This is a genomic window from Brachybacterium endophyticum, assembly GCF_003130585.1.
In the GTDB taxonomy this organism is placed as follows: Bacteria; Actinomycetota; Actinomycetes; order Actinomycetales; family Dermabacteraceae; genus Brachybacterium; species Brachybacterium endophyticum.
Map to the genome: position 1 here is coordinate 564,930 of NZ_QFKX01000001.1, position 57,003 is coordinate 621,932.

Sequence of the window (57,003 nt, forward strand, 5' to 3'; positions counted from 1 at the left end):
TCGCGAGGCATTCCAGCAGCGGCTCCTCGGCCGATCCCGCGGGGTTCTCGAAGCGGATCTGCAACCGGCTGAGCACGAAGGCGATGCCGCGCACGCGGTAGCCGACCAGCCGGCGGAGCTCGAGCTCCTCGGCGGGGCTGCTCGCGGCGACGGGATCCGAGCCCGTGGTCGTGGTCGTGGTGTCCATGGGGACGCTCCTTCCGGTCGACGCGGGTCCGCCGGGAATGCCGGACCCGTCACATTCCGGCACTGTAGACCTCTTGGCGGGACACGGCCCTCAGGGAGCACACTGTGGGCATGACGGATGCCGATACCGCACCTCAGAGCGCCCTCGAAGACACGCCGCGGGTGGTCAGCGCGAGCCGGGAGATCGCCGCGCCCGCGGGCCTGATCTTCGAGCTCATCGCCGATCCCGCCCGGCAGTCCGAGTGGGACGGCAACGACAACCTCGCCGAGGCGGCCTCCGGACAGCGGGTTCGCGGGGTGGGCGAGGTGTTCTCGACGACCCTGACCACGGGCGCCGTGCGCGAGAACCACGTGGTCGACTTCGACGAGGGCCTGCGGATCGCCTGGCTCCCCGCCCCCGAGGGCGAGCAGCCGCCCGGCCACCTGTGGCGCTGGGACCTCGAGCCCCTCTCCGAGGGCAGCACCCGGGTGATCCACACCTACGACTGGACGGATCTGCACGAGGAGAAGCGCCAGGAACGCGCCCGCGCGACCACTGCGGCGAACCTGCGGGCGTCCCTGGACCGCCTCGCCACGCTCGCCGAGCAGGGCTGACCCCGCCCCGGTCCTGCCTCAGCGCGAGAACGCCACCGTCCCCGCGAGCACCGTCGCGAGCGGCCGCACGCTGCGCAGCCGCAGCGCGGCCTCCCGTGCGGCGGCCTCCTCCATCAGGCCACCGGCGCCGCGGGGCACCGGCGCGAACACGTCCTCGGGCAGCAGAAGGAGGTCCGCGGGCCCGCCCACGGCGAGCTCGGCGATCCCGTTCGTCGAGGCGGCGAGCGCCTCACGAGGCTGCAGCTGCTGGGCCGGGAACCAGGCCTCCCGCGCATCGGCGCTGCGGTGGACGGCGGCCGACATCGCCAGCCACGGATCCACCGGGGCGACGGGGGAGTCCGACCCCATCAGGAGCGGCACGCCGGCATCCAGCAGGTCCCGGAACCGATAGGCGCAGGCGGTGTCCTCGGGCCACACGTCCTCGGTGGGGTCGCGGTCGTCCAGCAGATGCGCGGGCTGGACCGAGGCCCGGATCCCGAGCGCCGCCATCCGGGTCACGTCCTCGTCGGCCAGCAGCTGCGCGTGCTCGATCCTGCCGCCGCGACCGCCCCTGGCGGCGAAGGCGTCGAGCACGAGGGAGACCGCGGCGTCGCCGATCGCGTGGACGGCCGCCTCGAGCCCCCGGGTGGCGGCCTGTTCCAGCAGGGAGGCGAGGTCCTCGGCCATCGGGCTCAGCACGCCGTACCCGCCGCCGAGGGGCTCCGCACCGGTCTCGCCGGAGAAGGCGTAGGGGTGGCGGCAGTAGGCCGAACGGGAGCCGAGCGAGCCGTCGGCGATGACCTTGAGCGGCCCCATCGTCACCAGCCCCGAGTCCCCGAGCGGCGTTCCCGTCGGCCCGGGCACCCCCGCCAGGCCCGAGGCGTAGGTCGCGGTGCGTACGCGGATCCGCGGCGACCGCCTCTGCCAGAGCTCCCAGTTCGTCGCCCATTCCATGTCGGTGATGCCGACGATGCCGCTCGCGAGCGCATCCTCCTGCATCTGCACGATCCCGGCCTCCAGGCGCCGGGCCACCCCGGGCAGGTCGTCGAGGTGGACGACCGCGTCGAACCACTCGTCCTCGGCGACGATGCCGCGTCGCGGCGCCAGGCCCAGCCCGCGCAGCGCGGCCGAGCTCATCCAGGCGTGGTGGGCGTCCCCTCCGATCAGCACCACCGGCAGGTCCGGGCCGCAGACGGCGTCGAGCGCGGCGACCGTCGGCTCCCCGGCCAGGTCCACGAGCCGGTGCCCGAAGCCGACGAGGGCCTCGAGGCGCTCCTGGGGCGTCCCGGCGCTCTCCCGCTCGGTCAGCGCGGAGGCGACCGCGCGCAGCACCTCGTCGACCGAGGCGAGGCCCGCGGTGTCCAGGCGCGAATAGCCCTGTGCGGTCTGCCCGGCGTGGACGTGGTGGTCCCACAGGCCCGGGACGGCGAGGGCGCCGGCGGCCTCGTGGACCTCCTCGCCGTCGCGCGGTCTCAGGTCCGCGCCGATCGCGGTGATCAGGCCGTCCTCCGCCCGGAGGGAGACCGGGGCGGGGTGGGAGCTCGGGTCGGCGCCCGGCAGGCGCAGGTCGCGGATCAGCACAGGGGAAGCCTAGCCAGCGCCGGCACCCCATGACAGCTGTCATCCCCGGGTCGTGACGGCGGAGGATGGGGGAGCGGCTCGCTCCTCGACGAGTCTGGACCCATGAACGAGACGACCCCGGCCCTCGCCCTCACCGGACTCACCCGACGCTTCGGCTCCCTCACGGCGGTCGACGACCTCGACCTCACCGTCCCCCGTGGCCAGATCCTCGCGCTGCTCGGCCCCAACGGCGCCGGCAAGTCCACCACCACCGAGATGATGCTGGGGCTCACCACTCCCGACGCCGGCACGGTGGAGGTGCTCGGGACCTCCCCGGTCCTCGCCGCCCAGCAGGGGCTGGTGGGCGCCATGCTCCAGAACGGCGCCCTGCTCGAGGACGTCCCGGTGCGCGCCATGCTGCACCTGGTCGCCGGGGTCTGCGCGCACCCTCTGCCCCTGGGCGAGGTGATCGAGCGCGCCGACATCGCCCCGCTGCTACGCCGGAGCACCTCGAAGCTGTCGGGCGGCGAGGCCCAGCGCGTCCGCTTCGCCCTCGCCCTGCTGCCCGACCCGGAGGTGATCCTGCTGGACGAGCCGACGGTCGCCATGGACGTCGAGACCCGTCGGCGCTTCTGGGAGCGCATGCGACACGTCGCCGCCGGCGGCCGCACCATCGTCTTCGCCACCCACTACCTGGAGGAGGCCGATCAGCAGGCCGGACGCGTGGTGGTCATGGACGAGGGCCGCATCGTCGCCGACGGCACCGGCACCGAGATCAAGGAGCGCATCGGCGGCCGCGCGATCACCCTGGCGGTGGACGACACGGGCCGGGCCGACGGCCTCGCCCGCCTCCCCGGGGTCACCGCCGTGGACCTGCTCGAGGACGGCCGGCTGCGCCTGGCGACCTCCGATTCCGACGCCACGCTGCGCGCCCTGTTCGCCGAGGGCGGCCCCGGCGCGAGCGGCCTCGTCCACGACGTGGGCGTGAGCACCCCCAGCCTCGAGGACGCCTTCCTCGAGCTCACCGGCCACTGATCCGCTCTCCACCCCGTTCCCCGAAGGAGCACCCGATGACCACCGCACCCGTCCCCTCGGCCCTCGCCGACGCCGAGCCCGCCGCACGCGTCCACCCCCACCGCGGGGCCCCGGCGAGCCAGCTCGCCCGTACGGCCCGCTTCGCGCTCTCGTCCACGACGATCACCCTGCGCAAGGGCATGTTCGTTTTCTTCACGGTCGCGCTGCCGATCCTGATGTTCCTGATGTTCCACCAGATCTTCGGCTCCCAGATCGAGGGCGGCGAGAGCGTCAGCACCCTGATCATGGTGCGCATGGCCGCCTACGGCGGCCTCGGCGCCGCCGTCAACGCCGGAGCGATCATCCAGCTCGAGCGCACCAACGGCTGGTTGCGTCAGCTGATGGTCGCAGGGCTGACCCCGCGCAGCTTCGTGATCGGCAAGATGGTCGCCGCGATGGTCATCGTGCTGCCGGCCCTGCTGGGGGTCTTCGCCGCCGGGGTGCTGCTCGCGGGGGTCGACCTCAGCGCCCTCGAGGCGGTCCGTTCCCTGCTCGCCCTCTGGGTCGGGATGCTGCCGCTGGTGCTGCTGGGACTCGTCGTGGGCCTCGCCCTGAAGCCCAGCGCCGTGGGCGCCGCGACCACCATCGGCATGATGCTGCTCGCCGTCGCCGGCGGCCTCTGGTTCCCCTACGAGATGTTCCCGTCCTGGCTGCAGACGGTCTCCCGCTTCACCCCGACCTACTGGGTCGGGGAGCTCGGCACCTGGGGCATCGTGGGAGACGACCTCCCGGTGCGCGGGGTGGTCACTCTCGCCGCCTGGACCCTGGGCCTGGCCGTCGTGGCCGCCCTGCTACTGGGCCGTGCGGCCCGCAGCGCGTCCCGGCGCTGAGCAACCGCGCCCGCACGGCAGGGGATGCTGACAGAATCGCACCGGGAGGAGACCGGCCATGAGCGAGAGCAGGAGCAGGCGCCTGCGGGACGCCACGACGGCGGGTCCCGTGACCAGGCCCGACGAGCCCTACCCCCGCACGCCGCGGGGCCTGCACCGGGCCGGGATCGAGTCGGGTGCCATGTGGTACACGGCGCCCTCGCTGTTGTTCATGCTGTTCGTGATCATCCCGGCGTTCAATGCGCCCAGCGTGCTGCGCACCCTCGCGATCATCGTGCTCGCGCTCGTGTTCAGCGCGATGTTCCTCTACCTGCCGGGGATGAAGCGCTTCAGCACCGAGGTGGGCGTCGGCTACATCGGCGTGATGTGGGTGGTGCTCGCCCTGCTCACGCTCGTGATCGGCTCGAACGTGCTGTACATGGTGATGTTCGTGCAGATCTCGCACACCATCGCCCTGCCGTGGAAACTGGCGCGCGCCGTCGTCCTGCCGATCACGCTGCTGGTCTGCGGCGGCGCCGTGCTCTTCGAGCAGTGGACGGCGATCATCCTCGCGGTGGTCGGGCTGCTGATCTCCCTGGGGGTGGGCTACGGGATCGAGCGGGAGATCTTGCGCGAACGCCTGGCCCGCGCCGAGCAGCGCAATGCCGTCCTCGCCGTCGCCGCCGAGCGCGAGCGGATCGGCCGCGACATCCACGACATCCTCGGCCACTCGCTGACCACCATCACCGTCTCCGCGCAGCTCGCCCAGCGCCTGGCCGCGACCGACCCCGACGCGGCGCGTGCGCAGATGGCGGAGGTGGAGCGGATCTCCCGCCAGTCCCTGGCCGACGTCCGTGCGACCGTCAGCGGCATGCAGGAGGTGCGCGCGGCGACCGAGATCGCCTCCGCCCGCAGCGTGCTGACCGCAGCGGGCATCGAGGCCGACGTCCCCGCCGCCCTCCCGGACCTCGACGACGCCCGCGCCGAGCTGTTCGGCTACGTGATCCGCGAGGCCGTCACCAACGTGGTGCGCCACTCCCGCGCCACCCGCTGCAGCATCCGCGTCGAACCCTGCTCGGTGAGCGTGGCCGACGACGGCGTGGGCATCCCGCGCGGCCGCTCCCGCTCAGGCCTGGACGGACTCGCCCGCCGGGTGGCCGAGGGCGGGGGAGAGCTCACGGTCCTCTCCGGTGAGGAGACCGATTCAGGGACCGGCACCGTGCTCACGGCCCGGCTCGCATCGGATGCCCGCGACGCCGACGCGGACGCCGACGCCCGACGCCCGCTCGACGAAGGAGCCCGCCGTGGCTGAGACGCCCGCCGCCCCGATCCGCATCGCGCTCGCCGACGACCAGGCACTCCTGCGCTCGGGCCTCGCGGCTCTGCTGCGTCTCGAGGCCGACGTGGAGGTGGTCGGCGAGGCCTCCGACGGCGCGGGGGCGCTGGCCCTGGTCGCCGAGCAGCATCCCGACGTGCTGCTGCTGGACGTCCAGATGCCCGCGGGCGCCGGTCCGGACGGCGATCCCGGCCCTGCCGACGGTCTCGAGGCCGCCGAGCGCCTGCGGGGGTCGGGCACGCGGATCATCGTGCTGACGACCTTCGGCCGCGCCGGCTACCTGCGGCGCACCCTCGAGGCCGGGGCCGACGGCTTCATGGTCAAGGACGCCCCCGTGGACCGGCTGGTCGACGCGATCCGCCGTGTCCACCAGGGGCTGCGCGTGGTCGACCCGGAGCTCGCGGCGCAGTCCCTCGCCGCGGGCCCGAACCCGCTGTCGGCCAAGGAGACGGAGGTGCTGCGCGCCTGCTCCGTCGGCGGGTCCACGGCCGACGTCGCCGCTCGGGTGTTCCTCTCCGAGGGCACCGTGCGCAACCACATCTCGAGTGCGATCGGGAAGCTCGGCGTCGCCAACCGCGCCGAGGCAGTGCGCCGCGCGACCGACAACGGGTGGTTGTAGGTCGCGCGGCGATCCTCAGAGCGTCGCGGCGAAGGGATCGAAGTCGACGGGGACCGTCGGCACCTCGCTCACGGAGCTCTCCACGGTCACGAACTCCTCGCTGGCGGCGGACTCCTCCGCCGAGAGCATGACGTCCAGGACGTGGTAGCCGAGCTCGCCGCTGGCCACGTGGGGGCGGTCCTCGGCGATCGCGCGCACCAGGTCCAGCAGGCCCAGGCCGCGGCCGGTGACCGTGCCCTCCTGCGGGATGTCGATGCGCTCCTGGACGGGCGGCGCCTCGCCGAAGGACTCGAAGGGCCGCACGTAGCTGATCGTGCCCTCGAACATGTTCGGGTCGGGCAGGAAGATCGAGCCCTCGGTGCCGTGGACCTCGACGATGCCCTGGCGGGCGAGCGGCGAGTCGAAGCTGACCAGGGAGTTGGCCTGCTGGCCGGCCTCGAAGGTGGTGAGCAGCGAGAGCGTGGAGGGGACTTCGACGGGGAAGGTCTCCCCGGCGCGGTCGCCCACCTGGATGCGGCGCTCGAGCTGCGCGCGCAGGCCCATCGCGGCCACCGTGTTCACGGTGCCGAACAGGCTCACCAGGGCGGTGATGTAGTACGGGCCGATGTCCAGCAGCGGGCCGGCGCCCTTGGCGAACAGGAACCCGGGGTTCGGGTGGAACACCTCGGGCCCCTGCCACTGCATCGAGGTCTGGGCGAACAGCGGGGTGCCGATGGTGCCCTTGAGGATCTCGCGCTTGGCGGTCTGGAAGCCCGGGCCGAGCACGGTGTCGGGCGCGCAGCCCACCCGCAGGCCGCGGGCCGCCGCGTCCTGCAGTAGGGAGGCGGTGGACTCCCGGTCGAGGCCCAGGGGCTTCTCGGTCCACACGTGCTTGCCGGCGGCGATCGCGCTCGCGGAGACCTCGGCGTGCACGGCGGGGATGGTCAGGTTGACCACGACCTGCACGTCCGGGTGGTCCAGGACGTCCTGCGCGGTGCCCGCGGCGGGCACGCCGTGCTTGGCCGCCTGGGACTTCGCGCGCTCCACGTCGAGGTCGCCGAGGATCTTCACGTCCACGTCGGGGAAGGAGGCGAGGTTCTCCAGGTAGGTGTCGGAGATGACGCCGACGCCGATGAAGCCGATGCCGATGGGGCTGCTCATGCGATGAAACCTCCCTCGCGCAGGAACGCGTAGCTCGCGGCGACGTCCTCGAAGACGTCACCGGGGGTGTGGTCGTACTCGATGACGGCGTACTGCAGGGAGTCGCCGGCGGCCTTCAGCGCGGGCTCGGTGGGCACGTCGCCGTCGCCGGGGTGGCGCTGGTCCAGGCTCGCCGAGTCGAAGGAGGGCGCGTCGGGCGCGAAGGGGTTCGAGGGCGGGACCACGCCGTCCTTGACGTGGACGGCGACCAGGCGGTCACCCAGTCGCTGCACCAGCTCGACGGCGTCCTGGCCGCCCGCGAGGGCCCAGAACAGGTCGAGCTCGATGACGACGCTCGGGTCGAGCAGGGAGACCATGTACTCGTAGGCGCTCTTGCCCTCGAAGTCCGCGAGGAACTCCTGGGCGTGGTTGTGGTAGCCGACGCTCAGCCCGAAGCCCTTCGCGGTCTCCGCGGCGGCGTTCAGACGCTCGGCGATGTCCTTCACGCCGTCCTGCGTGGTCCACCGCTCGACCGGCACGAAGGGGTCGATGACGGTGGTCATGCCGATGGCGGCGGCCGCTTCGAAGACGACCTCGTTGGCCGGGGTGGGGATGGAGCCGTCCGGCGTCCAGAGCTCGTCGGAGAGCAGGGGAGCGTGGCCGGTCGGGGAGGCCAGTCCGCTGGCGTCGAGCGCGGAGCGGATCTCCTGCGGGCGGCGCACGAAGTCGAAGGCCTCGACGTTCCTGAGGCCGATCGCGGCGAGCTTGTCGAGCGAGCCGCCCATGTCGTCGGAGAACTGCTGGGCCAGGGTGTACAGCTGCACGGAGCCGAGGGGGAGAGCCACGATGCCCTGCCTTCCATTGATGTGGTCGAAGTGCGGTGAAGGGTTCGACGTGCGGTCGCGGTCACGCTAGCACGAAAAGTACCGGGTGGAGGTTTTGGGGCGTACGGTGGTCGCCATGACGACCGAGGAGACCGCCGTGCCCGCCGGGGAGCCCACCATCGGCCGACCGGGCGCCTACGCCAAGGGCATGGCGCGGCGGCGCCAGATCCTGGACCGTGCGATCGAGGTGTTCCGCGAGCGCGGGGCCGACGGCACCTCCCTGCGCCGCATCGCCGAGGCGATCGGCGTCTCCCACGCCGCGCTGCGCCACTACTTCGACTCCCTCGAGCAGCTCCTGGTCGCTGTCTACGAGCACAGCGAGACCGCCCGGCACGAGGACCCCGACAGCCTCGAGCCCACCTCGGCGGTCGACGTCATGGTCACCTCCGCCGTCCAGAACCTCGAGGTGCCGGGCCTGGTCCAGCTCTACTCGACGCTGGTCGCCGCCTCCCTCGAGTCCCGTTCGACCGAGGCCCGGGAGTACTTCACCCGTCGCTTCGAGACCGTGCGGACATCGCTCGTCGAGCGCGTCCGCGAGGAGCAGGAGGCGGGAGACCTGCGGGGCGACGTCGATGCCGCCCGGATCGCGGCGCTCCTGATCGCGGCTTCCGACGGTCTGCAGATCCAGTGGCTGCTCGAGCCCTCGATCGACCTCGAGGGGACGCTGAGCGAGTTCCACACGCTGCTGCGTCCGTGAGGGTGGGGAGCCGCGGGCATACGCTGAACCCGTGCTGAGCGCGATCGAGGATCTCCTGCAGCTGGTCATCGCCGTCGCCGTCCCCGCCTTCGCGATCGCGAGCATGCTCTCGATGGGGCTGCGCACCCCCGTGGACACCTTCGCCCGCCAGCTGCGCGACCGTCGCAGCGTGATCGCCGTGCTGATGGCGAACTTCATCGTGGTCCCGGCGGTGGGCACCCTCATCGTCTGGATGCTCAGCCCCTGGGTCCCGTCGGCCGTCTCCGAGGGGTTCGTGATCGTGCTGTGCGCGGCCGGCGCCCCGTTCGTCCTCCAGCTGGGCGCCATGGCGCGCATCCCCTTCGACGAGTCGGCCGGTCCGATGGCGGTGCTGCTGGTCGGGACCGTCCTCTACATGCCGATCGTGGTCCCGCTGCTGATGCGCGACGTGCAGGTGGACGCGTTCGCCGTGGCCGGGCTCCTGCTGGGGACGATGCTCGCGCCGATGGTGATCGGCATCGGGATCGCCGGTGCCCTGCCGCAGCGCGCCGAGCAGCTGGGGAGGATCGCGGGCGGGGTCGCCGCCGTCGCCGCGGTGCTCATGTTCCTCTCGGGCTTCGGTGCGAACTCGGGGTTCGTGCTGGACCTCCTGCTCTCGCCCTCGCTGCTGGTCGCGATCGGGATCATCGCCCTCGCCTTCGTCGCCGGCCGGATCGCCGGCGAGCAGGCCGGCCCCACCCTGCGGGTGCCCGACGGTCCCGGCATCCTCACCAGCCAGCGCAACATCGCGGCCGCCCTGCTGGTCGCGCGGGGAGCGGAGCACCACGGCGAGATCGTGGTCGCCATCCTGCTCACCAGCGCCGTCGGCTTCGTGATGCTCGTGCCGTACGCCGTCGCCACCGGACTGGTGCGTCGACGTCGGGCGGGGGAGCGGACGACGCTGGCTCGCCTGATCGGCGTCGGCCGCGATCCCGGGGCCGAGCGTCGGCCGGGACGGTAGCGCCCCGCCGCTACGCCCGCAGCGGATCCCGATCCGCCCCGTCCCACCCCGCCCCTAGGGTGGACGGGTGTCGTCCCTGCTGCGCATCGTGCGCTTCACCCGTGAGCTCTCCCCTCTCTACCTGCTGATCATCGCCTGCTCCGTCGTCACGGCGGGGACCGGCCTGGCCGTCCCGTTCCTGATCGGGCACGCGACCGACGTGGTCAGCAACGCCGTGGGCGGGAAGATCACCGCGGGATCCGCGACCCGCACCGTGCTGTGGCTCGCCTTCGCCCTGCTCCTGGCGGAGCTCGCCAACACCGTGCTGTCCAACGTGGGTGGCTACTTCGGCGACCGGATGAGCAACCGCCTGCGCACGATCCTCTCGGTGCGCTACTTCGACAAGCTGCTCGCCCTGCCGCAGCGCTGGTTCGACACCGAGCTCACCGGCACGATCGTCTCGCGCCTGAACCGCTCGATCGCCGAGATCTCCGCCTTCGCGAAGACCTTCTCGAACGCCTTCGCGACGATGCTCATCACCACCTTCGCGGTGCTGGTCATCTCGGCCTACTACTTCTGGCCGCTCGCAGTGCTGCTGCTGATCATCTTCCCCGTCTACGTCTGGCTGACGGCGCTCACCTCGAAGAAGTGGCAGCGCATCGAGGGGGAGAAGAACGAGCACGTCGACCACGCGGGTGGACGTTTCGCCGAGGTGATCGGCCAGATCCGCGTCGTGAAGTCCTTCGTGCGCGAGGGCTCGGAGCTCTCGGGCTTCCGCTCCCGCTTCGAGGCGACAGACGACCTCACCCGCGAGCAGTCGGCCCACTGGCATCGCATGGACGTGCTGCGCCGCGGCGTCCTGAACCTCATCTTCTTCGTCATCTACGCGATCATCTTCGTGCTCACCGCGCGCGGGCAGTTCTCGCTCGGGCAGATGGTCCTGCTGATCCAGCTGATGAACATGGCCCGCGACCCCGTGCAGTCCATGAGCTGGGTCATCGACGCCTCCCAGCGGGCGATCGCGGGCTCGCGCGACTACTTCCGGGTGATGGAGACCCCGGTCGACCCGCGCACGCCCCACGTGATCGAGTCCCACGGCGACTCCGACCCGCTCCCGGAGCCCGTTCCCGACGCCCCGATGATCGCCTTCCGCGACGTCCGCTTCGCCTACGAGAAGGACGAGGACGTCCTGCACGGCATCGGCTTCGACGTCCGCGCAGGGGAGAAGGTCGCCCTGGTCGGGGAGTCCGGCGGCGGCAAGTCCACGATCGTGAACCTGCTGCTGGGCCTGTACGAGGCGCGCACCGGCAGCGTCGAGATCGCCGGCCATCCGATCGACTCCCTGCCGCTGGCCGAGCTGCGCCGCGACGTCGGCGTCGTCTTCCAGGACGCCTCGCTGTTCTCCGGCACGATCCGGGAGAACATCGCCTACGGCAGGCCCGATGCGACCGACGAGGAGATCCGCGAGGCCGCCCGTCGCGCGAACGCCGACCGCTTCGTGGAGCGTTTCTCGGCCGGCTACGACACGGTGATCGGCGAGCGGGGACTGCGGCTCTCCGGCGGGCAGCGCCAGCGCATCGCGGTGGCCCGGGCGATGCTCAAGGACGCCCCGCTGCTGGTGCTCGACGAGGCCACCTCCGCCCTAGACACGAAGGCGGAGCGGCAGGTCCAGGCGGGCCTGGACGAGCTGATGGCGGGCCGCACCTCGCTGATCATCGCCCACCGTCTGTCGACCATCGCCAACGTCGACACGATCGTCACCCTGCGCGACGGCCACGTCGACGAGATCGGGTCGCCCGAGCAGCTCGCGAGCTCCGGCGGCATCTACGCCGAGCTGCTCTCGCTGCAGGACTCGGGGCGGAAGAAGGACCTCGCGCGGTTCGGGTTCCGCGTGTAGGAGAAAACAATTCTCCGGATGGAATAATCGAAGGGAAGAGATTTCTCGGCGCCTTGTGTAATTCAGGGTGGCGATGTTCCCTGGGGAATGAGGGTCGATCGGGTCCGGGGTCGGCGCGACGCTGTGTGCGCAGCTTCGTCGGGCGCTACGGGGCTGCGCGTTGTGGGGGTGGGCGCTATGAAGCCGAGCGGTGCCGACAAGTCCAGAGTTCCTCCCCATTTCGAGTTATCCACAAAGTCTGTTGTTGCTCTGGTCGCGCGCCATTCCTTCCCATAAAATAGATCTCACCGAACAGGTCGTCACGACCTCGGCATCAACGGCGATGAGGGAAGGCGGTGAGGATGGTGGCGCAGAACGAGCTCGACACCTGCCAGGGTGCCCTCGACATCTCCGTGGAGCCTTCCGTCTTCGCGATCCTCGACGAGCTCGAGACCCTCACCCCCGCCCAGCGCGAGAAGCTCGCCGCACCCGACCCTGCCGAGGCCGACAGACTGCTGCCCGAGGGGGTGAAGCCTCTGCGACGGGTGACCGCCACCAAACCGCTCACCCGCGAGTCCGCCCCGCGCCGGGTGGCGATCCGCCCGGACATCGAGGTCGTGGACCGTGTGCACCATCTCTGGGACGACGGCGTCGAGGAGTCCTGTGCCCTCGCCCGTCGCTTCCTGATGCTCGCGCCCTCCTGGATGGACCGCGACTGCCCCGAGGTCGACGAGCTCGAGGTGGAGGCCGAGGACCTCGCCGTCGCGACCTCGCTGCGCTGCACCCTGGGCGCGGCCCGTGATCGCGTCCGCGACGCCCACCGCGCGATCCACCTGCTCCCTCGCTGCACGGGGGCCCTCGAGGAGGGCGAGTTCCCCGCGGACTGGTTCCGCCGATTCCTCGAGCGCACCCGCGACCTCACCGACGAGGAGATGTTCCTCGTCGACACCACCGTGTGCACCTGGGCCCTGGGCATCACCCCCGAGACCTTCACGAGGGAGCTGAACCGGCTCGTCGCCACGATCCTCTCCGCCCGCGAACGACCTCCCCACCTCGAGCCCGAGGCGAGGCGCCGCATGACGGTGACTCCCGGGAAGGCCGCGGGTACGGCCTGCCTGCGGATCATCGGCCCGGTCCCGGAGATCCAGGCCCTCTCGCGACGGTTCGACGAGACCGCGCGCGCCGTCCAGGACGCGCAGCGCCAGGCCCTGCGCGACGGCACTGAGATCCCGTGTGATCCCGACGGGCAGGTCGAGCGGGAAGGGATGCCGCTCTCCCTGAACCTCCTGCGCTACCACCTCGCCCACGGCGCCACCCTCGACGCCCACGGAGTCGACGTCCCCGCGAGCCGCTTCCGTCTGAACGTGATGGTCCCGTTCCTGACCCTGATGGGCGGTGACGAGGTTCCAGCGACGATGGAGGACGGCACCCCGATCCCCGCCGACATGGCCCGCGACCTCGCCGGCTCCTGCCCGGACTGGCACCGCGTGCTCACCGACCCCTCCGACGGCGAGTTCCTGCCGCTCAAGCCCACCACCTACCGGCCGACGCAGTCGATGCTCGAGCACCTGCGCCTGCGCAACCGCTCCTGCGCGGTGCCCGGGTGCGCCCGCTCGACCTCTGCCGCCAGCGAGGCCGACCACATCGTCGAGTACGACCACGAGGACCCGCGCGCCGGTGGCCTCACCGAGATCGAGAACCTGCACCTGTTGTGCTGGCACCACCACGCGATGAAGACCGCGGGACTGCTCGACCCCGAGCGGATCAGCGCCGAGGACTCACCGACCGGACGGCGCGGCACCCGCTGGAGCATCCGCGAGCAGGTGACGGTCTTCCGGGAGGACGACGCCGACCTGCTGACCCCCGAGGTCGCCACCGAGCTCATCGAGGTCTGGGAGGATTTCGAGCGGCGCCTCGCGACGCACCAGGCGGCTGCCGCGCCTCCCCGCAGGACCGACGCCCCCGATCCGGCGACCGTTCACGAGGCGTGGACCAGGCCCAGCATGATCGAGCACGAGGTCACCTGGCGCCAGTTCCTCGCCCACGCCTGCCCGGAACCGGAGCCGGATCCCGATTCCCCGTCGCCCCACCGGCCATCCGGACCCACCGACACCGACGTCGGACCCCCGCCGTTCTGACCTCGTCGTCGCCCACGAAACCCCCCACCGCGAGGGGCACGTCACCGTGCCCCTCGCACAGGCATGCCCGCGTAGCATCGCCACGACTCCAACCTCACCCTCCGGAAGGACTGACCACCATGGGCAAGCGCATCCTCGTCGTCGGCGCGGGCGGCCTCATCGGCAGCGAAGCCGCCTCTGCTCTCGAGGCCTCCGGCCACGAGATCATCCGTGCCTCGCGCAGCACCGGAGAACAAGTGGACCTCACCGACCCCACCTCGATCGAGGCGCTCTTCGCCCGCATCGGAGACGTCGACGCGGTCGTCGCGACCACCGGTGTCGTCCCCTTCAAGCCCCTCGACGAGCTGACCCTCGAGGACTTCCGCGACGGGATCGCTGACAAGGCCCTCGGCCAGATCGGCCTGGTCACCATCGCCACGCCCCACGTGCGCGACGGTGGCTCCTTCACGCTGACCAGCGGTGTCCTCTCGCGTGAGCCGATCGAGACCGGCGCGGTCGCCTCCGCGGCGAACGGTGCGCTGGATTCCTTCGCCATCGCCGCCGCTGCTGGACTTCCGCGCGGCATCCGCATCAACACCGTCAGCCCGAGCGTCATCGCCGAGGCCACCGGCTATCACTCGAGCTTCCCCGGTTTCCCGCAGACCCCGGTCTCCGAGGCCGCCCGAGCCATCGTGCGCTCGGTCGATGGCGTCGAGACGGGACAGGTCTTCTCGGTCTGAGCCCAGCTGCTCCCCAGCTGCCCGGATAGCATGGTCGGCGTCACATGACGACCGGCCTCCCGGGGGACGAAGGAGATCAGCATGGGCTTCATCCAGGCATTCAAGGGCGCGATCGGCGGCATGTTCGCCGACCAGTGGAAGGACTTCCTGACGGTGCCCGACGGGCTGCCGGCGACGGCGGCCCTGTTCCCTGCCGTCCCGCGCGGCACCGACGCCGGCCGCGGCTCGAACGTCCGGGGCTCCCAGAGCGTCATCTCCAACGGCTCACGGATCCTCGTGCCGGAGGGGTACGGCCTGATCACCGTGGTCGACGGCAAGGCGACCGGTTTCATCACCGAGGCCGGCGGGTACGAGTTCCGGGGGGACTCGACCGACTCGCAGTCGGTCTTCGCGGGCGACGACGTGATGTCCTCGACCGTCGGCATGAGCTGGGAGCGCTTCAAGTTCGGTGGCCGCCCCACCTCCCAGCAGCTCGCGTTCTTCGTGAACCTCAAGGAGATCCCCGACAACCGCTTCGGCACCCAGTCGGAGATCTACTGGGACGACGCGTACCTCAACGCGCAGGTCGGAGCGCTCGCACGGGGCTCCTACACGATGCGGATCCTCGACCCGCTGCTGTTCGTCCACAACTACGTGCCCGCCACCTTCATCACCGAGAACGGCGGCGTCTTCGACTTCTCCGACCCCGACAACCCCGCGGGCAACCAGCTGTTCCGCGAGGTGGTGTCCTCGCTCGCCGCCGCGTTCTCGCGCTACACGAACGACCCCGACAAGGGGAACCGCATCACCCGGATCCAGTCCGACGCGGTCGGCTTCGCCCACTCCCTTGCGGCCGTCGTCGAGGAGGAGTACCGATGGGCCAGCGACCGCGGGCTCGCGATCGTCAAGGTCGCGATCGCCTCGATCGAGTACGACGAGAACACCCGCGCCCTGCTGAACGACGTGCAGAAGGCCGACGCCCTCTCCGGCAACCGCTCGCAGTCCTTCATGAACCAGTCCGTCGCCCGGGGCGTGCAGGGCGCCGGCGAGAACGGCGGCGGCTCGGGACTCACCATGATGGGTATGGGCATGAACGCGACCGGCGGCATCGTCCAGCCCTCACAGCAGCAGACGCCTCCCGGGGTCAGCTTCGGCGGGAACCAGCAGCAGGGCGGCGGCAACCAGCAGGGCGGCGAGCAGCAGGAGACGCCGGCGGCCCCCGCCGATGACCCCGTCGCGAAGCTCGGCCAGTACAAGCAGATGCTCGACCAGGGGCTGATCTCGGAGGAGGACTACGAGGCGGCCAAGAAGAAGGCGCTGGGGCTCTGACCGGGCCCCGGTACGAGCGAGCCAGGGAACCTGGGAAGCCGCGATGAGCCAGCCGCCCGGCGATCCCGCGCACCCGTCCGGGTCCGCGGAGCAGCGACCTGCCCAGCCGGCGGAGCCTGCCCAGCCGGCCTCTGATCCCGCGCCCGACGAACGGATCATCGACACCGACCGCGGCAAGAAGCACGGTCTGGACAAGTGTCCGCGCTGCGGTTCGTCGGACATCCACTACCGCGTGGAGTCCCGTGCCCTGGTCTGCTCGTACTGCCGTCACGCGTGGAACGAGGACAACGCCGAGCGGGCCTTCCGGCTCGACACCCCGATCCAGGAGCTGAGCGGCGAGAACGTCGCGTCCGGTGCCCAGGACGTCCAGGCCGGCGACGCGATGGTCACCATCAAGTGCCAGGGCTGCGGGGCCGAGGTCGTCGTGAAGTCCGACGAGACCTTGCAGGCCCGCTGCCACTGGTGCCGCCAGGTGCTCTCGATCAACCACCAGATCCCCAACGGTGCGGTGCCCGACGCGGTGCTGCCCTTCACGCTGACCCGCGAGCAGGCGGTCGAGCAGATCCAGGGCTTCGTCTCCTCGCGCAGGACCTTCGCCAACCGCGCCTTCGTGCGCGAGTTCGTGCCCGAGAACGTCAAGGGCGTCTACATGCCCTGCATGGTGGTCGACGGGAACCTGCACACGGACCTGCGCGGCACCGGCGAGATCACGACCCGCACCTACACCGTCCAGCGCCGCGTGAGCAGGGATCGGACCGTCTCCGAGCGGTACTGGGATGCGAGCGTCCACGAGCTGGGCCGCAGCTTCGACATCCTGGTCGACGACCTCACGGCCGGATCATCGCGGCAGTACGACCGCACCGACTCCTCGCAGGCCACCAACTACATCCTCGATGCGGTGCAGCCCTACGACACCCGTGAGGCGCTGGTGTTCAACTCCAACTACCTCTCGGGCTTCACCTCCGAGCGGCGCGACCTCGACATCGACGATCTCGACGAGCGGGTGGAGGACAAGTTCCTCTCGATCGCCCGCGAGAAGGCCCGTCCCACCATCGCCCAGTACGACCGCGGCGTGCGCTGGGAGCGCGAGGGCATCGCCATCCGCGGCACCCGCTGGGTGACGATGTACGTGCCGGTGTGGCTCTACAGCTACTACCACCGCACCGCGAAGGGGTCCTACGTGCACTACATCGCGGTCAACGGCCGCACCGGCAAGACCATGGGCTCGGTCCCCGTGTCCCATCCGCGGATCTTCGCCCTGGCCTGCGCGGGCGGCGCGGTCGCGACCGCCGCCTCCGCGGTGGTCGGCTGGGGCGTCTTCCTGAGCAACGGGTTCTGAGAGGGAGGAGCGCGCATGGAGAGCGTCCTGGCGGCACAGGTCCTGCTGGCCGACGGCGGCAGCAGCGAGGGCGGACTGTTCGCGCTCGCCCTGCCCTTCGTCGTCGGCCCGGCGGTGTTCGGCGCGATCTACGGCGGCATCTACCGCTACTACCGCAACAAGGACAAGCGCTTCACCTACGAGCGCGAGACCGACATCCACGTCGGCAACCTCCAGGCCTTCGACCACCATGCGGGAAGCAAGAACCGCCAGCGCAGCGCGACCATGTCGGGGGCGAACCAGGACGACCCGCTGACCCGGGTGGGACGGATGGAGGTCCGATGAGCGCAGGGGCGCAGCGCAGCGACGGGACCACCGCCGCCGACGCGATCGTCGTCGGCGCGGGCCTCGCGGGGATCGTCGCCGCCTGCGAGATCGCCGATGCCGGCCGCAGCGTGCTGCTGATCGAGCGCGAGGGCGAGCAGGACCTGGGCGGTCAGGCGCACTGGAGCTTCGGCGGCCTGTTCCTCGTCGACTCCCCGGAGCAGCGGCGACTCGGGATCCGCGACTCCCTCGCGCTCGCCCGTCAGGACTGGATGGGCTCGGCGCGCTTCGAACGTCCGGAGGACCACTGGCCCCGCGCCTGGGCCGAGGCCTACCTGCGCTTCGCCGCGGGGGAGAAGCGGGCCTGGCTGCACGAACGGGGCGTGCGGTTCTTCCCCGTGGTGGGCTGGGCCGAGCGCGGCGACGGCACGGCCGAGGGGCACGGCAACTCGGTGCCGCGCTTCCACATCACCTGGGGCACCGGCCCCGGGGTCCTCGACCCCTTCCTGCGCCGCCTCGCCGAGCACCGCGCGGCGGGCCGCATCCGGGTGCTGCTGCGCCATGCCGTCGAGGAGCTCGTGATCGAGGGCGGCCGCGTCATCGGCGTGCGCGGGCACGTCCTCGCGCCCGATCCGACGCCCCGCGGCGTGGCCTCGACGCGCGAGGTCACGGGGGACTTCGAGGCGTCGGCCGGGGCGGTGCTGCTCGCGACCGGCGGCATCGGCGGGAACCCCGACCTGGTGCGCGAGGTGTGGCCGCAGAGACTCGGCCGGATGCCGGCCGACGTGGTCCACGGCGTGCCCGCGAGCGTCGACGGCGCGGGGATGGTGATGGCGCGCGAGGCCGGCGCCCACTGGATCAACACCGACCGCATGTGGCACTACACCGAGGGTCTGCGCAACTGGGATCCGGTGTGGGAGAACCACGGGATCCGGATCCTGCCCGGTCCCTCCTCGCTGTGGGTCGACGCGCGCGGGGAGCGCCTGCCCGCTCCCGCCTTCCCGGGGTTCGACACCACCGGCACCCTGCGGATCCTGCGCGAGCGCGGCCACGACCACTCCTGGTTCGTGCTCACCCGCAAGATCATCGAGAAGGAGTTCGTGCTCTCGGGCAGCGAGCAGAACCCCGACCTCACCGGGAAGGACCTGCGCGGCGTCCTGGGGCGGGTCCGCCCCGGTGCGCCCGCCCCGGTGCAGGCCTTCCTCGACCGCGGCGAGGACTTCGTCCAGGCCAGCGACGTGGCCGGCCTGGTGGGGCGGATGAACGCCCTGGTCGGCGAGGACCTCGTGGACGCCGAGCGGCTCGAGACGCAGATCCGTGCCCGCGACGCCGAGGTCGTCAACCGCTTCTCCAAGGACACCCAGATGACCGCGATCCGCGGGGCCCGTCGCTACCTCGGGGACCGGCTGATCCGCACCGCCTCACCCCACCGGCTGCTCGACGAGTCCGCCGGGCCGCTGATCGCCGTGCGCCTGCACGTCCTGCTGCGCAAGACCCTCGGCGGGCTGGAGACGGACCTCGAGGGGCGCGTGCAGAGGGCCCCGTCGGCCGGTGCCGGCGGCTTCGACGGGCTGTTCGCGGCGGGCGAGGCCTCCGGCTTCGGCGGGGGCGGCTACCACGGGAACTCCGCGCTCGAGGGCACGTTCCTGGGCGGCTGCCTGTTCTCGGGCCGTCAGGCAGGGCGCGGCGTCGTGGAGGAGCTGCGCTGAGGCGCGCTCATCCGTCCTGCTCGCCCTGTCCGTCCTGCTCGCCCGGCACCAGCATCGCCGAGAAGTCGTGATCGCCGCGGCCGGCGTGCTGCTGGCCCTCGAGGGAGCCCAGGGCCGCGTGCAGCGCCGGCAGGTCGCCGCCGACGGTGTCGAGCATGAGCCGGGCGTCCTTCGCGATCGCGTCGACCGTGAAGTCGCCGCCGTCGGTGCTGCGCTCGCCGCGCACGAACGGCCCCTTCATCCCGGCGATGAACGCCAGGCCCGTGGACCCCAGCATGTCGAGGGTCTGCTCGGGCGTGACGCCGCAGGCATCACCCAGGGCGAGTGCCTCCCGGAGGCCCTGTGCGCTCACCGCGAGGGCCAGGTTCGCCAGCAGCTTGCCGGTCGCGGCCGCGCGGGCCGAGTCCACCTGCTGGAGACGGTCCGGGTCGGCCCAGGGGGCGACGAGCTCGGCGACCTGTGCGCGACGCTCCGCGTCGTGCGTGCCGACGTACACCCCGAGGGACCCGTTCCGGGCCGGGCCGAGGGTGCCGACGACCGGCGCGGCGACGTAGGAGTCGACCGCCGCGGCGAACTCGTCGGCGTAGGCAGGGGAGACGGTGGTGGTGTCCACCCAGGTGACGCCGTCGGGGACCAGGCCCGGGCCGGTGACGACCTCGCGCACGGTGTCCGGTCCGAACAGGCTTGTGACGATCAGCTCGGCACCATCGACGGCGGCGCCCGGGGAGCCTGCGACTTCCGCGCCCGCCTCGGCGACGCGCTCGGTGCGCTCGCGGGTGCGGTTCCACGCCGTCAGCTCGTGGCCCGCCCCGATCAGCTGCAGGGCCAGCTCCGTGCCCATCCGTCCGGTGCCCAGGAATGCGATCTTCATGCTGCCCAGTCTGACAGGATGCGCGCCCGTACAGTGGCGCCATGGCTCCGTCGCTCACCCTGCCCCCGGTCATCGACATCGACCGCTTCCGCGCCCTGCGCGAGCGCCCCGACGTGCGCGTCGCCGAGGTGCGCTGGGCGCTCGACGGCTCGAAGGACCGCTCCACCTACCTCGCCGGGCACGTGCCCGGCTCGGTGTACATCGACCTCGACACCGAGCTGGCGGCCCCTGCCCGGCAGGGCGCCGGCCGACACCCGCTGCCGGAGCCCGATGACTTCGCCGCCGCGCTGTCCCGCGCCGGAATCGGGGACGGGGACACGGTGCTCGTCCTCGACGACACGGACGGCTCCCAGGGCTCGCGCCTGGTGTGGATGCTGCGCGCCCTCGACGTCGAGGCCGCTCTGCTCGACGGCGGGCTCGCCACCTGGACCGACGACGGCGGCGATCTGTCGGCCGAGGATCCGCAGCCCGCGCCCGCCACGTTCACCCCGCGTCGCTGGGCGAGCGACGCGATCGCCACCGCCGACGAGGTCGCCGTGGCCGGGTCGGCCGAGGGCGCCAGCGTCGTCGACGCCCGCGCCGCCGATCGCTTCCGCGGCGAGTGGGAGCCCAAGGGAGCCCGCCCCGGCCACGTGCCCGGGGCGGTCAACGTCCCCTTCGCGGGCAACGTCGACGAGAACGGCCGCTTCCTCTCCCCGTCGGCGCTGCGCGAGAGGTATGCCGCCGTCGGCGTCGAGGAGAGCGAGGACGTGATCGTCTACTGCGGCTCCGGCGTCACAGCGACCCACGACCTGCTCGCCCTCGAACGGGCGGGCATCACCGGCGCACGGCTGTTCCCCGGCTCGTGGTCGCAGTGGAGCGCGGACGAGCACCGCGAGGTCGCGACGGGGGACTGAGCCCGCGAGCCCGCGAGCCTCAGTCGACACCCATCCGCCGACGGATCGCCCGCACGATCCGCGAGCGGTCCTCCTCGAGGTCCATCCCCAGCACGCCCGCCCACACCTGCACGAGCTCCTCGTGGTAGCTGTGGCCGTGCCCTCCGGCGACCTCGCCGGACAGCGGCATGTCGGCCGCGATCTGCCAGAAGGTGATCCAGGGCGCCCAGCCCACCGCCGCGGCGACGTCGCGCCCGGCCCGTTCGTGCAGCCAGTCCGGCCTGCGCACCAGCAGGGACGGCTTCCACCACACCACCGGGTCCGAGGCGTGCTGGACGTAGGCGATGCGCGGCGCCCGCCAGGGCCCGAAGGCGGGGCCTATCCCGCGGAAGGGCCGCTGCAGGTCGGCGGGTTCGGTGACGAAGCGGATGTGCTCGCCCTCGTCCACCACGGGCGCGATCTCCGGGGTCCCGGCCCGCCGTGACGAGGTCAGCTCGCGCCAGTGAGGGGTGAAGCCGGGGGTGCCGGTCCACACCGCGCCGTCCACGCGCTCGAGCATCTGGTCGACGTCGTCGAAGGCCGCCTGCCCGGCGAAGGACCCCAGCGACTCCCCGGCGACGTAGAAGCGCGGACGCTCCGCCGGGTCCATCGCCTGCAGGCGCGCGTGCACGGCCTCGAACAGCAGCCTGCCCGCACGCTGCGGGGTGCGCCGGTCCAGGACGTAGTTCAGCGCGCTCGAGTACGCCGAGTACTGCAGGGACGCGGTCGCGCAGTCGCCCCCGGTGAGGAACTCGATCGAGGACAGCGACCACTCCTGCAGCCAGCCGGTCCCGGTCCCGGTGAACACCACCAACACCTCGCGCTCCCAGGCCCGCGTGCGGTCCAGCTCGGCGAGCACCGCCTGCACGGTCTGCTCGAGGGAGCGGTCCGAGCGCTTGCCGGCGTAGACGCGGATGGGCGGGATCGCGGGCGCCTCCGTCGCGCGGGAGATCGCCCGCTCGCTCGCGACCGCCGAGACGATCCGTCGGCCCGCGGCGCCCAGGGCCTCCCAGGCCTCCAGCGAGCCGGGCCCGCCGGAGACCAGGGCAGAGGTGGGACGACGCAGGTCGGGGGAGAGGAGCCGGTTCGCGGCCTCGGCCTTCTCGATCATCCGCTCGAGCAGCGTCCCGCGCACCAGGCGGTCCGTGACCAGTGCGAGCGTGGCACCGGTGAGCGCGACGGAACCGACCCCCACCCCGAGCGGCGGCAGATAGGGACGCAGCAGCACCCGGTACAGGCGCGCGGTCGTTCCCACGGCGCGCACGGCCAGCAGCGCCCCGGCGAACATCCCCAGACCTGCCGCCGTCCCCACCGCGTGCGTCGCGAGGTTCTTCGGCTCCTGCTCCACCAGGACGCTGATCTCGCGCTGGCGCATCGCCCCGCGCGTCCACGAGTAGGCCGTGATCGCCGTCAGCGCGGCCGCCCCGCCCCAGCGCAGGACCTCGCGGCCTCGCGGGGTGAGCGGCCGACGCGCCGCCGGGTGGGGGAGACGGCGCACCAGCAGCCGGCCGACGCGACCGAGCCCCACCCCGGAGGCGTAGCCGTAGGTGGTGGAGAGCCCGTAGTTCAGCGCCCACATCCACCAGGTGCGCGGCAGCAGGCTCGGGGAGGTGGCGATCCAGCCGGCCATCGACGCACCCAGGAAGCCCGAGGCGCTGAGCGGGGTGCGGGTCGCGACCTGGCGCGCGGCGTGGCCGATCCTGCGGCGGATACGGCGTGGGGCGAGGTCGGCGAGACCGGGGAGGGAGGGGGCGCGGCGCGGGCGGAGGGCCGGGCCGATGCGCATGACCCCAGGGTAGTCGTCGCCTAGCCTGTCCTCATGAAGATCCTGCTGCCCGACACCATGGACCTCGACCCGACGCTTCCCGAGGGGTGGGAGGCCGCCGTCGTCGACGCCCGCGAGGAGATCCCCGCCGAGCACCACGACGCCGCCGCGCTCGTGGTCTGGGGCGCCTCCCGGCGTCACCTCGCCTCCGCCGCCCAGAACCTCCACGACCTGCGCCTGGTGCAGTCGCTCTCGGCCGGGGTCGACGGCATCCTCGCCGCGGGCTTCGCCCCCGAGGCGCCGATCGCGACCGGCGCCGGCCTGCACTCGGCCACCGTGTCCGAGCACGCTCTGGCGCTGCTGCTGTCGCTGGTGCGCCGTCTCCCCGAGGCCCGCATCGCCCAGGAGCACCACGAGTGGTCCGACGAGCTCGGGGGCCTGCAGCCGCTGCACCCGCAGGGCCGGGTCACAACCTTGCTCGAGGCGCGCGTGCTGATCTGGGGCTTCGGCGAGATCGGCCAGACGCTCGCCCCGGTGCTGAAGTCCCTCGGCGCCCACGTGCGCGGCGTGGCCCGCAGCGCGGGCGAGCGCTCGGGCTTCGAGGTGATCGCCGCCGACGACGTCCTGGACGCCCTCCCGGAGACGGACGTGCTGATCGACATCCTGCCGGCCTCCGAGCAGAGCACGGGCGCGCTCGGCCGCGAGGTCTTCGAGGCCCTGCCCGACCACGCGATCGTGCTGAACGTGGGTCGCGGGACGACCATCGACCAGGCCGCTCTGCTGGAGGCGCTCGAGGAGGGCCGGATCGGATCGGCCGGCATCGACGTCACCGACCCGGAGCCGCTTCCGGCCGAGGACCCGCTGTGGGACGCCCCGCGCCTGCTGATCACCCCGCACGGCGCCGGCGGACGACCCGTCGGCGCCGACGAGCGCATCACCCGCAACCTCGGCGCCCTCGCGGCGGGGGAGGAGATCCTGCACACGGCCGCCCGCTGATCGGGGCCGCGGGGCTGGGCCCCGAGCGCGCCCCCGGGCTATCGTACGTTTGTCCCTCACCCCCTTAGTACGAAAGGACGCGCGGCTGCGTTCCCCCGCGCCGCGACCCGCGTATGAGCAGCGATACCGACACCCATCAGCTCCTCGAGCAGCTCGATGCCGCCAAGGCCTCGGCCGAGAACCCGCCGCCCCGTCGGAAGGGACTCGACAAGTTCGTGTTCTTCCCGGCCGCGGTCCTCGCGGTCGCCTTCGTGCTCTGGGGCGTCATCAGCCCCGCAGGACTGGGCAGCACGGCGACCAAGATGCTGAACGGCACCATGTCCAACTTCGGTTGGCTGTTCGTGATCGCCGGATCGGTCTTCACGATCTTCGTCATCGTCGTCGCCTTCAGCCGCTTCGGCTCGATCCCCCTGGGCAAGGACGACGAGGAACCGGAGTTCAAGACCAGCTCGTGGATCGCGATGATGTTCGCGACCGGCATGGGCATCGGCCTGATCTTCTACGGGGTGGGCGAGCCGCTCTTCTTCTACCTCTCCCCGCCGCCCAACACGGTCGAGCCGGAGGCCGCGCAGGCCGCTGCGATCGCCATGGGTCAGACGGCGTTCCACTGGACCCTCTACCCGTGGGCAATGTACGCGATCGTCGGCCTGGGCGTCGCCTACGGCTCGTTCCGCCTGGGCCGCTCCCAGCTGTTCTCCTCGATGTTCACCGGCCTGTTCGGCGAGCGCGCCGTGAACGGCGTCGGCGGCAAGATCATCAACATCCTCGCGATCCTCGCGACCCTGTTCGGCTCCGCCTGCTCCCTGGGCCTCGGCGCCCTGCAGATCGGCGGCGGCATCACCGCCTCCGGCCTCATGGACAAGGTGACCAGCCCGATCCTGGTGATCATCATCGCCGTTCTCACCGCCTGCTTCGTGGCCTCGGCCGTCTCGGGCATCGAGAAGGGCATCCAGATGCTCTCGAACATCAACATGGTGCTCGCGGTGCTGCTCGCCGTCATCGTCTTCATCGGCGGGCCGACGCTGTTCATCCTGAACATCATCCCCTCGACCATCGGCGAGTTCATCAAGGACCTCCCGGCGATGGCCTCCCGCACCTCCGCCAACGGCGGCGGTGACGTCCAGACGTGGCTGTCCACCTGGACCGTCTTCTACTGGGCGTGGTGGATCTCCTGGTCGCCCTTCGTGGGCCTGTTCATCGCCCGCATCTCCCGCGGGCGCACCGTGCGCCAGTTCGTGACCGGCGTGCTGCTGGTCCCCTCCGCGATCTCGATCATCTGGTTCGCGATCTTCGGCGGCGGCGCCATCGGCCTGCAGGAGCGGGCCGAGCAGGCGAAGAATTCGGCGGGCATGCTCGCCAAGAGCGGTGACGACATCAACTTCGACACCGTGCTGTTCGACCTCCTCGGCAACATGCCGGTGCCCAACTGGGTGTACATCATCCTGGTCGTGCTCTCGGTGGTCCTGGTGGCGATCTTCTTCGTCACCGGCGCGGACTCCGCCTCGATCGTGATGGGCGGCCTCGCCGAGAACGGCGCCGAGGAGCCCCGCAAGTTCCAGGTCATCTTCTGGGGCGTCGCCACCGGCGCCGTCGCGGCGGTGATGCTGCTCGCGGGCGGCGACGACCCGGCGGAGGCGCTGAACGGCCTGAAGAACATCACCATCGTCTCCGCGCTGCCCTTCGTGATCGTCATGCTGCTGCTGTGCATCTCGGTCTGGAAGGACATGTCGCGCGACCCGATGGTGCTGCAGAACCGTCTGGCCCGCGCCGTGCTGGTCGACTCGGTCTCCGCCGGGCTCGACATCCACGACGGCGAGGTGTTCCAGCTGCGCACCCACCAGGCGCCCTCGGACGCGGACGACGAGCCCGAGCTCGTCCCCTCCGGCCGACAGGCCGACGGGGGGAAGAGCGCAGAGGGCACGAAGAGCTCCGGCTCCGAGGCGGCTGCGGACGCTGCGGACGTGCCGGGGGATCCGGACGCCCCGGAGAACCCCTCCGGTCGCTGACCCCGGGACCGGCCGACGCCCGGTCCCTCGAGCAAGGCCCCCGGCCCGCGTGCAGCGGACCGGGGGCCTTTCTCATGCCCGGGGAGGCCTCCGATGGCCTCGTGCCCTAGGCCTCGCGCCCCTCGACCTCGCCCAGGCCCTCGACCTCGCCCAGACCCTCGAGCAGGCGGCAGACGGCGCGGGCCGAGGTCTCGGCGACCACGTCGAGCTCGAGGTGGAACTGCTCGTCGGCCTCGGGTCCGCAGAGGTCCGAGATCGCGCGCATCGCCAGGAACGGCACGCCCCACGAGGCACAGGTCTGGGCGATCGCGGTGGACTCCATGTCGGCGCTCAGCGCCCCCGGGAAGCGCTCCCGCAGCGGGTCGGCGATCTCGGCGGTGACGAAGGCGTCGCCGGAGAGCATGAGTCCGCGGCGCACGCTCTGCCCGGCCGCCGAGTCCGTCCCCGCGCGTTCAGCGATCTCGACGAGACGGGGATCCGTGGTGAAGCGCACGGGGCCGCCGGGCACCTGGCCCGGGGCGTAGCCGAAGGCGGTGGCGTCGGCGAGCGAGTAGGTGAAGCTCTCGCCGATCACCAGGGTGCCCACGCCGATCCCGGAGGCGAGGCCGCCCGCGGAGCCCGCGCTGATCACCAGGCGCGGCTGATGGCTGATGATCCCCCAGGTGGCGACGGCGCTCGCGGCAGCGACGCCGATCCCGCTGGTCGCGACCACCACGTCGCGACCGCCCAGGGTGCCCCGCCAGGCGTGCGCGGGAGCGGCCATCGGCAGGTCCGCGCGCCGGGGCTCCACCAGGCGCTCGACGAGCGGGGAGGCCTCCTCGTCCATCGCGGTGAGGACCAGCACTGGGCCGGTCGGGCGCAGGGCGGGGCGGGGGGAGCGCGCAGCGGGGGAGGTCATGGCGTGCAGGCTACCGGTGGCGGGAGTCGTTAGGCTGGAGAGGTCGCCGTCACCGGCGACGAGACCACAGGGACAGGAGACGTGATGAGTCGGATCCGCGACGCCGTGATGATGGCGGGGCGCACGGTGCGCCGGCTGCCGCTGCCCAAGGCCTTCTACACCCACACGCTGCGCGAGGCCCGTCGGCCGATGCCCGGCGGGGGAGTGCTCAAGCGTCACGCGGTGGACGTCGAGATGGTCGATCGCACCCGCTGCGTCTGGCTGGACCGCCACCACGCCTCCGAGGGCGTCATCGTCCACCTGCACGGGGGAGCCTTCGTCTCCGGCCCCTTCGCCGGCGACTGGGCCTGGCTCTCCCACCAGGTCGACGCGCGACGCTGCGCCGGTGTGCTCGTGGACTACCGCACCGCCCCCGACCACCAGCACCCCGTCGCCCTCGAGGACGTCGAGGCGGTGCTGGTCGAGCTCTCCCGCAGCGGTGTGCTCGGCGATGCCCCGTGGGTGCTCTCGGCGCACAACGCGGGTGCCGGGCTCGCGCTCGCCCTGGTCCGCCGGATCCGCGACGGGCACGGTCCGCTGAAGGACGTGCCCGCGCCCTCGCTGGTGGTGATGATGTCGCCGTGGGCCGATCTCGAGCTCGCCAACACCGGCATGACCGAGACCGGCCGCAAGGACTTCCCGCAGGAGCGGCGGATGCTCGGCGTCGCCGCGCAGGCCTATGCGGGGCGCACACCGCTGGACGACCCGGACCTCTCGCCCGTGAACGCGCACCTGCACGAGCTGCCGCCGATGCACCTGAGCGTCGGCACCTCCGACATCTTCCTCACCGACGCGCGGGTCCTGCGCCTGCAGCTCGAGGAGGCGGGGCCGGAGGTCGCCTACCGGGAGGTCCACGGCCGACTGGCCCTGCTCTCGGGGCTGCGCGGCGGCGAGGAGATGGGGCGGCTGCTCGGCGAGCAGCGCGCGGCGATCGCGACGGCGCTCAGCCCTCGACGATGACCAGCGAGGCCCCGGCGGGCTCCGGGGCCCAGCGGCGCGCCGAGACGGTGCGCAGGATGCCCAGGACCAGGAGCGCCTGCCCGGTGAGGTAGGAGCCCATCACCCAGAGGTCGGACTGCGGGATCCACGCCCCGGGCAGGAACCACGACATGCCCAGCACGGAGCTCGAGAACAGCAGCAGCGTCCCGCCGATCCAGGTCAGCGGATTCACCCCGGCGGAGAGGAACGCGACCGCGGCCAGCACGATCGCATAGACGACCAGGAGCGGCAGGAGCGGGCCCGCGCCGCCCGCGCAGGCCAGGAACAGCCCGATCACGACGCCCCCGTAGGGGATCGCCAGCAGCAGGTGCAGGCCGTCGAGCTCCCGCACCCAGTGCGGGGCGAGGGTAATCGCGTAGACCGCGAGCGCCAGCATGAACAGCAGCGGATCCAGTCCGTGGGACCAGGGCGTGAAGCCCGGGACCACGTCGTTGAGGAAGGCGAGGACCAGCGCGAGGGTCAGCCACCGGGCGGTGGGCTGGCGCCGCGGGAGGGCGCTCAGAACCACCACGATCAGTAGCGGAGCGATCAACGCCTTGGTGGCCAGGGCGAGGCCGGGAAGGTTCGCCGCGAGGGCCGCCATGTGGACGCACGCCATCACGGCGTAGGCCGCCCATGCGGCCGCGTGCGTCTTCCGGCTTCTCACCACTCGTCCAGGCTACGGAGGCTCCACCCGGTACGACCAGGGCGTTCCACGGCACGGCAGGACACGGTTAGGTCACGACCGGGCACGGTTGGGTCACGGGCGGCGGATGGGTCCGGACATGTCCGGATGGCGGGACGGGGCGGTCGTGCCGCGCCCCGTCGTCACATCCGCTGCGGCGCGCGCACCCCGAGCGCGTCCAGGCCCTCGACGAGCACCCGCTCGGCGAGCTGCGCGAGGGCCAGACGGCCCGCGCGCACCTGCGAATCCGACTCCTTGAGGATCGGGGAGGCGTCGTAGAAGGACGTGAAGTCCTGGGCGAGGGCGAAGAGGTAGGCGCACAGGCGGTGGGGCTCGTAGGCGGCGCCGACCTGCTCGAGCGTCGGCGCGAACTGCAGCAGCTGCAGGGCGAGGGCGCGCTCGGCGTCGTTGTCCACCAGCGGCGCCGCGTCCGCGACGACGCCCTGCTCCTGCGCACGGCGCGAGATCGAACGGATCCGCGCCACCGCGTACTGCAGGTACGGGGCGGTGTTGCCCGTCAGCGCGAGCATCCGGTCGAGGTCGAAGACGTAGTCGGAGTCGTGCGCGGTCGAGAGGTCCGCGTACTTCACGCCGCCGATGCCGACGTCGCGCGCGATCTGCGCGCGCTCGCCCTCGGGCAGGTCGGGGCGGAGCTCGTCGATCACCGTGCGGGCCTTCTCGACGGCCTCGGTGAGCAGGGCCATCAGGCGCAGCGACTCACCCGAACGGGTGCGCAGGATCTTGCCGTCCTCGCCGAGCACGGAGCCGACCTTCACGTGGGTCGCCTCGACGGCGTCGGTCAGCCAGCCCGCCTCCCGTGCGGTCTCGAAGACCATCGTCATGTGCAGCTCCTGGGCCGTGCCGATCACGTACGCGATGCGGTCGGCGCCCAGGTCCTCGATGCGGTGGCGGATCGCCGCGAGATCCGTCGTGCCGTAGCCGTAGCCGCCGTCGGACTTGCGGATGATCAGCGGCAGCGGCTTCTCGTCGCGCCCGAGGAAGCCCTCGGGGAACACGCACAGCGCGCCGTCGGAGATCCGGGCCAGGCCGTCGGCCTCGAGCTGCTTGGTGACGATCGGGAGCTGGTCGTTGTACGTGGACTCGCCGGCGAGGTCGTCGTCGGTGAGGGTCACGTCGAGCATGTCGTAGATGCGATGGAAGTACTGCTTGGACAGCTCCACCAGGCGGGTCCAGATGACGAGGGTCTGCTCGTCCCCGGCCTGCAGGGTGACCACGCGCCGGCGGGCGCGGTCCGCGAACGCCTCGTCGCCGTCGAACTTCGCGCGGGCGTGCTGGTAGAAGGCGTTCGGGTCGCTCTCCAGGAGCTTCGCCTCGTCGCTGTCCTCGCCCACGTCCAGCAGGTGCTCGATGAGCATGCCGAAGGGCGTCCCCCAGTCCCCGATGTGGTTCTGGCGCACGACCGTGTGGCCGAGCTTCTCGAGCGAACGGGCGAGCGCGTCCCCGATCACCGTGGTGCGCAGGTGGCCGACGTGCATCTCCTTGGCGACGTTCGGCGCCGAGTAGTCGATCACCACGGTGTCGGCGTGCTCCGGATCGGTCAGGCCCAGCTGCGCGGACGGCTCGGCGATCCCTGCGACCTGGGCGGCGATCCAGTCGCGGCGCAGACGGATGTTCAGGAACCCGGGACCGGCGACCTCGAGCGGCTCGGCCACGTCCTCCAGGTCCACCGCCTCGACGATGCGCTGGGCGATGTCGCGGGGCTTCGCACCCAGGCGCTTGGCCAGGCCCATCGCGGCGTTGCACTGGAAGTCGGCGAACTGCGAGGGACGGATGATCGGATCCGCGTCGCGGTACTCGGGGCCGAAGGCCTCGGCGAAGGCGGACTGGAAGCGTTCGGTCAGCGCGATCTCGGGTGCGGGCATGCCGTCCAGGGTAGTGGCGAGAGCCCCGGGCCCGCGCGCTCGCGCAGCCGCGTGCGACCACGGCCACGTCGGCATCGCACCGGCCGACGGCGCGCCCCGCTCCCCGGCGACGCCGCCCCGCCTAGACTCTGCCTGTCAGGGCTCCGGCCGACGTGCCGACCGGCGCGCGACCGGAGGGACCGGAACGCAGGGAGGACCGGATGGCAGGCCACCGCCGCAGCTCGCGCAGCGGGGACGACGACTGGATCTTCGCAGCCGACCCCGGCACCGCGTCGACCGAGAAGCTGCCCAGCCGCGAGGAGGTCGAGCTGCTCGCCGCCGAGCGCGAGGAGAGGCCCCGCCACCGCCGGCCGGTGAGGGACCAGCGGGACCAGCGGGACCTCCGGAACACGCGCACCGGCGCCCTGCCCGCCCTCGACGAGGACGGCGAGGAGATCGGCGCCGACTGGGACCGCGAGGGCGACGACGCCGGCGAGATCGCCCCGCACGGCGAGGACGCCCCCGCCCCGGTGCACGGATCGCCCTCCTACGCCCGCTCGGGCACGACGCCCAACGCGCAGGACGCGCCCGGCCGCGGCGCCTCCATCCCCGCTCGTTTCGCCGACCTCGGCGCCTTCGACGCCCTGCGCGACGTCACCGCCTTCGTCTGCCTGGTCGCGGCGATGTCCACGACCTACACCCACGCCGGGTTCGTGCCCCTGGACGTGATCGGCCGCATCGGCGTGGGGCTCGCCCTGCTGGTGCTGGTCGTCGTGCACGTGCTGCGCTGGCTGCCCGCGACCCCGCACCTGCAGCTCGTGCGCACCGTGCGCGTGGCCGGGCTCGCGCCCGTGCTGGTGATCGCTGTGGGCACCGTCGTCACCGATCTGGTGCTCTCGCTCCCCGTGCTGTTCGCGCCCCTGCCCGAGGGTCCGCCGGTGGGGCTCGGCGCGGGCGTCTGCCTGCTGCTGGCCGGGGTCATCGTCGGCATCGAACCGCGGGCCCACGAGGGATACCTGCCCTCCGCGCTCGCCCGGCGCCGCTCCCGCACGGTGCTCGCGGTGATCGCGCTGCTCGCGGCGCTCGCCTTCGCCTTCTCGCTGGTGATGCTGGTGGGCCGCGTGTTCACCACCGGCTGGGCCTACTCGCTGCTGACCTTCGCCTCGGCCCTGGTCTCCGCGCTGGTGCTGGTGCTGCTGATCGGTGCGGCCCTGCGCCGGGACCGCTCCTGGTTCGTGTTCACCGCGGCCGCCGCCTCGGGGCTCGTGGTGCTCGCGATCGCCGACGCCTCCCTGCGTCTGGAGTTCGCGGCGCCCACTTCCTTCGCCACCGACTTCGTGTACCTGCCCTTCGTGTTCGCCGCCTGGGGCGTGATGGTCTCGCGCTCGTTCGTGCGCACCATGCCGCTGAGCTTCCACCGCGTGGACTGGATCCTGTACGCGGTGCGGGCCTTCGAGTTCAGCGTGGTCGTGCACGTGGCCGCGATGGTGTGGAACCTGCTGGCCGCCGTCGCGGCGATCGGGGGAGCGGGCCTGGGCGGTCCGGTCATCCACGTCATGGACCTCGTGGTCTCCGCCTGCTTCGTGGCGATCTCGCTGTTCGCCCGGCGCTGCCTGCTCGAGCGTCCGGCCGACGTCGCCCGCTCCAGCGCGGTCATCGCGGGCGTGGTCATGCTCGTGGTCGGCTTCCTCGACGTGATCGTGAACTCGCTGGCCACCGGTGCCGGCGCCGGACTGATGACGGGCGGCGTCGCCCTCGCGATCGGCGTGGCGGCCGCGCTCATGCTCACCGTCCCCGCCCCGGTGCGCGACGACTACGGCGCCCCGGACCTCGGGCGCATGTTCGCCGACTTCCGCACCCGCAACACGCCGGGCACCTCGGCCTCCCCGGAGCTGATCCCCGACGTCTCCGAGGAGCGTGCCCGGATCAAGGTCTTCCCCGGCTGAGCCCGGGCCCGTCCAGTCCGTCCCTCACACCCCCTGGAGTCCGCATGCCGCTGTGGTCCCTGCACGGCGACGGCCGCACCGTCGCGCCCGGCGCGATCGTGCGCCCCGAGGAGCGCCTGGCCTGGCCGCTGACGATCGGCATCGGCGCCCAGCACGTGGTGGCCATGTTCGGCGCGACCTTCCTGGTCCCGCTGCTGACCGGCTTCCCGCCCTCGACCACCCTGCTGTTCAGCGGCATCGGCACCCTGCTGTTCCTGACCATCACCCGCAACCGGGTGCCCAGCTACCTGGGCTCCTCCTTCGCGTTCATCGCCCCCATCACGGCCTCCACCCAGGCCGGGTCGATGTCGGCCGCGCTCGGCGGGGTCCTGATCATCGGGATCGCCATGGCCCTGCTCGGCCTGCTCGTGCAGGCCGTCGGCACCCGCTGGATCGGGCTGCTGATGCCGCCGGTGGTGATGGGGTCGATCGTCGCCCTGATCGGCTTCAACCTCGCGCCGACCGCCTACGGGAACTTCCAGAAGTCCGCCGTCACCGCGACGATCACCCTGTTCGCGGTGGTGCTGTGCACGGCCCTGTTCAAGGGGATCCTCGGTCGCGTCTCCGTGCTGCTGGGCGTGATCGTCGGCTACCTGGTCGCCGTGGCCCGCGACGAGGTCCACTTCGACGCGGTGCGCGAGGCGCCCTGGCTGGGCCTGCCGCAGTTCCACCACCCCAGCTTCGACCTCTCGCTGCTGCCGATGTTCCTGCCGGTGATCGTGGTGCTGCTCGCCGAGAACGTGGGGCACGTGACCAGCGTCGGCCTGATGACGGCGCGGAACCTCGACCACATGGTCGGGCGCACCCTCGCTTCCGACGGCATCGCCACCGCGCTCTCCGCCGTCTTCGGCGGCTCGCCGACCACCACCTACGGCGAGAACATCGGCGTCATGTCGGCGACGAAGGTCTACTCGACCGCCGCCTACTGGGTCGCCGGGATCGTCGCGATCCTGCTCTCCCTCTCCCCGAAGATCGGGGCGCTCATCAACACCGTCCCGCCCGGCGTGCTGGGCGGCGTCACCTTCGTGCTCTACGGACTGATCGGCATCGTGGGCGTGCGCATGTGGGTCGACGGCCGCGTGGACTTCTCCCGCCCCAAGAACCAGATCACGGCGGGCGTGGCCCTCGTGGTCGGGATCGCGAACGTCACCTGGACCTTCGGCGGCATCCAGCTCACCGGCATCGCGCTCGGCACCCTCGCCGCGCTCGTCATCTACCACCTGATGGCGGGCCTCGGACGGCTGACGGGGACCGACCGGGCGGAGGAGCCGGAGCCGGAGCCCGAGACGGTCGAGGAGCCCGCTTCGCGATGAGTGTCCCGAGCACCCGTCTCGCGGTCCCCGCGGATCGCGAGCTGGTGCGACGTCTGCGGCTGCGCACTCTGCGCGAGAGCTTCGAGGCGTTCCGGACGCAGGCCGAGGACGTCCTCGTCCAGGAGGCGCAGGACCCGCAGTACTGGGACCGATTCCTCGCGGACGGCGCCTGCCTCCTCGTCACCCCCGAGGGCGCACCGGAACCCCTCGGCCTCGCCCGCATCGTCCCCTCCGCGACGGCCGGGGAGCCGGCGAGCATCCACTCCGTCTGGGTCGCCCCCGAGACCCGCGGCAGCGGCGCCGGCAGGGCGCTCGTCGACGCCTGCATCGACTGGGCCGAGGAGCACCTGCCCGGCGTGCGGCTGCGGCTGCACGTGATGGAGCAGAACGCCGCCGCGCGCCGGCTCTACGAGCACTGCGGCTTCGGGGAGGTCGCGCCGGATCCCGAGCGCCCCGGGCAGATCAGGATGGAGCGGCGCTCCGGACGTGCGCGTCCCGCCGTGCTGCTGTCCACCGAGCTCCTCGTCCGCTATCGCGCGGTGGACCGCGAGCAGGTGGGCTCGCCGCACCGGGACACCGCCGCCCATCTCGACGCCCTCGAGGCCGACGCCCGCCTCCACGGGATCCGCATCCCGCTCGATCTCGCCGTCGCCGAGGAGTTCGCGACCCTGGACGGGAACCATCGGCTCGCCGTCGCGCTGCGCCTCGGGCTCACCGAGGTCCCCGTGCACGTGACCCGTCGGCCCTCCAGCCCCCGGCCCGAGCACGCGCAGCCGCTGCAGCCCGGCGACCGCGAGCTGCTGGAGGAGGCGCTCGCTCAGGAGGAGTGAACGGCGGTCTCCTGCTCCCAGCCCGTCGGCCCCTCGGACCCGGCCGGGTAGGTGTCCATCGGGGTCCTGCCCTGCTGCCAGGCGGCAAGGATCGGCTCGCAGATCCGCCACATCTGCTCGGCCACGTCGCCGCGCACTCCGAGCGCCTCGTCGCCGTCGAAGACAGCCTGCAGCACCTGGCCGTAGGGCCACAGGTGCACCGCCTGGTCCTCGCCGCGGAGCTCGAGGGGCCCGGTGCCGCGCCAGTCGGTGCCGCCGGTGGCGAGGCGTAGGGCGATCTCCTGGGTGTCGAGGTCGATCACCAGGCGGTCCGCGGGGCCGTCGCCCACCGGGCGGAACCTCACCACGGTCTCGAAGCGGTTCCGCGCGAGGGCCTTCCCCGAGCGCAGGGTGAAGGGCACGCCCCGCCACCGGGGCGTGTCGACCTCGACGGTCACCGCGGCCAGCGTCTCGGTGTCGTTCGCGGCCTCGACGCCGTCCTCGGCGAGGTAGTCGGGCACCGTGCGCTCGCCGATGCTCCCCGCGGTGTAGCGGGCCCGGCGGGAGCTGGTGCCGGGGTCGCCGGTGAACGGTCGCACCGCCCGCAGCGCCGCGAGCTGGGCGTCGTGCACGGCCTGCGCGCCGAGGTCCGCGGGCTCCTCCATCGCCAGCAGCGCCAGCGTGATCAGCAGGTGGCTCTGGACCATGTCGCGCAGGGCGCCCGCGCGGTCGTAGTAGCCCGCCCGCCCCTCGAGGGTGAGGGACTCGTCGTAGACCACGTCGATGCTCTCCACCTGGCGGGCGTCCCACACCCCGCGCAGCAGCGGGTTCGCCGTCCGCAGCGGCAGCAGCCTCAGCACCGGCGCGGTGCCCAGGAAGTGGTCGACGCGGAACACGCGCGAGGAGTCCTCCACCAGGTCCTCGAGCAGCGTGTTCAGCTCCCTCGCCGACGCCTCGTCCTCGCCGAAGGGCTTCTCGAGCGCGAGCCGCACCTGGTGGGGCAGCCCGATGCGCGCGAGGATCTGGCACACCGAGCGGGTGATCGACGGGGGCAGCGCGAAGTACAGCACCGTCGGCCCGTCGACCGTCGCCATCAGGTCCCGCAGCTGCGCCTCGTCGAGCAGGTCGAGGGTGCGGTAGTCGGAGGTCTGTGCGATCTGCGCGGAACGCTCGCTGCTGGCGCCGCCCTCCCGCAGCGCGTCCTGGACGCGCGAGCTCCAGACCTTCGGCGTGAGCTCCCGACGGTCGGCGCCGGTCAGGGAGATTCTCCGCTCGCCCTGCTGGGCGAGCAAGGACCCGAGGCCGGGCAGCAGCAGGCGCCGGGTGAGGTCGCCCGAGGCGCCCAGGACGATCAGGCGCTGGGGCGCGGGGAGCGGGGTGGGGACGGCAGCGGTCATCGGATCCCTTTCTCGGGCCGGCGGGGCCTCGTGGCTGATCGGCCCATTATGACCGCAGCGGGTACGGTCGCTGGTGTGACCAGCGCACTGAGCACCTACTTCGAGCGTCAGCTGACAGCCCTCGCCGCCGCTCCCGTGGACGGGGACATCCCGGACCTCTCGCGCTCCTCCGGGGCCCGGGAAGAGCACCTGGGCATCGCCCTGTGCTCGGCCGAGGGGGAGGTCCTGACCGCGGGGACGGACCGGCCCTTCCCGATCCAGTCGATCTCCAAGGCCTTCGCGTACGGTGCCGGGATCGACCTGCACGGCCTCGAGTACGTCGACTCGATCGTCGACGAGGAGCCCACGGGCGAGCAGTTCAACGCCCTCAGCCTCGATGCCTGGACGAAGAAGCCCAAGAACCCCCTGGTGAACATCGGGGCGATCCGCACCCACGCGATGCTCGGCCCCACCCAGGAGGAGCGCTCGCAGCGGCTGCGGTCGGTCCTGCACGCCGCCGCCGGTCATCCCCTCGAGCTGCACGAGCAGACCCGTCGCGAGGAGCTCGAGGCGGCCGACCGCAACCTCGCGCTCGCCTACATGCTGCGGGCGGCGGGATCGATGACGGAGGAGGCCCACGAGGTGGTCGCCGGGTACATCGAGGGCTGCGCGGTGACGGCCACCGTCACCGACCTGGCGGTGATGGCCGCGACCCTCGCCGCAGGTGGCACCAACCCGCTGACCGGCGAGGAGGTGTTCTCGCGGGTCGCCGCCCGCAAGACCCTCTCGGTGATGCTCACCTGCGGGATGTACGACAACGCGGGCGACTGGGTCAGCGACGTCGGGCTGCCCGCGAAGTCCGGCGTGGGCGGTGGCATCATCGCCGCCCTTCCCTCTCGCTGCGGGATCGCCACCTACGCCCCTCAGCTGGACCTGCACGGCAACTCGGTGCGCGGCACCCTGCTGTTCGAGCGCTTCAGCCAGGACTTCGCCCTGCACATGCTCGACGGCGTCGCGTCGATGGATCTCGAGCAGCGCGCGGCCGAGCTCGTGGAGGCCGGCGGCGCGTACTGAGAGCGGCCCGGGGAACCGCCCGCCCGGGAGCGGCACCGCAGGCGCTGTGAGCCACGGCACAGCGTTCCGGACTAGGGGCGAACTGTCCGGAAGGTTAGGCTCTCCTTCATGAGCATCGACCTCGCCGAGCAGGAGTCCGCCACGGGATCCCCGTTCGCGAGCTTCCGTGGACCGGTGCACGAGCTCGACGCCCGCGCCCTCGTGCTGCGCTACGGCCGCACCGCGGTGGTCCACGGGGTCGATCTGCAGATCCGCCCCGGCGAGGTCACCGTCCTGCTCGGACCCAACGGCAGCGGCAAGTCGACCGTGCTGCGCGCCGTCTCCCGCCTGCACCCGCTGGGCAGCGGGAGCGTGCGGATCGCCGAGCGCGAGACGTCCCTGATGGGCGCGCGCGAGTTCGCCTGCGCGCTCACCCTGTTCTCCCAGAGCCGTGGTCTCCCGCAGGGGCTCACCGTCCGGGAGGTCGTCGCCTTCGGGCGCCACCCCCACCGGCGCCGCTTCGCCGCGCTGAGCGAGGACGACCACGCCGCGATCGACCGCGCGCTCGAGCTCACCGGCACCGCCGGGTTCGCGCACCGCGGGATCAGCGAGCTCTCGGGCGGCGAGGTGCAGCGCGTCTGGCTCGCCTCGTGCCTCGCACAGGACACCGGCATCGTGCTCCTGGACGAGCCCACCAACCACTTGGATCTCCGCTACCAGATCGAGACCCTCGACCTGGTGAGGGAGCTCGCCCGCGAGCACGGCACCGCGATCGGCGTGGTCCTGCACGACCTCGGTCAGGCCGCGCGCATCGCCGACCGTGTCGTGCTGCTCGAGCACGGCGAGGTCCACGCCGCCGGCACCGTGGACGAGGTGCTGACCGACGAGCACCTCAGCGCCGTCTACGAGATCCCGATCGAGGTCAGCAAAGACCCCTGGAGCGGGCGCCATCGCGTCAAGGTCGCCGATCGCCGATCGTCCTGAACCCTGCTCGACCTACTCCTGAACCACCCCGACACACCCTCCGACGCACCCGACCCATCCCTGTCGATCCCCCGGAGAACCATGACCGCCACCGCTCTGCGCCGTCTCGTCGTCACCCTCACCCTGACCCTGACCGCGGTCTCCCTCGGTGCCTGCGGGACCACCGACGTCGGCGGCTCGGGGGAGAAGTCCTCCGACTCCTCCGCCGTCTCGAAGGACTGCGCCGAGGACTCCACGAAGACCTCGTCCGGCCCCGTCGAGGTGACGGATGACTTCGGGCGCACGGTGAAGCTCGACGAGCCCGCGAAGCGCGTCGCCGTCCTCGAGTGGCAGCAGACCGAGGACCTCCTCAGCCTGTGCGTGACGCCCGTCGGGGCATCGGACACCGAGGGGTTCTCCACCTGGGACACCGCCGAGAAGCTCCCCGAGGGCGTGACCGACGTGGGCGAGCGCGGCAAGCCCGACATGGACACGCTCTACGGCACCGACCCCGACCTCATCATCGTCGAGGCCTCGAGCAAGGACGACGAGATCATCGGACAGCTCGAGAAGCGCGGCGTCCCGGTGCTCGCCACCCAGGGCGCGGACGCGAAGGACCCCATCGGCACGATGAAGTCCCTGTTCTCCACGATCGGTGAGGTCACCGGGCGCAGCGACCGGGCCGACGCCGTGCTCGAGGACTTCGACGAGCATCTCGCGCAGGCGAAGAGCGAGGTCGAGGCGGCCGACCTCCCCACCAAGAAGTTCGTCTACTTCGACGGCTGGGTCGAGGGCGGCAACGTGACCATCCGCCCCTTCGGCAAGGGTGCCCTGTTCAGCGCGCTGGGCGAGGAGCTCGGCCTGCAGAACGCCTGGAAGGGCAGCACCGACCCGATCTACGGCCTCGGCCAGACGGACATCGAGGGCCTCAGCAAGGTCGGCGACGCGGAGCTCTTCTACACCTCGACCGACGACCCCAACGGCAACTACGCCACCGAGCTGACCAAGAACGACATCTGGACCTCGCTGCCCGCCGTCAAGGAGAAGCGCACGCACGCCTTCCCCTCGAGCATCTGGACGTTCGGCGGACCGAAGTCGTCCGAGCAGGCCGTCGACGCGTACGTCGACGCGCTCACCCAGAAGTGATCGCCGCGTGAGCGCGGCGACGACGCGCTCCCGGACCGACGCCGGGGTCACGGAGGCGCCTGCCCGCACCCCACGCCGGGTGGGGCCCCGCGCCCTCGCCTCCGGCGGGGTCGGGCTGGTGCTGCTCGTGGCCGTGCTCGTCCTGGTGGGCGCCTGGCACCTCACCCAGGGCACCTCGGGCGTCGGCCTGGGGGACCTGCTGGGCGCCGCGCTCGGCCACGAGGACCCCCGCGCCGAGGTCCCCGTCTCCGCGATCCTCTCCGCCTCGCGCCTCCCGCGCCTGCTCGCAGGCGTCGCCGTGGGCTTCGCCCTCGGCGTGGCCGGTGCCGTGCTGCAGTCCCTGGCCCGCAACGCGCTCGCCTCCCCGGACACGCTCGCGGTCACCTCCGGCTCCTACCTCGCACTGGTCCTGGTCGCGGCGTTCGAGCTGTCCGTGCCGCTGTGGGCCTCGGGGGCCGTGGCCTTCGCCGGGGGACTCGCCGCGGCCGCCCTCGTCCTCACGATCGCCGGTGGGTCGGGCACCTCGACCACGCGTCTCGTGCTCGCGGGCTCCGCCGTCGCGCTCGCCCTGCAGGCGGCGACCTCCGCCCTGCTGATCCTCTTCCAGGTCCAGACCACGGGGCTGTTCGCCTGGGGGAGCGGATCCCTCGCGCAGCTGAACCTCGACGCCTCCCTGCGGGCGATGCCGGTGATCGCCGTGCTGCTCGCCCTCGCCCTGGTCCTCGCACGCCGCCTGGACGTGCTGGGGCTCGGCGACGACGCCGCCGCGTCCCTCGGCATCTCCGTGCGCCGCACCCGGATGATCGGGGTCCTGATCGCGGTGCTGCTGACGGCGATCGCCGTGACCGTGGCCGGGCCCGTCGGCTTCGTGGGCCTGGGCGCGCCGGTGCTGGCCCGTCTGCTCGCCTCCCTGCTGCCGGGTCTGCACCGCCACCTGCTGCTGCTTCCCGCCTCCGGGTTGCTGGGTGCGATCACCGTGATCACGGCCGACGCCCTGCTGCGGGCCCTGATGGGGGCGCAGGACGCGGCGAAGATCCCGACCGGCATCGCGACCTCGATGGTCGGGGCCGTGATCATGGTGGTGCTCGCCCGACGCCTGCGCGACTCGGGTCCCGCCGAGCAGCCGCCGCAGACCCGCACCCCGCCGCGCTCCTCCCGCAGGGCGCTCGCCGTCGGCAGCGGAGCGCTCCTCGCCCTCATCGGCGCCGCCCTGCTCGGACTGCTCGCGGGCAGCCTCTGGCTGCGCACCGGTGACCTGGTCCTCTGGGCCACCGGCAGCGCCCCCGCACCGATCCGCTTCGCCCTGGACGAGCGGCTGCCCCGGGTGCTCGCGGCGATCGTGGGCGGCGCCGCCCTCGCGCTCGCCGGCACCGTGGTCCAGTCCACGGTGCGCAACCCCCTGGCCGAGCCCGGCATCCTGGGCATCACCGCCGGCGCGGGCCTCGGCGCGGTCACCGCCCTCACCCTCGGCGGGGCGGCCGGGGCGAGCCGCCCGGTGATGATCAGCGCCGCCGTGGCGGCGGGCCTGGTCACCTTCGCGGTCATCTACCTGCTGTCGTGGCGACGCGGGATCCGCCCGGAGCGTCTCGTGCTGGTCGGCATCGGCATGGGCTTCGGCCTCAGCTCGCTGACCGCGCTGCTGCTGCTGGCGAGCAACCCCTGGGACACCCCGCGCCTGCTGACCTGGCTCTCGGGCACCACCTACGGGCGTGCCCTGCCGGACGTCGCCGTGGTGGGCGTCGTGCTGGTGCTCGCCGTCCCGCTCGTGCTGGGGCTCTCGCGCGAGCTCGATCTGCTGGCGCTGGACGAGGACTCCCCGAGGATCGTCGGCGTGCGGCTGGAGCGGGTGCGTCTGGCCGTGATCGTGCTGGCGGCCGTGGTCGCCTCGATCAGCGTGGTCGCCGTCGGCACCGTCGGCTTCGTCGGGCTGGTGGCACCGCACCTGGCGCGGGGCCTGGTGGGCTCTCGTCACGCCCGTACGGTGCCGCTCGCGATGCTGCTGGGCGGGCTGCTGGTCTCGGTCGCGGACACGCTGGGCCGAACCCTCATCGCCCCCGCCCAGATGCCCGCGGGACTCGTGGTCGCCGTGATCGGCGCCCCGTACTTCGTCTGGCTGCTCTGGCGCTCACGCGCCTGAGAGCACGCGGGCGTCCTGGGTGTCGCGAACCGCCGTCCGATCCTCGGCGGCCTCCAGGTGCACGCCCGCGATCATGCAGCGCACCGATCCACCGGCGGTCTCGATCGTCGGCACCGGGACCGCGACGATCCGGCACGAGCGCTCGATGTCCCTCCGCTGCTCCGGGGTCAGGGACGCCTCGGCCGTGGCCGACATCAGCAGGCAGTGCCCGTCACGTCCCTCGACCTCCAGGCAGTTGCCGAGGAAGGAGCGCACCTGGGACTCGTCGATCTCGACGACCGTGCGCCCGCCCTCGCGCAGACGCGCGAGCACCCGCTCCCTCTCGGCCCGGTCGCGGATCATCCCGCTGCCCACCACGGCGAGGTCGGTCCCGATGCTCATCAGCACGTTCGTGTGGTACACGGGCACGCCGTCGGTGTCGGTCGCGGTGAACAGCAGCGGCTCGTAGCCGAGGTCCGCGCAGACCTCCTCGAGGAGGGCGGGGCTCAGGCGCCGGGAGCGGCAGGCGAAGGCCAGGCGGTTCACGTGGTCCAGGACCATCGCCCCGGTGCCCTCGAGGAAGCGGTCGTCGTGCTCCCCGCAGGAGTAGTCCACGACCCGGCGCACCCGGAAGCGCGACAGCACGTGGTCGACGATGTCGCGGCGGCGCTCGGCGCGCCGGCTCGGGGCGTACATCGGGAACAGGGCCAGGGTGCCGTCGGGATGCGTGCTCAGCCAGTTGTTGGGGAAGACGCTGTCGGGCGTGGTGGCGCCGTCGTCGTCGAAGACGTCGACCTCGACGCCGATCGCCCGCAGCGCGCCGGCCAGCTCCGTGACCTCGCGCCGCGCCCGGGCGGCGAGCACCCGCGGAGGGATACCCCCCACCCCGGCGATGTCCTCGAAGGCGTTGTCGAGAGCTGTCTCCGGGTTCGCCGTGAAATGGTGCGGACGCACCAGGATCGCGCGGGACGGTGCCTGCGCGCTCATCGGGGTCCGATCGGCGCCAGGCTGGTGACCAGCGAGAACAGATCCTTGGGGTCTTCTGGCGAGGCGACCAGGTCCACGTCCGAGACCAGCTCCGTGCCGCCCGTGGCCTCCCTCGCGCAGCACAGCGCCGAGAAGTCGGAGATCGCGAAGCCCACCGAGTCGAACACCGTGATCTCCTCGGCCGACGTGCGAGCCGCGGCGCTGCCCGTGAGCACCTCCCACAGCTCGGTGACGGGGAAGTCGGCCGCCATCTGCTGGATCTCGCCCTCGATGCGGGTCTGCGGGGTGAACTCGACGAACACCCGGGCGTCCTCGAGGATCCTGGGGTCGAGCTCGGTCTTGCCGGGGCAGTCGCCGCCGATCGCGTTGATGTGCACGCCCGGCTGCACGTCGGCCAGGTCCAGCACGTGGTTCTGCGCCTTGTCGGCCGTGCAGGTGGTGATGACGTCGGCGCCGAGGGTCGCCTCCGCGGCCGATGCGGCCTCGTGGATCCGGAAGCCGAGCGGCTCGAGGTTGCGACGCACCTTCGCGACGGCCTCCGGGTCGATGTCGAACACGCGCAGGTCCTCGATGCCCAGCACCCCGCGGAAGGCGAGGGCCTGGAACTCCGACTGCGAGCCCGCGCCGATCAGGGCGAGGACGCGGGAGTCCGGCCGGGCGAGGGCGCGCGCCGCCATCGCCGAGGCCGCGGCGGTGCGCAGGGCCGTCAGCAGCGTCATCTCGGCGAGGAACACGGGGTATCCGTTGTCGACGTCGGCCAGGACGCCGAACGCGGTGACGGTCTGGAACCCGCGCGCGGGATTGGACGGATGGCCGTTGACGTACTTGAAGGAGTAGGTGACCCCGTCGGACGTCGGCATCAGCTCGATGACGCCGAAGGGCGTGTGGCTCGCGATGCGGGGGATCCGCTCGAAGCTCTGCCACCGGGCGAAGTCCGCCTGGAGGCGCTCGGTCATCGTGGTGAGGATGTGCTGGGCGCCGTCCCGCTGGATCCAGCGGGCCATGTTCGCCACGTCGAGAAGCTGTGTCATCGTCGATCGTCTCCTGGTCATCGCCGATGGCCCGGCGTCCGCGGGATCGCGGACGTCCTGACCCTGACCAGGCCAGAGTAGATTTCGCAGATGGCAGGAGTAAGAGGCGAGACGCTCCACTTCTGTGAAGTCGGTGCGCAGAATGTGGCCCTCTGATTAGCATTCTGCTCATGGAGAGTGCTCGTGATCGTCTGACCGACCTGGATCACCGTCTGCTGGCGGAGCTGCGCCGTGACGGCCGCGCCCCGATCGCGACGCTCGCCTCGCGCCTCGGCGTCTCCCGGGCGACGGTCACCCACCGTCTCGAGCGGCTGACCACGCAGGGTGTGATCGTGGGCTTCACCGTGCGGGTGCGGGACTACGTGCAGGAGGCCGCGGTGCGGGCGATCTCCTTCATCGAGGTCGAGGGACGCACCACCGACCGGGTGATCGAGAACCTGCGCGGCTTCGCGGAGATCCAGAACCTCCACACCACCAACGGCGGCTGGGACCTGGTGGCGGAGATCGCGTGCCCGGACCTGCCGGCCTTCGACGAGGTGCTGCGCAGGGTCCGCGGCATCGACGGCGTCGTGAACTCCGAGACCAGTCTGCTGCTGAGCTCCGTGGTGCGGTGAGGACGTCGGCGGCGCCCGGGGCGATCCGCGCCCGGGCATGGGCGGACCCGCAGGCCGCGCTGGTGCGCCTGCCGGATGGACGAGGTCCGGCGCCTGCGGGTCCGGGCAGCTCGGTGGGATTCGCTGCACGTCCCTCGATCTGGTGGTCGGCGGGATGCCCGCCGGGTCAGGTCGATGGTCGCCTCAGCGGCGAGCCACCTCACACGTCCGCGAATTCTTCATCCGTCGGATCACCTCCTTCCCTGTGTCCGACGAGCGTAGATCCGGCCGGGAACGAGCGGCAAGGGAATTACGCCGTGGGCGCGACAGGTCCGGCGGTAGGTTGACCCGGTGATCAGCGCGCGACGACTCGGGCCCGAGGACTGGGAGATCTGGCGGGGGCTGCGCCTGCGCGCGCTCGACCAGGCACCCGAGGCCTTCGGGACCACCCTGGAGGAGGCGGTCGGAGCCGACTCCCCGTCCCACTGGCGCGCCGCGCTCGAGGGGGCGATGACCGGCTTCGTCGTGGAGGACGACGGTGTGCCGGCCGCGATCGGGAGGCTCCTGATCGAGGTGGACCCCGATGCTCCCGTGGAATTGATCTCGGTCTGGGTGGATCCCGCCCACCGGGGCCGCGGCCTCGGCCGGGCGCTGATCGCCGCGGCCCTCGACCACCTGGCCGCACGCCGCCCCGGCACCCGCCTGCGGCTCGCGGTCGTCGAGACCAACGCTCCCGCCCGCCGGCTCTACGAGTCCTGTGGGTTCGCGGTGATCGGACCCAATCCGGAGGACGATGCCGAGCTGCTCATGGAGCACGCGGGCGCTCGGTAGACTCCCCGCCATGAGTTCTGCCCCGAACAACGACCTGGTCCTCCGGCCCTTCGAGGGGCTGCCGAACGAACAGGACCTGGTGGCGATGCGCCAGCTGATCCCCGCGGCGACCATCACCACGGCCACCACTGCCGAGCACGGCGGACAGAGGGTCACCCTCGCCACGATCCTGCCGATGAACTGGCCGGCGATCCGCCGGTCCGACGGCTCGGTCGTGGTGGGCCTGCAGGCGAGCGTGCCCGGTGGGGACCTCTCGCGGGCCTTCGGACAGGCGATCGTGCAGGCCCTCGCCGAGGAGCCCGGGTCGCCGGTGCCCGCGGTCGAGCTCGCCGCCGATTCCCCGCGGCTGCAGGACGTGCTCGAGGTGAGCGGCGGCCTCGACATCGAGGTCCACGACTCCTTCGAGTTCTGGGTGGACCCCGACGCGGACCGCACGCCCGAGGTCGAGGCGTCCCTGCGCGAGTCCAACGACAAGATCATGCCGACGGCCCCCGTCGAGGGTCTCGAGCACGCCTACTGGGTCGACGCCGGCCCCAAGGAGCACCTGCGCTGGGTCCTCGACGCCGATGAGGACCGGGTGATCGACGCCGTCGCCCGCCTGCACGCGCGCCGCGAGTCCGGCATCGCCGAGGGCACCAAGTACGTCGGCTCCTTCCGGGCCGAGGGGATGACGATCCCCGTCTGGGACCTGCCCTCGGGCTTCGGCGCCGAGGGCGTCGAGGAGCACGCGGAGGCCTTCCGGACCCGCTTCCTCGAGGCCCTGGAGACCACCGAGCCGCTGAGCGTGCTGGAGCGGCGCGCCCGCGGCGGCATCGTCGCCCGGCAGGTGACGCTGCGATGAGCACGGAGGGTCCGCTCACCGCGGATCGCCCGTCGTCGGTCGCGGTCGTGATCCCGGCGAAAGACGAGGCCGACCGCATCGAGGCGACCGTGCGGGCTGCGCGGAGCATCGACCGCGTCGACGTCGTGGTGGTCGTGGACGACGGGTCCACGGACGCGACCTCGGCCGTCGCGACCGGCGCCGGTGCCCTCGTGGTGCGCCACCGCACCAATCGCGGGAAGGCCGCCGCGATGGCCACCGGCGCGCGCGTGGTCGCCATGCGCGAGGACGCCGAGGCGGCCGACGGCGGCGAGGACTTCCGCGAGGAGCTGCATGCCGAGCCGCGCGTGCCCGGCCACACCGGGCCGCTGCCCGTGATCTCCCCGAGCGCGCTCACCACCCGGGCCCTGCTGTTCCTGGACGGCGACATGGAGGACAGCGCCCGTAACGCGGCGCCGCTCGTGGATGCGGTGATGGACGACGGGGTCGACATGGCGATCGCCCTGCTGCCCCCGCAGGACGGCGCCGCGGGCTTCGGTGTCGTCGTGCGCACCGCGCGCAGCGGGATCCGCCGCGCCACCGGCTGGGAGCCCCGGCAGCCGCTCTCGGGCACACGGTGCATCACGCGCGAGGCCTGGGAGGCCTGCCAGCCCCTCGCCGGCGGCTGGGGCGTGGAGACGTCCTTGACGATCGACGCGCTGACCGGCGGCTTCTGGGTCAAGGAGGTGCCCTGCGAGCTGCGGCACCGGGCCACCGGCAAGGACTTCTCGGGGCAGCTCCACCGCGCCGCGCAGCTGCGCGACGTGACCCGGGCGCTGCTGCGCCGCCGCACGGTGCGCCCGCCCGAGGTCGACGAGGACGAGGATCCGGCGGGGCGCGACGAGTCCGTGCCCGACGTGTCCGTGGCGCCCGTCGAGAACGAGGCCGTCGAGGCCGTCGGGCACGAGCCCGTCGTGCCGGTAGAGCCCGTCGCGCAGGGCGTGCCGGTCGGGTCCGATCGTCACCAGCCCGTCGGCGACGGCGCCGAGCTCGACGCCGAACCGGAGGCCGAGGCCGAAGCGGCGGCAGCTGCTGAGTCGGAGACCCGTGCCGAGCAGGCAGAGCTCTCCGAGGAGCCGGACACCGTGCGGATCATGGGCGACGAGGCGGACCCCGCCGTCGCGGAGGGCCCCAGGCCCTCGGGACGACCGCGCCCGGACGGAGCCAGGGCCACGTTCCACGACGACGCGGATGCCTGGGGGACGATCACGCCGGAGCCGGAGCCGGAGCCGGAGCCGGAGCCGGAGCCGGAGCCGGGGCCGGAGCCGGAGCCGGCCGAGAGCTCCACCTCCGACACTCGCTGGGAGGATCTCCCGGTCACCGGGGATCTCGACCACGATCTGGCCCGCGACATCGACGGCGCCGACCTCGCCGCCCTGAACGGGGACCTGCGCGCCCTGCCGGTCGAGGGGGCTTTCGAGCCCGAGGACGTCGTCCTGCTCGCCGGGGCCGATCTGCACGAACTGGGCCGACGTATGCACGAGGCGCCCGTGGACGGGGCCTTCGCCCCCGAGCACGCGGTGATCATGGCCGCGCACCTCGCCCGGGAGGTGCCGCAGGTCCCGGAGCGGATCGCGCTGCCGATGGACCCGGGGGAGTACACCTCGTTCATCGTCCAGGCCGCGGTCGAGGCGGCCGACGCCGACGCGCGACGCGACGGCGGGGCCGGCGTCGTCTGAGACGTCGTCAGCCGCGCGCTGATCCCCGGGCGGCCGACGGCGATGGCTCCTCCGGTGCGGCCGGATCCGGCAGCATCGCCGTGATCAGCGCGAACGAGACCACCAGGGCGGCGAGCAGCAGCATCGCGCCGGTGTCGTTGGTGGCGTAGCCGATCCACGCGCCGATCCCGAGGGCGACCCGCACGGGACGTGCGACCGGGTGCTGCTCGTCGAAGGCAGCCAGGCGGTGCATCCCGGTGCGCTGCGGGATCAGCGAGCACACCCAGAGGACCATCGCGAGGACGAGCACGAACGCGAGCGGCCAGAACGTCGTCACCTGGTCGATGTTCTGCTGCAGCTTGCCGCCGACCACCGAGATCAGCTCCCCGGAGAGCACCTGGTCCACGAACCGACCCAGGTGCGAGCGCTGCTCGGGCGGGCGGGTCCAGTCGAGCAGCGAGACCCCGCCGACGATCACCACGGCGGCGACGGCGATGGTCAGCAGGTGCCAGGCGCGCACGCGGATCCCGCTCAGCATCAGGGCGAGCACCCCGATCGAGGGGACCAGCACGAACACGCTGCCGAAGTCCGCGCCCATCGTCGGCGCGGCGCTCACTGCCATCACCATCACACCGATGCCGATCACGGCCGGCACCCGGTGGCGGGGCCGGCGCAGGCGCGCGCACAGGGCGAGGAGAGCGATCATCGTGCCGGCCAGGACCATGCCCGACAGGTGGTTGGAGAGTCCGTAGAAGCGTCCGCCGCGGATGGCCTGGGCGCCGAGTGGCGCACCCAGCTGCAGGTGGGAACCGGTCGCCACCTCCAGCAGCAGCACCAGGGCGAGCAGGGCGCCGGCCACCCCGGGCGGCCCGTAGCGCCGTCGCCGCCAGGGCCCCAGCAGCGTGATCGCGCTGAGCACCAGGGCGATGCCCCACACCACCGCGGTCAGGGCGAGGGCGGGATGATCGGCGCGCCACCAGGGGACCGCCCCTGCCAGGATCCCGGCAGCGGGACCCAGCGGCAGGCATGCCAGAGCCGCGCGCGAGAAGGTGGCCGGGGTGCGGCGTCGGGCGAGGGAGGGCAGGAGCAGGACGAGCATGCCGAGCACGGGCAGCACGAGCCAGGAGCCGAGCGCCCAGAAACTCGCGCCGTCGACCTGGGCGTTCGCGGCCGAGCGGTCCGTCGCGAGCTGCACCCCCGAGGTGCCCTTCGCGACCTCGGCGCCCGAGGACGAGTCGGAAGAGGTGGTGGCGTCGGTGGAGGTGCCCTCGAGGACCTGCCCCGGCAGCCCCGAGGGGACGTCCTCGCCGTGGCTCGCGAGAACCGTCGGGACGATGTCGGTCAGCAGCACGACGCCCTCTTGGTGGGTGGACCCACTGGTCAGGGAGCCGCTGGCGAATCCGGAATCCATCACGACCTGCAACCGGCCGGGCCCCGGCGCCTCCGCGCGACCCTCCTCGACGGCCGGGGAGTCGGCGGGGTCGTAGGGCGCGACCGAGACCAGGAGCACCCGGCTCATCCTCGGGGAGTCGCAGCCGCCCTCGTCCGCGACCAGGTCACCGACCCGCTGATCGAGCTCGGCGAGCGCCTCCCCGCGCGCCGAGGAGGGGTCCACCGGATCCTCGTCGGCCCCGCGAGGTGGCAGCGCCCCGAGGTCCGCGACCTCCACACGGTCGGTGGATCCGGAGGGCCCGCCCGCTGTCGAGAGCAGATCCTTCGCCGGCTGCGGGGAGCGTGAGGCCGCGTGCGACTGGCTCGCGAGCCCGAGATAGCCGCTGTGCAGGGTCTCCATGCCCTGGCGCTTCGTGGGGGTCAGCGGGGTCATCGAGGAGATGCTCATCGCGGCGGTGCCGGACCGTTCGGCGAGGCATTGCAGGTGCGGCGTCTGCTCGCTGATGTCCTCCCAGGTCAGGCCCGCGATCGCGATCACCAGGCCGACCGGCTCCTTCGAGGGCCCCCGAGCGGGCTCGTCGGCGCGCGCGCCGGCAGGAGCCACCATCAGCGCGAGCAGGGTGACCACGAACGCGAGCACGAGGAGCCGTGACCTCACGGCGCGCACGGCGGACGTTCGAGGGGACGTCGGTGCGGGGATCACCCGTCAATCCTAGGAGAGGGGAGGTGAGCCCCCGGTGTGTCCGGGCCGGTACGGTCGGTCCGTGCACCTCGTCCCCCTCGAATCCCGTCACGCCGAGGCGATCCTCGCGGGACAGGACGACGCGCTCGCCCGGGAGGTCTTCGGTCGGCGCTGGGAGCGCGGTGCCCTGATCGCCTTCCTGCACCGGGTCGAGAACTGGACCGCCGACGGGCCCTTGCGGGAGTTCGCCGCGGAGGATGCCGCCGGAGGGGGTTCGACGGGTGGGCTCGTCGGCGGGGGAGGGCTCCACCTCGTCGGCCACGGCCTCGAGCGGGGGCAGGCGGAGCTCACCTACTGGGTCCTGCCACCGCATCGGGGGCGCGGGCTCGGCACGGAGATCGCGCGCTCGCTGGTGGCACATGCCGCGAGGGAGCCCCGCATCGCCGAGGCCGTCCTGCGGATCGCGCCGGAGAACCACGCCTCCCAGGCGGTGGCTCGCGCACTCGGTGCAAGGTGCACGGAGCCCCCCGAACGCCACCCGGCCGACGTCGCTCGCACCGTCGAGCGCTGGGTGCTGAGCACACCGCTCCCACCAGGCGGGGTGGTGCCGAGCGGGACAGCCTCCGGCCACCGGGCCGCCCACTAGTGTGAGGCGATGATCCGGCTGACAGCCCCTGACCCTGCTCGCTTCGAGGCCTGGCGCGACTGCCTGCTCGACTTCGCGGGCGGCCCCGTCGACGGCTCCGGATACATCGCAGGGCAGGTCCCGGAGCCCACCCGGGACGAGTTCGTGCGGTACCTCTCCGCGAGGTCCGGCGAGGAGGACCCCTCGGTGCCGCTCCCACCCGGGCGCGTGCGCTGCTCGAACCGGTGGATCATCGAGGACTCCTGGGAGGACGGCGGCCCGGTGCTCGGGTTCCTCTCCATCCGACACGTGCTCAACGACTTCCTGCTCCGTCTGGGTGGCCATATCGGCTACTCCGTGCGACCCTCACAGCGCCGCAAGGGCATCGCCTCCGGCGCGCTGACGGCCGGACTGCAGGAGGCCCGCGAGCGGGGGATCGATCCGGTGCTCGTCACCTGCGAGGAGGGCAATCTGGCCTCTCGCCTCACGATCGAGCATCGCGGCGGACAGTACGAGAACTCGATCGAGGACCATCGCCGGTACTGGTTCGGTGCGCCTCCGTGGCCGAGCGACGTGGGCATGGGCTGAGCCGCTCCGGCGGTGGACCGACCGGTTCCCCCTGGACCGACCGGCTCCGCACCGCGGCCTGCGGATACCCTGCCTCCATGCGCTTCGGATACCTCGGCCCCGAGACGACCTTCACCCATCAGGCGCTCCTGCAGGCCCTCGAGCAGGCGCCCGAGGAGCTCAGCGAGAACGCCGAGCTGGTGCCCTTCACCTCGGTCGCGACGGCGACCAATGCCCTGGTGGAGGGGGAGATCGATGCGATCACCGCCCCGATCGAGAACTCCGTGGAGGGCGGCGTCTCCGGCACGCTCGACGTGCTCGCCTCCCACGACCGGATCACGATCGTCGCCGAGCAGATCGTGCCGATCACCTTCGTCCTGGCGGCCAAGAAGCCCATGGACCTGGCCGACGTGCGCGAGGTCGCCTCCCACACGCACGCGCAGGCGCAGGTCCAGGGATGGATCCGCGAGCACCTGCCCGACGTCGCCATCGAGCCGGCGTCCTCGACGGCCGGCGCCGCCAGCACGCTCGCCGAGGCCACCGAGGAGGAGGCCGCGGGACGCGCCGCGATCTGCTCCCCGCTCGCCGCCGAGCACTTCGGTCTCGAGGTGCTGGCGAGCGGCATCGAGGACACCGTGGGCGCCCAGACGCGCTTCGTGATCGTCACCCGCAATCATCGGATCCCCGCGCGCACGGGCGCCGACAAGACCACGCTCGTCGTCCATCTGCCGCACAACCGCTCGGGCGCGCTGCTGGAGATGCTCGAGCAGTTCAGCGCCAACGGGGTGAACCTCTCGCGGATCGAATCGCGCCCCATCGGCGACACCCTGGGCCGGTACTCGTTCTCGATCGACGCGGAGGGGCACCTGGAGGATCGCCGGGTCGCGAGCGCTCTGCGGGGTCTGCATCGCATGTGCCCCAAGGTCATCTACCTGGGGTCCTATCCGCGCGCGGACCGCCTGCGCATAACGGTCGACGCCGCCACGGCCGACTCCTCCTACGACGACGCCAGCAGGTGGGTCGCCGACCTGGGACGGTTGATCAGCTCGCAGGAGTGAGCGCGGCGTTCCGGCTCAGATGTGAACCCGCGGGCGCCGGCCCGCGAGTGCCGCCCCGCAGGCGTCGACCCACAGGCGCCGCCCCGCAGGCATCGACCCGCGGGCGCCGACCCGGGGGACGGCCTGACCCTCAGGACTTCTCCGCGGCGCCCTGCTGGGTCTGGGTCTCGACGGGGTCGGAGCCGGAGACGTGCGGGCCGATCCGTGCTGCCTCGTCGTCGCTGGCGCGGTCCTCGGGACGGGCGGGCGTGCGCATCATCAGGGCGCCGGGGTCGACCTCGGCGAGCAGGTGGGTGGCCCGGCCCTCGGTGTCGCCGTCGAGCTGCACCGGCTGGGGCTTCGAGGTCACCAGTCGCACGCTGGTCGTGAGCGCCTGCTCCATCGTGGACAGCTGCGGCCGCGGGTTCACCGCCGGACGCACGAGCCGGGCGATGATCTGGCTGAGTCCGGCGGCGCCGCGCCAGGAGAGCACGAGCACGTCGAGCCGGTGGTTGTCGGAGACGGCGTCGGGCATGAGCGTGATCCCGCCGGGGAGGCGGCCCACGTTCCCGATCAGCACCGTGCGCGCCTCCATGTCGGCCTGGCGACCGGAGGGGAGGGAGACGCTCACCTCGAAGGCGCGCCCGGTGATCTTGTTCAGCCCCGCCACCACGTAGGCGGGCCAGCCGATCCGGCGCTTCATCTTCGCGTCGGTCGCGCCGATCACCTCGGCGTCGGCGCCCACGCCGGCGATCACGAGGAAGGCGCGCTTCTCGGCGTTCTCCAGCGCGTCCTCGCCGTCGCCGATGCGCATCCAGCCCATGTCGACGAGGCTGTCACGGCCGAGCAGGGCGACCCGCAGGGCCTTCTCGAGGTCGTCGAGCGGAAGGTCGAGATTCCGCGCGAGCAGGTTGCCGGTGCCCACGGGCAGGATCGCCATCCGGACACCGGTGTGGGCGAGCGCCGCGGCGACCTCCCGCACCGTCCCGTCACCGCCCGCCGCGATCACCAGGTCCGCGCCGTCCTCGAGGGCCTGTACCGCCTGCCCGTACCCGGGGTCCTCGCGCGTGGTGTCCAGGAAGTGGACCTCGATGCCCGCCAGACGGTCGGCCAGAGTGCGTACCCGCTCGCGGAAGAGTTCCGGATCATCGTGCTTGCTCGGGTTCATCACGACGGCGAGATGGGAGAACAGGGGGCCTTCGTCGACCTCTCCGAGCCCCGTGCTCCGGCGTCGCGTGAGCTCGTCGACCGCTCGGCGCTGGGCCTTCACGTTCACGATCGCCACCACGAGCAGGACGACGACGATCAGGATGAGGGCGATCGCGATGATCGCGAGCACAGCGGTCAGATCCATGGTCAGAGACTACTGGGCACTCCTCGGGACCCGGGCACGCAGGAGCGGCTGGTGAGGGATGTGACCCACCCGGGTCAGCCGCCGTCGGCGCCGTCGACGCCGCTCGTCCCGTCGGAATCCTTCCGGTCGCCGATGTCGGATCGGGCCCGAGGTCTGCGCAGCGGCGGGGCGGTGCTGGTGTACGTGCGCCCGCTGGGTGTCGTCAGGGCGAGCGACCTGTCCGCAGCCGGCGCACGGCCGGATCTCGTCACCCTGGCCGTCCAGCCCGGGACCTCCATCAGGTAGTTGCAGGCCTCGCAGCGTCCGGTGCCGTTGTCCGTGGTCGTGGCGCCGCCGTCGGCATGCCTCTCGACGTGGTCGAGGTGGCGGATCCTCGCCCCGCACCACGGGGTGCGACAGCGCTGGTCGGCGAGGCGGATGAAGCGGCGGTCCTGGCCGGTGAAGCGACGGCGCCGGGCATCGGCATCCGTCAGCTGCCCGATGACCGGATCGGTGTACAGACGGCGGACGAAGCGTCGGCCGGGGCCGTCACTGTCGGCGCGGCCATCGCCGGACTCCTGGGCATCACCGCCCAGGGCGAGCCTTCGCGCGATCTCGGCGGGCACCGGAGTCCCCTCGATCCAGGCCGCCTCGCGCCCGTCGCCGAGCAGGGCCTCGTCGGTCATCAGCAGCTGGATCTCGACGTCCACCTCGTCGGCCGCGTTGAGTCCGGTGACCCGGGAGAAGAGCGCCTCGGTCATGTGCCGACCGCGGCCGCCTGCCTCACCTCTCGCACGCGCGGAGCTCGCCGCGTCGTCGAGCGCCTTGTACACCGCGATCCCCTCGACCATCGGCATCAGCGCACTGAGGTGCACCATCGCATCGGATGCGGGGCGGATCGTGACGCGGCTGTCCGCTGCCTCGTGCTCGTGGCGCGCGAGGGCGGCACGCTGGTCGATCTCGTCGGCGCGGGCCCTGGCCAGGGCTCCTGCGCGCGGGGGCGAGAGGGTGGGCAGCTGTTCGGCGATGTCACGGTCGACCTGCGCTCGGTCCTCGTCATCGAGGCAGAGCGCCGCCTTGGCCACCTCGTCGGCCGTCCAGGAGCTGATCTCGCCGCGAGCCAGCAGGTCGAGGGTCGAGGGCATCGAGTCCACCACGACCCGTTCGAGGGCGAGCTTGTTCGCCGTGCGGGCGGGGGAGGAACGGCGGGCCAGGGCGATCTCCTGGGGCACGCCCTTTCCGAGGTCCTGACGCGGAATGCCGGCCGCCCGCTGCTGGGCGATCCTGGCCTCACGGAAAGCGACCGACGCCCGCATCTGGGTGGCGCCGGTGAGCGCGAGGATCCGTTCGCTCGTCTCGATCGTCCCGAGCAGCGCGTCGAGATCGGCGGGCTGCTGCGACGCGGGATCCGCGAGGGAGGTGTACGCCTCCTCGATCAGAGCGTGCGCCCGCGCGAGCTTCTGCTGCGGATCCTCTGCGACCTCCGGAGCGGCCGGCAGCGCGAACGACGGGGCCGACATGTGGTCGAGCGCGGCGAACTCCGCTTCCTGCCCGGACGCCGCCGCCCGGTGTGCTGTCGTGTGATCACGATGCGCCGCCTGTGCGCTCATCCCGGTCACCTCCGCCCGTCCAGATCCGGTCTTCACCTGCGTTTCTCTTCGTCGCCACCCACGTTAGGGCGCCGCGGCGAGCGGTGGGACGACTGCCCGCCGGATGTGGAGAACCCGGCTGGGGGAGGACCCGCGCGGATACGGACACTGACGAGACCCCGGAACTCGAACCTGAACCCGGACGCGAACCCGAACACGAACCCGAACCCGGACACACCTGGCATCCCCCTTTCCCAGCCCGATCACCGCCTCCGATCACGCCGTCCTCCCCACCCCGTCGTCCCCACCCCGTCAGATCACCCCGCCGCCCCCGGTACGCTGGAGGCATGATCGATCTGCGGCTCCTGCGCGAGAATCCCGACCTGGTCCGTGACGCCCAGAAGGCCCGTCGGCGCGACCCCTCCACCGTGGATGCCGTGCTCGAGGCCGATGCGCGCTGGCGCGAGGCGACCACCTCCTTCGAGAACGCGCGCGCCGAGCAGAAGTCCTTCGGCAAGCAGGTCGCGCAGGCCCAGGGCGAGGAGAAGCAGCAGCTGCTCGCGCAGGTCAAGGATCTCGCTGCACGCGTGAAGACGCTGCAGTCCGAGGCCGACGAGGCCTCCGCCGCCCGCGACCGCGCCCTGCGCGTCATCCCCAACGTCGCCGAGGGTGCCCCCGAGGGTCTCGAGGAGGACTTCGTCGTCCGCGAGACCGTCGGCGAGAACCCGACCTTCGACTTCGAGGTCAAGGACCACCTGGAGATCGCCGAGGGGCTGCGCGCACTCGACATGGCACGCGGCGCGAAGGTCTCCGGGGCCCGCTTCTACTTCCTGCGCGGCATCGGCGCCCAGCTCGAGCTCGCGATCCTCAACTCGGCGATCGACCAGGCCACGAAGGCCGGGTTCACGCCGATGATCACGCCCAGCCTGGTGCTCCCGGAGGCGATGGAGGGCACGGGCTTCCTCGGCGAGCACGCCGACGAGGTCTACCACCTCGACAAGGACGACGACCTCTACCTGGTGGGAACGAGCGAGGTCGCGCTGGCGGGCTACCACCGCGACGAGGTCCTGGACCTCTCGGACGGCCCGCTGCGCTACGCCGGTTGGTCGACCTGCTACCGCCGCGAGGCGGGGAGCTACGGGAAAGACACCCGCGGGATCATCCGCGTCCACCAGTTCCAGAAGGTCGAGATGTTCTCGTTCTGCCGGATCGAGGACTCCTACGAGGAGCACGAGCGCCTGCTGGACTGGGAGCGGGAGATGATGGCGCGGATCGACGTGCCCTACCGCATCATCGACACCGCCGCCGGCGACCTCGGCACGAGCGCGGCCCGCAAGTTCGACTGCGAGGCGTGGATGCCCAGCCAGGACACCTACCGCGAGCTCACCTCGACCTCGAACACGACCCAGTTCCAGGCCCGTCGGCTGAACATCCGTGAGCGCGCCGAGGACGGACTGCGCCACGTCGCGACTCTCAACGGCACGCTCGGGACCACGCGTTTCATCGCCGCGATCCTGGAGAACCACCAGCAGGCCGACGGGTCCGTGATCGTGCCCGAGGGGCTGCGGCCCTACCTCGGCGGCCGCGAGGTCTTCGAGGTGCAGGCCTGAGATGGGTCGAGGACGTTCCCGCACGCCCGGGGTGTGGCGTCGACTGCGCCGACGCCTGCCCTTCCCCCGTACGCCGAGGAGAGATGACAACCTCGTGGGCATGACCGACATCGATTCCGCGCCCGAGAGCAGCGCCGCGACCGAGCACACGCGCCGGAAGCTGCACCGGGCCCTCGAATCGCTGCGCGAGGGGACCCTGCTGTTCGGGCTCGATGTCGACGGGACCCTCGTGGACCACGACGGCGTCATGTCCGAGGGGGTGCACGACGCCCTGATCACGGCCGCGTCCGCCCACCGCGTGGTGATCGCGACGGGGCGTTCTCTCGGCGCCACGCTGCCGATCGCGCGGATGGCCGGGATCGAGCGCGGTTTCGCCGTGTGCTCGAACGGCGCGGTGACCGTGGAGCTCGACCCCGAGGCGGAGGACGGCTGGCGCGTGCTGGAGACTCGTGCCTTCCAGCCCGAGGAGGCCCTGAGCACGCTGCGCGAGGTCGCTCCTGAGGCCCACTACGCGGTCGAGACCGTCGACGGCGCCTTCTACGCCACGCCCGGATTCCAGGACGCGAGCTTCGGCGTCGAGGCCCGGGCCACCGAGCTCGACGACCTGCTCACCCTCGAGGCCGTGCGCGTGGTCGTGCACGTCCCAGACCTCACGCCACAGGAGTTCGCGCAGCTCATCGAGCAGTCCGGGGTGCACGGGGTGCAGTACGCGATCGGCTGGACGGCCTGGCTCGACATGGCCGCGCCCGGCGTCTCGAAGGCGACCGCGCTGGAGTCCGTGCGAGCCCGCCTGAACATCGAGCAGGGCCGCACGGTCTCGGTGGGCGACGGCTTCAACGACGTCGAGATGCTGCGCTGGGCCGGCGTGGGCATCGCCATGGGGCAGGCGGTCGACGGGGTCAAGGAGAACGCCGACCTGGTGACGCTGGACGTCTGGCACGACGGCGCCGCCGAGGTGCTGCGCAGCGTCGTCGACTGACGGGCCCGCGGGCCTCGCTCACCGCGCACGCCCCGCGGCGCTCAGGCCCTGACGTCGAGGATGACCTTGCCCAGGTGACCGCCCTGCTGCAGGACCTGGTGCGCCTCGCCCGCGCGCTCCATCGGGACGTGCGCCTGCACCGGCACCCGCACGCTGCCGTCCTCCAGCATCGGCCAGACCAGCTCACGGGTGAGCTGCAGGATCAGGTGCTTCTCGGCCGACGAGCGCGAGCGCAGCGTCGTGCCGAT

The 57,003-nt window shown here is 72.3% G+C and carries 50 protein-coding genes (2 of these 50 running past the window's edge); 34 read left to right on the top strand and 16 right to left on the bottom strand.

The features are described 5' to 3' along the window. Positions 1-187 carry the start of a hypothetical protein gene (locus tag DEO23_RS02450; RefSeq protein ID WP_109274395.1) on the bottom strand. 281 nt of this gene lie to the left of the window's left edge, so 187 of the gene's 468 nt are visible here — the first part of the coding sequence; it begins with the start codon at positions 185-187; the stop codon falls past the left edge of the window. A gap of 110 nt (positions 188-297) precedes the next feature. Between DEO23_RS02450 and DEO23_RS02455 the strand changes: the two genes are divergently transcribed. Further along, a complete protein-coding gene (locus DEO23_RS02455; RefSeq protein WP_109274396.1) occupies positions 298-780 on the top strand; it encodes an SRPBCC family protein in 483 nt (160 codons plus the stop codon). 18 nt (positions 781-798) lie between these two features. Here the strand turns inward: DEO23_RS02455 and DEO23_RS02460 are convergent, their stop codons facing one another. Further along, entirely contained in the window at positions 799-2,340 is a 1,542-nt protein-coding gene (locus DEO23_RS02460) for an amidohydrolase (RefSeq protein ID WP_109274397.1), read from the bottom strand. A gap of 102 nt (positions 2,341-2,442) precedes the next feature. Between DEO23_RS02460 and DEO23_RS02465 the strand changes: the two genes are divergently transcribed. The 4 genes from DEO23_RS02465 to DEO23_RS02480 are packed head-to-tail and all read left to right on the top strand — an operon-like array spanning position 2,443 to position 6,157. Further along, complete coding sequence (locus DEO23_RS02465; protein WP_109274398.1) at positions 2,443-3,354, top strand: ABC transporter ATP-binding protein; 912 nt, start codon at positions 2,443-2,445, stop codon at positions 3,352-3,354. A gap of 35 nt (positions 3,355-3,389) precedes the next feature. After that, a complete protein-coding gene (locus DEO23_RS02470; RefSeq protein WP_109274399.1) occupies positions 3,390-4,223 on the top strand; it encodes an ABC transporter permease in 834 nt (277 codons plus the stop codon). A gap of 58 nt (positions 4,224-4,281) precedes the next feature. Further along, entirely contained in the window at positions 4,282-5,514 is a 1,233-nt protein-coding gene (locus DEO23_RS02475; protein ID WP_109274400.1) for a sensor histidine kinase, read from the top strand. Beyond that, complete coding sequence (locus tag DEO23_RS02480) at positions 5,507-6,157, top strand: response regulator transcription factor (protein WP_240613170.1); 651 nt, start codon at positions 5,507-5,509, stop codon at positions 6,155-6,157. The genes DEO23_RS02475 and DEO23_RS02480 overlap by 8 nt, the downstream gene beginning before the upstream one ends. 15 nt (positions 6,158-6,172) lie before the next feature. On the opposite strand, the gene DEO23_RS02485 is transcribed toward DEO23_RS02480, so the two are convergent. Together DEO23_RS02485 and DEO23_RS02490 are read right to left on the bottom strand one after the other, a co-directional pair. After that, on the bottom strand, positions 6,173-7,297 hold the full coding sequence (locus DEO23_RS02485) for a Gfo/Idh/MocA family protein (RefSeq protein WP_109274402.1): 1,125 nt from the start codon (positions 7,295-7,297) through the stop codon (positions 6,173-6,175). Further along, the gene (locus DEO23_RS02490; protein ID WP_109274403.1) at positions 7,294-8,121 is read right to left on the bottom strand and encodes a sugar phosphate isomerase/epimerase family protein; all 828 of its coding nucleotides are present in this window, start codon (positions 8,119-8,121) and stop codon (positions 7,294-7,296) included. The genes DEO23_RS02485 and DEO23_RS02490 overlap by 4 nt, the downstream gene beginning before the upstream one ends. A gap of 115 nt (positions 8,122-8,236) precedes the next feature. Between DEO23_RS02490 and DEO23_RS02495 the strand changes: the two genes are divergently transcribed. The 9 genes from DEO23_RS02495 to DEO23_RS02535 all read left to right on the top strand — a co-directional run bounded on the left by DEO23_RS02495 (position 8,237) and on the right by DEO23_RS02535 (position 19,207). Then, entirely contained in the window at positions 8,237-8,857 is a 621-nt protein-coding gene (locus tag DEO23_RS02495; protein ID WP_109274404.1) for a TetR/AcrR family transcriptional regulator, read from the top strand. Between the two features lie 31 nt (positions 8,858-8,888). Then, entirely contained in the window at positions 8,889-9,836 is a 948-nt protein-coding gene (locus DEO23_RS02500) for a bile acid:sodium symporter family protein (protein WP_240613171.1), read from the top strand. Between the two features lie 67 nt (positions 9,837-9,903). Beyond that, positions 9,904-11,712, top strand: a complete 1,809-nt coding sequence (locus tag DEO23_RS02505; protein WP_109274405.1) for an ABC transporter ATP-binding protein — start codon at positions 9,904-9,906, stop codon at positions 11,710-11,712. A 341-nt stretch (positions 11,713-12,053) separates the two neighbouring features. Then, positions 12,054-13,829, top strand: a complete 1,776-nt coding sequence (locus DEO23_RS02510; RefSeq protein WP_109274406.1) for an HNH endonuclease signature motif containing protein — start codon at positions 12,054-12,056, stop codon at positions 13,827-13,829. Between the two features lie 119 nt (positions 13,830-13,948). Next, positions 13,949-14,548 carry a short chain dehydrogenase gene (locus DEO23_RS02515; protein WP_109274407.1) on the top strand — a complete coding sequence of 200 codons (600 nt, stop codon included), beginning with the start codon at positions 13,949-13,951 and terminating at the stop codon, positions 14,546-14,548. Between the two features lie 81 nt (positions 14,549-14,629). Next, positions 14,630-15,856: an SHOCT domain-containing protein gene (locus tag DEO23_RS02520; protein WP_109274408.1), complete on the top strand. Its 1,227-nt coding sequence runs from the start codon at positions 14,630-14,632 to the stop codon at positions 15,854-15,856. A gap of 43 nt (positions 15,857-15,899) precedes the next feature. Next, positions 15,900-17,195, top strand: coding sequence for a TFIIB-type zinc ribbon-containing protein (locus DEO23_RS02525; protein WP_240613172.1), 1,296 nt, complete (start codon positions 15,900-15,902; stop codon positions 17,193-17,195). A 15-nt stretch (positions 17,196-17,210) separates the two neighbouring features. Then, a complete protein-coding gene (locus DEO23_RS02530; RefSeq protein WP_109274409.1) occupies positions 17,211-17,519 on the top strand; it encodes a hypothetical protein in 309 nt (102 codons plus the stop codon). Next, positions 17,516-19,207 (top strand): FAD-binding dehydrogenase, encoded by a 1,692-nt coding sequence (locus DEO23_RS02535; RefSeq protein ID WP_109274410.1) that lies wholly within the window; start codon positions 17,516-17,518, stop codon positions 19,205-19,207. Before DEO23_RS02530 ends, DEO23_RS02535 begins: the two co-directional genes overlap by 4 nt. A 7-nt stretch (positions 19,208-19,214) precedes the next feature. Here the strand turns inward: DEO23_RS02535 and DEO23_RS02540 are convergent, their stop codons facing one another. After that, positions 19,215-20,078 (bottom strand): NAD(P)-dependent oxidoreductase, encoded by an 864-nt coding sequence (locus DEO23_RS02540; RefSeq protein ID WP_109274411.1) that lies wholly within the window; start codon positions 20,076-20,078, stop codon positions 19,215-19,217. A gap of 41 nt (positions 20,079-20,119) precedes the next feature. Between DEO23_RS02540 and DEO23_RS02545 the strand changes: the two genes are divergently transcribed. Further along, positions 20,120-20,974 (top strand): sulfurtransferase, encoded by an 855-nt coding sequence (locus DEO23_RS02545; RefSeq protein WP_109274412.1) that lies wholly within the window; start codon positions 20,120-20,122, stop codon positions 20,972-20,974. A 19-nt stretch (positions 20,975-20,993) separates the two neighbouring features. Here the strand turns inward: DEO23_RS02545 and DEO23_RS02550 are convergent, their stop codons facing one another. Further along, positions 20,994-22,778 carry an alpha/beta hydrolase gene (locus DEO23_RS02550; RefSeq protein WP_109274413.1) on the bottom strand — a complete coding sequence of 595 codons (1,785 nt, stop codon included), beginning with the start codon at positions 22,776-22,778 and terminating at the stop codon, positions 20,994-20,996. 33 nt (positions 22,779-22,811) lie between these two features. On the opposite strand from DEO23_RS02550, the gene DEO23_RS02555 reads away from it, so the two are divergent. Together DEO23_RS02555 and DEO23_RS02560 are read left to right on the top strand one after the other, a co-directional pair. Continuing rightward, positions 22,812-23,753 (top strand): phosphoglycerate dehydrogenase, encoded by a 942-nt coding sequence (locus tag DEO23_RS02555; protein WP_109274414.1) that lies wholly within the window; start codon positions 22,812-22,814, stop codon positions 23,751-23,753. Positions 23,754-23,866: 113 nt separating this feature from the next. After that, positions 23,867-25,759 (top strand): BCCT family transporter, encoded by a 1,893-nt coding sequence (locus DEO23_RS02560; protein ID WP_109274415.1) that lies wholly within the window; start codon positions 23,867-23,869, stop codon positions 25,757-25,759. Between the two features lie 106 nt (positions 25,760-25,865). On the opposite strand, the gene mtnN is transcribed toward DEO23_RS02560, so the two are convergent. Further along, positions 25,866-26,657 carry a 5'-methylthioadenosine/S-adenosylhomocysteine nucleosidase gene (gene mtnN, locus DEO23_RS02565; RefSeq protein WP_109274416.1) on the bottom strand — a complete coding sequence of 264 codons (792 nt, stop codon included), beginning with the start codon at positions 26,655-26,657 and terminating at the stop codon, positions 25,866-25,868. Positions 26,658-26,741: 84 nt separating this feature from the next. Here mtnN and DEO23_RS02570 point away from each other — a divergent pair, with 84 nt between their 5' ends. Continuing rightward, positions 26,742-27,656, top strand: a complete 915-nt coding sequence (locus DEO23_RS02570; protein WP_109274417.1) for an alpha/beta hydrolase fold domain-containing protein — start codon at positions 26,742-26,744, stop codon at positions 27,654-27,656. On the opposite strand, the gene DEO23_RS02575 is transcribed toward DEO23_RS02570, so the two are convergent. Together DEO23_RS02575 and argS are read right to left on the bottom strand one after the other, a co-directional pair. Next, entirely contained in the window at positions 27,640-28,341 is a 702-nt protein-coding gene (locus tag DEO23_RS02575) for a lysoplasmalogenase family protein (protein ID WP_240613173.1), read from the bottom strand. The two genes, DEO23_RS02570 and DEO23_RS02575, sit on opposite strands and share 17 nt — an antisense overlap. A gap of 161 nt (positions 28,342-28,502) precedes the next feature. Continuing rightward, positions 28,503-30,242: an arginine--tRNA ligase gene (argS, locus tag DEO23_RS02580; RefSeq protein WP_109274419.1), complete on the bottom strand. Its 1,740-nt coding sequence runs from the start codon at positions 30,240-30,242 to the stop codon at positions 28,503-28,505. A gap of 200 nt (positions 30,243-30,442) precedes the next feature. On the opposite strand from argS, the gene DEO23_RS02585 reads away from it, so the two are divergent. Genes DEO23_RS02585 through DEO23_RS02595 form a run of 3 tightly spaced genes read left to right on the top strand, consistent with a single transcriptional unit; the run spans position 30,443 to position 34,349 of the window. Continuing rightward, positions 30,443-32,167 carry a DUF7937 domain-containing protein gene (locus DEO23_RS02585; protein ID WP_109274420.1) on the top strand — a complete coding sequence of 575 codons (1,725 nt, stop codon included), beginning with the start codon at positions 30,443-30,445 and terminating at the stop codon, positions 32,165-32,167. A 44-nt stretch (positions 32,168-32,211) separates the two neighbouring features. After that, a complete protein-coding gene (locus tag DEO23_RS02590; RefSeq protein WP_109274421.1) occupies positions 32,212-33,519 on the top strand; it encodes a uracil-xanthine permease family protein in 1,308 nt (435 codons plus the stop codon). Continuing rightward, on the top strand, positions 33,516-34,349 hold the full coding sequence (locus DEO23_RS02595; protein WP_109274422.1) for a GNAT family N-acetyltransferase: 834 nt from the start codon (positions 33,516-33,518) through the stop codon (positions 34,347-34,349). The genes DEO23_RS02590 and DEO23_RS02595 overlap by 4 nt, the downstream gene beginning before the upstream one ends. On the opposite strand, the gene DEO23_RS02600 is transcribed toward DEO23_RS02595, so the two are convergent. Then, on the bottom strand, positions 34,337-35,725 hold the full coding sequence (locus tag DEO23_RS02600) for a glucose-6-phosphate dehydrogenase (RefSeq protein ID WP_109274423.1): 1,389 nt from the start codon (positions 35,723-35,725) through the stop codon (positions 34,337-34,339). The two genes, DEO23_RS02595 and DEO23_RS02600, sit on opposite strands and share 13 nt — an antisense overlap. 75 nt (positions 35,726-35,800) lie before the next feature. Between DEO23_RS02600 and glsA the strand changes: the two genes are divergently transcribed. The 4 genes from glsA (at position 35,801) to DEO23_RS02620 (ending at position 41,003) form a co-directional block, all read left to right on the top strand. Next, positions 35,801-36,778: a glutaminase A gene (gene glsA / locus DEO23_RS02605; RefSeq protein WP_240613174.1), complete on the top strand. Its 978-nt coding sequence runs from the start codon at positions 35,801-35,803 to the stop codon at positions 36,776-36,778. 108 nt (positions 36,779-36,886) lie between these two features. Then, the gene (locus tag DEO23_RS02610; RefSeq protein WP_109274425.1) at positions 36,887-37,741 is read left to right on the top strand and encodes an ABC transporter ATP-binding protein; all 855 of its coding nucleotides are present in this window, start codon (positions 36,887-36,889) and stop codon (positions 37,739-37,741) included. 81 nt (positions 37,742-37,822) lie between these two features. Next, on the top strand, positions 37,823-38,866 hold the full coding sequence (locus tag DEO23_RS02615) for an ABC transporter substrate-binding protein (protein WP_109274426.1): 1,044 nt from the start codon (positions 37,823-37,825) through the stop codon (positions 38,864-38,866). A 7-nt stretch (positions 38,867-38,873) separates the two neighbouring features. Beyond that, complete coding sequence (locus DEO23_RS02620; RefSeq protein WP_109274427.1) at positions 38,874-41,003, top strand: iron ABC transporter permease; 2,130 nt, start codon at positions 38,874-38,876, stop codon at positions 41,001-41,003. Here DEO23_RS02620 and ctlX read toward each other — a convergent pair. Then, complete coding sequence (ctlX, locus tag DEO23_RS02625) at positions 40,992-41,969, bottom strand: citrulline utilization hydrolase CtlX (RefSeq protein ID WP_109274428.1); 978 nt, start codon at positions 41,967-41,969, stop codon at positions 40,992-40,994. The genes DEO23_RS02620 and ctlX overlap by 12 nt on opposite strands. Then, positions 41,966-43,000, bottom strand: coding sequence for an ornithine cyclodeaminase (locus DEO23_RS02630; protein ID WP_109274429.1), 1,035 nt, complete (start codon positions 42,998-43,000; stop codon positions 41,966-41,968). Before DEO23_RS02630 ends, ctlX begins: the two co-directional genes overlap by 4 nt. 170 nt (positions 43,001-43,170) lie before the next feature. Here DEO23_RS02630 and DEO23_RS02635 point away from each other — a divergent pair, with 170 nt between their 5' ends. The 4 genes from DEO23_RS02635 (at position 43,171) to DEO23_RS16550 (ending at position 46,962) form a co-directional block, all read left to right on the top strand. Continuing rightward, on the top strand, positions 43,171-43,614 hold the full coding sequence (locus DEO23_RS02635; protein ID WP_109274430.1) for an Lrp/AsnC family transcriptional regulator: 444 nt from the start codon (positions 43,171-43,173) through the stop codon (positions 43,612-43,614). Positions 43,615-43,944: 330 nt separating this feature from the next. After that, entirely contained in the window at positions 43,945-44,424 is a 480-nt protein-coding gene (locus DEO23_RS02640) for a GNAT family N-acetyltransferase (protein ID WP_109274431.1), read from the top strand. Positions 44,425-44,434: 10 nt separating this feature from the next. After that, positions 44,435-45,265, top strand: coding sequence for a DUF5926 family protein (locus DEO23_RS02645; RefSeq protein WP_109274432.1), 831 nt, complete (start codon positions 44,435-44,437; stop codon positions 45,263-45,265). Further along, entirely contained in the window at positions 45,262-46,962 is a 1,701-nt protein-coding gene (locus DEO23_RS16550) for a glycosyltransferase (RefSeq protein WP_109274433.1), read from the top strand. The genes DEO23_RS02645 and DEO23_RS16550 overlap by 4 nt, the downstream gene beginning before the upstream one ends. Before the next feature lie 7 nt (positions 46,963-46,969). Here DEO23_RS16550 and DEO23_RS02655 read toward each other — a convergent pair whose 3' ends face one another. Continuing rightward, positions 46,970-49,036 (bottom strand): hypothetical protein, encoded by a 2,067-nt coding sequence (locus DEO23_RS02655; RefSeq protein WP_109274434.1) that lies wholly within the window; start codon positions 49,034-49,036, stop codon positions 46,970-46,972. A 61-nt stretch (positions 49,037-49,097) separates the two neighbouring features. On the opposite strand from DEO23_RS02655, the gene DEO23_RS02660 reads away from it, so the two are divergent. The 3 genes from DEO23_RS02660 to pheA all read left to right on the top strand — a co-directional run bounded on the left by DEO23_RS02660 (position 49,098) and on the right by pheA (position 51,265). After that, positions 49,098-49,661: a GNAT family N-acetyltransferase gene (locus DEO23_RS02660; RefSeq protein WP_109274435.1), complete on the top strand. Its 564-nt coding sequence runs from the start codon at positions 49,098-49,100 to the stop codon at positions 49,659-49,661. 9 nt (positions 49,662-49,670) lie between these two features. Then, the gene (locus DEO23_RS02665) at positions 49,671-50,228 is read left to right on the top strand and encodes a GNAT family N-acetyltransferase (RefSeq protein WP_109274436.1); all 558 of its coding nucleotides are present in this window, start codon (positions 49,671-49,673) and stop codon (positions 50,226-50,228) included. A gap of 77 nt (positions 50,229-50,305) precedes the next feature. Then, complete coding sequence (gene pheA, locus DEO23_RS02670) at positions 50,306-51,265, top strand: prephenate dehydratase (RefSeq protein ID WP_109274437.1); 960 nt, start codon at positions 50,306-50,308, stop codon at positions 51,263-51,265. Positions 51,266-51,395: 130 nt separating this feature from the next. Here the strand turns inward: pheA and DEO23_RS02675 are convergent, their stop codons facing one another. Both DEO23_RS02675 and DEO23_RS02680 read right to left on the bottom strand, forming a co-directional pair. Beyond that, a complete protein-coding gene (locus DEO23_RS02675; protein ID WP_109274438.1) occupies positions 51,396-52,598 on the bottom strand; it encodes a diacylglycerol/lipid kinase family protein in 1,203 nt (400 codons plus the stop codon). A 74-nt stretch (positions 52,599-52,672) separates the two neighbouring features. After that, on the bottom strand, positions 52,673-54,187 hold the full coding sequence (locus DEO23_RS02680; protein ID WP_109274439.1) for an HNH endonuclease: 1,515 nt from the start codon (positions 54,185-54,187) through the stop codon (positions 52,673-52,675). A 326-nt stretch (positions 54,188-54,513) separates the two neighbouring features. Between DEO23_RS02680 and serS the strand changes: the two genes are divergently transcribed. Beyond that, a complete protein-coding gene (gene serS, locus DEO23_RS02685; protein ID WP_109274440.1) occupies positions 54,514-55,776 on the top strand; it encodes a serine--tRNA ligase in 1,263 nt (420 codons plus the stop codon). 100 nt (positions 55,777-55,876) lie between these two features. Beyond that, positions 55,877-56,755, top strand: coding sequence for an HAD family hydrolase (locus DEO23_RS02690; RefSeq protein WP_109274441.1), 879 nt, complete (start codon positions 55,877-55,879; stop codon positions 56,753-56,755). A gap of 41 nt (positions 56,756-56,796) precedes the next feature. On the opposite strand, the gene DEO23_RS02695 is transcribed toward DEO23_RS02690, so the two are convergent. After that, positions 56,797-57,003: the 3' end of an NAD(P)H-quinone oxidoreductase gene (locus DEO23_RS02695; RefSeq protein ID WP_109274442.1), read on the bottom strand. It continues 786 nt past the right edge of the window; only the last 207 of its 993 coding nucleotides appear in the window; its start codon lies off the right edge, out of view; the stop codon is at positions 56,797-56,799.

Coding starts and splice junctions, on each gene's coding strand:
- DEO23_RS02455 (WP_109274396.1), top strand. CDS start 298: ATGACGGATGCCGATACCGCACCTCAGAGCGCCCTCGAAGACACGCCG.
- DEO23_RS02465 (WP_109274398.1), top strand. CDS start 2,443: ATGAACGAGACGACCCCGGCCCTCGCCCTCACCGGACTCACCCGACGC.
- DEO23_RS02470 (WP_109274399.1), top strand. CDS start 3,390: ATGACCACCGCACCCGTCCCCTCGGCCCTCGCCGACGCCGAGCCCGCC.
- DEO23_RS02475 (WP_109274400.1), top strand. CDS start 4,282: ATGAGCGAGAGCAGGAGCAGGCGCCTGCGGGACGCCACGACGGCGGGT.
- DEO23_RS02485 (WP_109274402.1), bottom strand. CDS start 7,297: ATGAGCAGCCCCATCGGCATCGGCTTCATCGGCGTCGGCGTCATCTCC.
- DEO23_RS02495 (WP_109274404.1), top strand. CDS start 8,237: ATGACGACCGAGGAGACCGCCGTGCCCGCCGGGGAGCCCACCATCGGC.
- DEO23_RS02510 (WP_109274406.1), top strand. CDS start 12,054: ATGGTGGCGCAGAACGAGCTCGACACCTGCCAGGGTGCCCTCGACATC.
- DEO23_RS02515 (WP_109274407.1), top strand. CDS start 13,949: ATGGGCAAGCGCATCCTCGTCGTCGGCGCGGGCGGCCTCATCGGCAGC.
- DEO23_RS02520 (WP_109274408.1), top strand. CDS start 14,630: ATGGGCTTCATCCAGGCATTCAAGGGCGCGATCGGCGGCATGTTCGCC.
- DEO23_RS02525 (WP_240613172.1), top strand. CDS start 15,900: ATGAGCCAGCCGCCCGGCGATCCCGCGCACCCGTCCGGGTCCGCGGAG.
- DEO23_RS02530 (WP_109274409.1), top strand. CDS start 17,211: ATGGAGAGCGTCCTGGCGGCACAGGTCCTGCTGGCCGACGGCGGCAGC.
- DEO23_RS02535 (WP_109274410.1), top strand. CDS start 17,516: ATGAGCGCAGGGGCGCAGCGCAGCGACGGGACCACCGCCGCCGACGCG.
- DEO23_RS02540 (WP_109274411.1), bottom strand. CDS start 20,078: ATGAAGATCGCATTCCTGGGCACCGGACGGATGGGCACGGAGCTGGCC.
- DEO23_RS02545 (WP_109274412.1), top strand. CDS start 20,120: ATGGCTCCGTCGCTCACCCTGCCCCCGGTCATCGACATCGACCGCTTC.
- DEO23_RS02550 (WP_109274413.1), bottom strand. CDS start 22,778: ATGCGCATCGGCCCGGCCCTCCGCCCGCGCCGCGCCCCCTCCCTCCCC.
- DEO23_RS02555 (WP_109274414.1), top strand. CDS start 22,812: ATGAAGATCCTGCTGCCCGACACCATGGACCTCGACCCGACGCTTCCC.
- DEO23_RS02560 (WP_109274415.1), top strand. CDS start 23,867: ATGAGCAGCGATACCGACACCCATCAGCTCCTCGAGCAGCTCGATGCC.
- mtnN (WP_109274416.1), bottom strand. CDS start 26,657: ATGACCTCCCCCGCTGCGCGCTCCCCCCGCCCCGCCCTGCGCCCGACC.
- DEO23_RS02570 (WP_109274417.1), top strand. CDS start 26,742: ATGAGTCGGATCCGCGACGCCGTGATGATGGCGGGGCGCACGGTGCGC.
- argS (WP_109274419.1), bottom strand. CDS start 30,242: ATGCCCGCACCCGAGATCGCGCTGACCGAACGCTTCCAGTCCGCCTTC.
- DEO23_RS02585 (WP_109274420.1), top strand. CDS start 30,443: ATGGCAGGCCACCGCCGCAGCTCGCGCAGCGGGGACGACGACTGGATC.
- DEO23_RS02590 (WP_109274421.1), top strand. CDS start 32,212: ATGCCGCTGTGGTCCCTGCACGGCGACGGCCGCACCGTCGCGCCCGGC.
- DEO23_RS02595 (WP_109274422.1), top strand. CDS start 33,516: ATGAGTGTCCCGAGCACCCGTCTCGCGGTCCCCGCGGATCGCGAGCTG.
- DEO23_RS02600 (WP_109274423.1), bottom strand. CDS start 35,725: ATGACCGCTGCCGTCCCCACCCCGCTCCCCGCGCCCCAGCGCCTGATC.
- DEO23_RS02610 (WP_109274425.1), top strand. CDS start 36,887: ATGAGCATCGACCTCGCCGAGCAGGAGTCCGCCACGGGATCCCCGTTC.
- DEO23_RS02615 (WP_109274426.1), top strand. CDS start 37,823: ATGACCGCCACCGCTCTGCGCCGTCTCGTCGTCACCCTCACCCTGACC.
- ctlX (WP_109274428.1), bottom strand. CDS start 41,969: ATGAGCGCGCAGGCACCGTCCCGCGCGATCCTGGTGCGTCCGCACCAT.
- DEO23_RS02630 (WP_109274429.1), bottom strand. CDS start 43,000: ATGACACAGCTTCTCGACGTGGCGAACATGGCCCGCTGGATCCAGCGG.
- DEO23_RS02635 (WP_109274430.1), top strand. CDS start 43,171: ATGGAGAGTGCTCGTGATCGTCTGACCGACCTGGATCACCGTCTGCTG.
- DEO23_RS02645 (WP_109274432.1), top strand. CDS start 44,435: ATGAGTTCTGCCCCGAACAACGACCTGGTCCTCCGGCCCTTCGAGGGG.
- DEO23_RS16550 (WP_109274433.1), top strand. CDS start 45,262: ATGAGCACGGAGGGTCCGCTCACCGCGGATCGCCCGTCGTCGGTCGCG.
- DEO23_RS02665 (WP_109274436.1), top strand. CDS start 49,671: ATGATCCGGCTGACAGCCCCTGACCCTGCTCGCTTCGAGGCCTGGCGC.
- pheA (WP_109274437.1), top strand. CDS start 50,306: ATGCGCTTCGGATACCTCGGCCCCGAGACGACCTTCACCCATCAGGCG.
- DEO23_RS02675 (WP_109274438.1), bottom strand. CDS start 52,598: ATGGATCTGACCGCTGTGCTCGCGATCATCGCGATCGCCCTCATCCTG.
- DEO23_RS02680 (WP_109274439.1), bottom strand. CDS start 54,187: ATGAGCGCACAGGCGGCGCATCGTGATCACACGACAGCACACCGGGCG.
- serS (WP_109274440.1), top strand. CDS start 54,514: ATGATCGATCTGCGGCTCCTGCGCGAGAATCCCGACCTGGTCCGTGAC.
- DEO23_RS02690 (WP_109274441.1), top strand. CDS start 55,877: ATGACCGACATCGATTCCGCGCCCGAGAGCAGCGCCGCGACCGAGCAC.